Source organism: Streptomyces sp. NPDC058051 (assembly GCF_042885475.1).
In the GTDB taxonomy this organism is placed as follows: Bacteria; Actinomycetota; Actinomycetes; order Streptomycetales; family Streptomycetaceae; genus Streptomyces.
In genome coordinates this window covers 1-41,502 of sequence record NZ_JBHVRW010000045.1, presented here as the reverse complement: position 1 = coordinate 41,502, position 41,502 = coordinate 1, and the positions used below count along the sequence as shown (strand labels likewise).

Here is a 41,502-nt window from a genome sequence, read left to right as displayed (position 1 = left end):
CGCCAACGCCTCACGCGGCGAAATCCCGAAGAACCCCGCATCAAAACCCGCCACATCCTCCAGGAAGCCACCCTCCCGCGCATACGACGTACCCGCCCGATCCGGATCCGGGTGGTAGAGGCTCTCGATGTCCCAGCCCCGGTCGGACGGAAAGTCTCCTACCGCGTCCGTGCCCGAGACCACGAGGTCCCAAAGGTCCTCCGCCGACGTCACGCCACCCGGGTAGCGGCACCCCATCCCCACGATCACAATCGGATCGTCGTCGCCGCCGCCCGCAGCGGGCCTCTCCACACGGACCGGCTCCCGCTCCCCGCCCAGTTGCCTGCGCAGGAAGTTCGCGACGGCCTCCGGCGTCGGATAGTCGAAGACCAGCGTCGCCGGCAAGCGCTCACCGCTGGCCGCAGCCACCCGGTCGCGGAACTCGACCGACATCAGTGAGTCGAAGCCCAGCTCCTTGAACGTGAGCCCCATATCGACGTTCTCGGTCTGCGAGTGACCGAGGACAGCGGCAGCCTGCGCACGCACCAGCGGCTCAACACCACGGAGGCTTTCCTCGTTCGCCCCGGCGATCTCCTCCGGCACGGCCGCGGCCGCGGCCCCCGCAGCGCGAACTCGATCCCGATCCAGGTCCCCATCCAGGTTCCGATCCAGATCGGCAACCACGACCACGTCGTCGTCACGGTCCAGACCGTCCTGCAACGCTGTCACGGTCAACCCGGGATCCATCGGCGTACGGACCTCCGGGCGCCGACCACCGGTGACCGGATCCGTCGTCCAAGGCCGCCAAGTCACCGACAGCGCGTGCCGGCCTGTCGCACGCCGCTGCCGTGTGACGGCGGCTGCGAAGGCGCTCACGGCGCCTACGGCGCCGCCGTACAGGTCGTCGGAGCTGCCGTCAGCCACCGGCGACAGCAGGACGAACGCCGCCGCGTCAGCGGTGAGTTCGTTCAGGTTGGTGATGGCCCGTACTTGGTCGCTTCGGTCGGCCGATGCGTCCACTGCGTGCAGTACAGCGCTCAGTGGCCGTGCGTCCGGCACCGCTGCGAGCAGTGTGCCAAGGGCTTCCCGGTCCGCCGGATCGCAGTCGGCGACGAGTACCTCTGCGTCCGTACTGGCGATGTCCTCACCGGCGATGTCTTCGAGTCTCGCGGCGCTGCCGTCCGCCGCGAGGATGATCCGCTCGGCGCCACGGCGCGCCAGCCAGTGCACCAGTTCGGGTACGCCCGGAACCTGGTCGGCGCCGGTGACGAGCACAGTGCCCGCTGTTTGCCAGACCTGTTCAGGGGTGTCGGCGCGGGGCATGCGCTCGAAGCGGCATCCGAACGCCCCAGTGGCTCGTACGGCGATACGGCCTCGGCCTTCGGCCAGGGAACCGCGCAGCGCGGCCGCGAGTGTTGTCGCGGTGCGCTCGTCGGTGTTTTCCGGCAGGTCCACGATTCCCGGGATGGTGTCGTTGGTCAGCTGGGCGCCCCAGAGCTGTGCCTGTAGCGGCCTGCTGACTTCCCGGTCCACACCCGGTACCTCGACCGCGCCGGCGGTGACCAGCCACAGCGCCGCTTGCGTGTCTGCGGACGCGACGGCGTCCCGGAGCATCACCGCTCCGGCCACTCCCCCGTCCAGGTCGTCCTCAGCACCCTCCCCCCGGGCTGCGTCCTCCCCCGGGTGTGCTTCATCCCACCGGGCCGTTCCCTCCTCCAAGGCGAGAAGCGACAGCACACCCGCGATCCCGGCTGCCGCACCGGAACGCAGGTGTTCGACGGCCGCCTGAACCCCTTCCACCCGCACGGCGTTCTCCACTGCCGCCAGGCAGGCGTGTACCAGTCCCTCCGGGTGCGGCCCGGCCGGGGCAACCACCAGCCAGGTGCCCGGCGCGATCTGCGGTGCGTTGGCTTCGACGAGCCGGCTCCAGCGCGGTCGGTACCGCTGCCCGTCCATCGTGAACCGGGCGCGTTCGCGGCGCCGCCAGCTCCGCAACCGGCTCAGGAGATCACCGAGCATGGCTTCTTCGCCGCCGTCGTCACCGTTCAGTTCCAGGGTGTCGGCGAGACCTTCGAGGTCGTGCTGTTCGACGTACTCCCAGAACTTCGCGTCGCCGGCTTCGGGTCGCGGCGCCGGGGCCGAGGCCGGGATGTCCAGCCAGTGGCGTTCGCGCTGGAAGGGGTAGGTGGGTAGTTCCGCCGGCTTGCCCCGGCCGCCGAACCAGGCGGTCCAGTCCATCTGGGCGCCGTCGTTGTGCAGGGTCGCCAGTGCGACGAGGACGCGGCGGAGGCCGCTGTCGTCACTCCGGGACGTGGTCGCGACCAAGCCCGCACGGCCGGCAACAGCAGCACTGCCTGCACCGTCCGCCGAGCCACCACCCTCCGCATGGTCACCACCCTCCCCCGCGATGGTTTCCCCGATCGCGGGGCTGAGCGCCGGGCGCGGCCCGATCTCCAGGTAGCGGGTCACGCCCCGCTCGGTGAGTCGTGTGATCGCGTCGTGGAAGAGCACGGTGTGCTCGACGTGGTCGGCCCAGTAGTCCGCGGTGCTGATGTGGTCGGCCGCTGCGATGTCGCCTGTGAGGTTGGACATGATCGGGATCGTCGGCGCGGAGTAGCTGACAGACCTTGCCACCTCCCGGAACTCCTCGACCATGGCCCGCATGAGCGGGGAGTGGAAGGCATGGCTGACGCGCAGGGCGGAGGTGTCGTGACCGGCCGCGCGGAGTCGGTCGGCGGCATCCCGCACCGGCTGTTCCGGGCCGGAGATGACGACCGAGACGGGGCTGTTGACTGCGGCGAGCGCGACCTGCTCGGAGAGGTAAGGGCGTACGTCGTCGGCGCTCGCCCGGACCGCTGTCATCGCGCCGCCGTCCGGCAGCGCTTGCATCAGGCGGCCACGGGCGGCGACCAGGCGGCAGGCGTCCGGCAGGGTGAGGACGCCGGCGAGGTGGGCGGCGCTGAGTTCACCGATCGAATGCCCCACCAGGTAGTCGGGGGTCAAGCCGAGCGACTCGACGAGCCGGTACATCGCGACGTCGTACGCGAACAGCGCGGCCTGGGTGTAGGCGGTGCGGTGCAGCAGGTGGGCCTCGGCTGAGCCCTTGTGGGCGAACATGACCTCGCGCAGGCCGGCTTCGAAGTGGCCGAGGACGTCGTCCATGGCCTGGGCGAACACCGGTGACTCGGCGTGCAGCTGGCGGCCCATCCCCGGCCACTGTGAGCCCTGGCCGGTGAACACGAAGGCGGTCTTCCCCGCAGTCGCGGCCCCCGCTCCGGTGACGGCGTTGGGCGCGTTCGTCCCATCACTGATCGCGCGCAGCCCGTCGAGGAGTTCGTCGCGGTTGGTGCCGAGGACGACGGCGCGGCGTGGGAAGGCTGTTCGGGTGGTCGCCAGTGAGTGGCCGACGTCGTACGGATCCAGCTCCGTCTCGTTGAGTACGAAGGTGTGGAGCCGTTCGGCCATGGCGCGCAACGCGGCCGGGCTGCGCGCCGAGATCGGCCATGGTACGAGTTCCGCGTCGGCGGTCGGCTTCGTGACGGCCATGGCGGAGGGTGTGCGCGCTGGAGCCTCGGTGAGGACGATGTGGCAGTTCGTTCCGCCCATGCCGAACGAACTGACGCCTGCGGCCAGCGGCTTGTCGTCGCGCGGCCAGGGGGTGAGTTCGGTCTGGACGCGCAGCGCCAGGTCATCCAGGGGGATCCGCGGGTTCGGGGACCGGTAGTTGAGGCTGGGCGGGATCCGCCGGTGTGTGATGCTGAGGATCACCTTGAGCAGGCCGGCGATGCCGGCTGCGCCTTCGAGGTGGCCGATGTTCGTCTTGGCGGATCCGACGAGCAGCGGGGTGTTCGCCGGCCGGTTCTCGCCGAGGACGGCGCCGGCCGCGGCTGCCTCGATGGGGTCGCCGACCGCCGTGCCGGTGCCGTGCAGTTCGAGGTACTGGGCGTCGCGCGGACGGATCCCTGCCTGCCGGTACGCCTGGCGCAGCACGTCTTGTTGGGCGGCTTCGCCGGGGACGGTGAGGCCGGGGGTCGCGCCGTCGTTGTTCAGTGCGCTGCCGCGGATGACGGCGTGGATCGGGTCGCCGTCGGCGAGGGCGCGTCCGAGTGTCTTGAGGACGACAACTCCGCCGCCCTCACCGCGGACGAAGCCGTTGGCGCGCTCGTCGAAGGTGTAGCAGCGTCCGTCGGGGGACATGGCACCGAGGTTGGCCACCACGGTGTGGGTCTCGGGCGCGAGGAGCAAGTTGACGCCGCCGGCCAGCGCGATGGTCGACTCACCGCTGCGCAGGCTTTCGGCGGCGAGGTGCACGGCGGTCAGGGACGAGGACTGCCCTGTGTCGACGGTGAGGCTGGGGCCGCGGAGTCCGAGGAAGTAGGACACCCGGTTGGCGATGACGCTGCGGTGCAGGGCGGCGGTGCTGTGGGAGGTGAGTGTGTCCGGTCCGTGCCGTTGGCTGAGCTTGGCGTAGTCCTCCCACATCACGCCGGCGAACACTCCGGTGCGGGTGTCGCGCAGGTGCTCGGGGAGCACTCCGGCCGACTCCAGCGCTTCCCAGCTCAGTTCCAGCATCAGCCGCTGCTGGGGGTCCATGGCGGCGGCTTCGCGCGGTGAGATCGAGAAGAACTCGGCGTCGAACCGGTCGACTTGGTCGAGGAAGCCGCCTCGCCCTGCGTTGACCCTCCCGGGTGTGGGCGGGTCGGGCATCCCCTGGGTGTCCCAGCGGTCGTGGGGGATGTCGGTGACGGCGTCGCCGCCGGCGCGCAGGAGTTCCCAGTACGCCCTGGGGTCCGGCGCGCCGGGGAAACGGCAGGCCAGGCCGACGACCGCGATGGCGTTGCCGGGTGGTTGCGTCATGTTCAGCGCTCCGGGGTGGTCAGTGGGCGACGGCTCGGTTGTGGTCCTGTGTCGCTTCGGCCAGAAGGTGCTGGTAGTCGGCGCCGAGCCGTTCCATCGTGGAGCGCTCGAAGAGGTCGGGCCGGTAGACAAGAACGATCTTCATCGAGTTCCCCGCTTGCACGATCTCGAAGGTGAGGTCGAAGTTGCTCAGTGTCAGCCGGGTGACCGGGAAGCCGGAGACCGGTATGCCGCCGATCCGGGCGTAGCCCTCGTCGGGGGTGTCAGGTCGGCCGATGAAGCCGATGTGCTGCTGGGCCAGATAGCTGAAGAGCACTTGGAACAGCGGTGACTTGCGCGGTGTCCTGGGTGCGTTCAGCACCCTGGGCAGCAGCGCGAAGGGGTAGCTGAATTGGGCCATCGCCTGCCCGATCTGGTCGTCGGTCGCGGCGAACACCTCGCGGTAGGTCATGTCGGGGGTCAGCCGGGCCCGGAACGGCGGGGTGTTGGCCATGAGCCCGACCACGTATCTCCACTTCGGGTGGAACCGTTCCGACCTGGAGTAGCCGACCAGGAAGTCCTGTTCGCCGGTCCAGTGGTGCAGCAGGACCTGGAACATGCCGAACAGGTACGAGAACGGGGTGACGCCCTCGCGGGGCGCTGCGGCGAGGATGTCCTTGACCGAGCCTTCGTCGAAGATCACTTCGTGGACTTCGCTGGAGACAGCGGTGCCCACCTCGCGGGGGTGGTCGGTCGGCAGTTCGGCGCCGGGTGGCAGCGGCAGGCACAGCTTTCGCCAGAATTCGGCGGACTCCGGGTGGCGTGCGGGGTCCAGTCGGGCGCGTTCCTCCTCGACGAACTCTTCGTAGGTGGCCCGCATCGCGGGCAGCCGCGGCTGGGTACCGGTGGCCTGTGCCGTGTACATGCCGAGGAGGTCGCCGAGGATCACCAACTGCGCCGTCGCGTCCGTCGCGATGTGGTGGGACGCCACCGCCAGGACCGCTTCGGCCGCCCCGGCGCGCAGGAGCAGGAACCGGAACGGCAGGTCAGAGGTCAGGGCGAACGGCAGAGCGGCGAATTCGTCGACCTCCGCGCGCAGTTGGCTGTCGTCGGCGCAGCTCCGTACGTCGAGTTCGGGCAGGCGGCCGTCCTCCACGATCCGGTACGGCCCCTCGTCGCCGTCGTGGAACGAGGAGCGCAGCATCGGGTGGCGGTCGGCGGTGCGCCCGATCGCCTCTCGCAGCACGTTCTCGTCAAGGTGCGTGTGCACCCGGAAGGCGGTGATGCCGTTGTAGATCGTGTTGGTCGGCGCGAGCCGGAACATCAGCCACAGTGCTTCCTGGCCCGCCGACAGCGGATAGGTGCCGGTCATGGCTGGATGAGCTGGTTCTTCGTCTCTCCGGACGCCAGGGCGGTGACGTTCACGGCGATCCCGTTGATCGTCGGGGCGTCGCGCAGGCTGCTCGGGTCGACGGTCACCCCGTACTGCTCCTCGATGGCAAGAGCCATCTCCATTTTGTACATGGAGTCGATTCCGTACTCCACGATGCCGGTGTCCGGGTCGATCTCCTCGGCGGGCAGTTCCACATAGGAGGCGATCAGCTCAGTGAGCCAGTCGCGTACAGCGTAGGTCGTGATCGGTGCGGAGCTCATCGTGCTTCCCTTCGTGCGCTCTTCCTGACAGCTGCTGCGCGTGGCCGTGCAAGCGGCCGTGTCATCTGACGCTGCGTGGACGCAGGTCCGTCCACACCTGGTCGATGTGGGTGAGGCAGTCCTCCTCTGCGCCCTCGAAGGACTCGGCGCGCCAGCCGCCGGGCAGTTCCCGGCCGACGGGCCAAATCGAGTACTGCTCCTCGTCGTTCACCACCACCCGGTATCGCCGCTGGGGCGCCGGCTCCTGCTCGGGTTCCATCCGCTACCTCCTGTCGCGAACACTGCGGCTACTGCTCTCCCGGCCCTTCCGGCCCTTCTTGTCCGTCCGGTTGTTCCGGTTGTTCCGGTGACGGCTCCCCTGCCGCGGCCAGGTCGTCCTGGATGATCTCCGCCAGTTCGGCGACGGTGGGCGCCTCGAACACGTCCGCGAACAGCAGTTCCACGTGCAGGCGTTGGCGGATGAGCCAGATCATCCGCACCATCAACAGGGAGTGGCCGCCCAGTTCGAAGAAGTCGTCACCTGCGCCGACCCGGTCGAGGCCGAGCAGCTCTCCCCAGATGGCGGCGACGGCCTCCTGCACCGCGCCCTGCGGCGCCACGTATCCGGTCGTCAAGTCGGGCCGTACGCCTTTGAGTTCGGGGAGACGGTCGCGGTCGACCTTGCCGTTACCTGTCAGCGGTATCGCGTCGACCTGCACAAGGACGGAGGGGACCATGTAGCCGGGCAGCTCCGCCTTGAGAAAGTCGCGGACGTGCGCCACGTCCAGCCGGCCGCCGCTCGCGACCACGTACCCGACGAGGCGCCGGCCTCCGGGCGCGTCCTCGCTCAGGAGTACCGCCGCGTCGGCCACGTCCGGGTGCCGGGCCAGTACGACCTCGATCTCGCCGAGTTCGACGCGGTGGCCGCGTAGTTTCACCTGGTGGTCCAGGCGGCCGAGGAACTCCAGCATGCCGTCCGGCCGGTGGCGGACCAGGTCGCCGGTCCGGTACAGCCGGGCGCCGGGCGCCGCGCCGAACGGATCGGGCCGGAACCGCTGCGCCGTGAGCCCGGGGCGGCCCCGGTAGCCGCGGCTCACCCCCACGCCGCCGATGTAGAGCTCGCCGGGCACTCCGGCCGGGACCAGGCGCATGTCCGGGTCCAGGACGTAGCAGGTGGTGTTGTCGATCGGGCGGCCGATCGGTACCGAGCGCCGGTCCGCCATCTCGGGCGTGCACCGGCCCATCACGGACACGACGGTGGTCTCGGTGGGCCCGTAGGCGTTGAACAGGCGTGTCGACCCGGACCAGCGGCTGACCAGGCCCTGGGTGACCGCTTCCGTTCCGGTGCCGATGGCACGCAGCGCCGGGAAGTCGCCCTCGGGGACGGTCTTGAGGACCGAGACGGGTATGTGCAGTGTGCTGATGTCGTGGGCGCGCAGGTGGCGGGCCAGGTCGTCGCCGTAGCGGAACTCGCCGGCCGGCTGGAGGCAGAGTGTGCCTCCGTGGGTCAGGGGCAGCAGTGTCGCGGAGACGGCGGCGTCGAAGGCGGGGCCGAAGGCGTTCGCCGAGCGTGTGGTGGTGGCCACACCGAACAGCCGCCCCTGTGCCCTGACCAGGTTGGTGAGCCCCCGGTGGGGCACCTCGACGTTCTTGGGGGTGCCGGTCGAGCCGGAGGTGGAGATGAGGTAGGCCAGGTCGTCAGGGCCGGAGGACGTGGTCAGGTTCGTGTCTTGGTGGCTGCCTATGGCTTCGGCCTCGGTGTCCAGCCACACGGTGTGTGGGGTGTCCGGCGGCAGGACGTCGCCGAGGGACTGTTCGCAGATCAGGATGTGCGCACGGTTGTCACGCAGGGTGTGTGCGAGGCGTGCGACCGGGTGTTCGGGGTCCATCGGCGCGTAGGCGCCGCCGGACTTGAGCACCGCGAGTATCGCGACCGTCGCCGTGATCCCGCGCGGCAGGCAGACGGCCACCACCACTTCGGGTCCCGCGCCGAGTTCGCTCAGGTGCCTGGCGAGCTGGTTGGCCCGCGCGTTGAGCTGCGCATAGGTGAGGCGTTCGCCACCGCACACCAGCGCTTCGGCCTCCGGCGCCGCAGCCGCCCTGTCCTCGAACATTCGTGTCACGGTCGTCGTGTCGGTGTGCTCCAGGCGGGTGTCGTTCCATTCCACGATCTGCCGGCGGCGCTCGGCGTCGGTGAGAACGTCGATGTCATGAACGGCGCGCTGGGGGTCCGCCACGACGGCCCGCAGGACCGTGCGGAAGTGGGCGATCAGCTGGTCGACCGAGGAGGCGTCGAACAGGTCGGTGCTGTAGACGATCTGTCCCAGCAGTCCGCCCTGGATCTGGTCCTGGGGAACGCCGACGGCGCCCCACTCGGTCTCGGTGGGGAGCCGTGCGTCGAGCGGTATCTCCGAGAGGTAGACCTCCATGTCGAGGTGTGTGGTGAGCCGGTCGGTCAGGAACAGCGTCGTCGAAGCGTCGGGGATCCGCAGTGGGACACGGGGCATGTTCTGCAGTTGGAAACCGACTTGGACGAGGGGGTTGCGGCTGAGGTCGCGGGGGATGCCCAGCTCGTTGACCACGCGTTCGAACGGCACGTCCTGGTGGGCGTACGCGCCCAGGGTCGCCGTCCGTACCCGGCCGAGCAGTTCGTGGAAGGACGGTTCACCCGAGCAGTCGACCCGCAGCGCCAGGGTGTTGATGAAGAAGCCGATGAGGTTCTCCAGCTCGGCCCGCCGCCGGTTGGCCACGGGGGTGCCGACGACGACGTCCGACCGGCCGGTGTAGCGGGCGAGCAGCACGTCAAAGGCGCCCAGCAGCACCATGAACAGGGTCGCGCGTTCGGTGCGGGCCAGCTCCCGCAGCTCGTCGGTCAGGTCTCTGGGCACAACGAACACGCGGACCCCACCGCGGTACGTCGACACCGCCGGCCGTGCCCGATCGGCCGGCAGCTCCAGCACGGGTTCTACGTCCGCCAATGCCGTTTGCCAGTAGGCCAGTTGTCCCGCCAGCTGCTGCTCGCCGAAGACCTGTCGCTGCCATACGGCGTAGTCCCCGTACTGCACGGGCAGCGCCGACAGCGGATCCGGGCCGGCGTCCCGCGAAGCCGTGTACAGGGTGCCCAGTTCGCGGTTGAGGACAGCGGCCGACCATCCGTCGGCGACCATGTGGTGCAGCACCACGACCAGTACGTGGTCTTCAGCGCCGAGTCGCAGGAGCGCCGCCCGTACCACCGGGCCCCGCTCCAGGTCGAACATCTGTGAGGCGGTCTCGCCCACGAGCCGTGTCGCCTCCGCCACGCGCTCCACCTCGGAACCGCCCGCGACCTGCACGACGGGCAGGTCATTGGGGTTCGGTGGGTGCACCTTCGACACCGGGGTGCCGTTTTCGTCCACCGTGAACACCGAGCGCAGCACCTCGTGCCGGGCCACCACCCCCGACAGTGCCGTTGTCAGGCTGGGCACATCCAGCGGGCCGCGGATCCGGTACGCGGCAGGCAGGTTGTAGAAGGGGTTGCCAGGTATCAGCTGATGCACGAACCACATGCGCTGCTGCGCGAACGACAGCGGCACCACCGCGCCGCCGGTCCGCGCCTCGACGGCCGGCAGTACCTCCCCGCCGCCACCGCGCCGCAGATCCGACACCACCTCCGCCACGCCTGCCACCGTGGACACTTCGAACAGCACCCCGAAGGGAACCTCGACCCCTGACACATCGCGCAGCCGCGACACGGCACGCGTCACCAGCAGTGAGTGGCCGCCGAGTTCGAAGAAGTCGTCGAAGGCCCCGACGTCTTCCACGCCGAGCAGCTCGCTCCACACGCCCGCGACCAGTTCTTCCACCGCGTCGCGGGGGCCCACGAAACCGGTACCGGAGTTCGCGCGGGTATCGTCCGGGCGTGGCAGCCGGGAACGGTCGATCTTGCGGCCGGGGGTGAGGGGTAGGGAGTCGATGCGCATGACCACGGACGGGACCATGTGCGCGGGTAGTTCGGCCTTGGCATACGCGCGGACCTCGGTCACGTCCAGCCGGTCCCCGTCCGGTACCACGTACGCCACGAGGCGCTGGGCGCCCGGGGTGTCCTCGCGCAGCAGGACGGCTGTGCCCGCGACGTCCGGGTGCCGGGCCAGTACGGCCTCGACCTCGCCGGGCTCGATCCGGTGGCCGCGCAGTTTCACCTGGTGGTCCAGGCGGCCGAGGAACTCCAGCATGCCGTCCGGCCGGTGGCGGACCAGGTCGCCGGTGCGGTACAGCCGGGCGCCGGGCGCCGCGCCGAACGGATCGGGCCGGAACCGCTGCGCGGTCAGTCCGGGGCGGCCCCGGTAGCCGCGGGCGAGGCCGACTCCCCCGATGTACAGCTCGCCGGGCATCCCGACCGGGACCATGCGCATGCCGGGGTCCAGGACGTACATCCGCATGTTCGGGATCGGCCTGCCGATGGGCACGCCACCATCGAACACGGCCCGATCGTCGATCCAGGTATATGTGCAGCCCACGCTCGCCTCGGTGGGTCCGTAGTGCAGGGCGAGCGCGATGTCGGGCGAGGCGATGACGGTGTCGAGGAGCGGCGTCGCGGTGACCGCTTCCCCGCCGACCAGCAGGACGGCCGTGGACCGTGCGAGGTCGTCGGCGGTGAGGCCCTCGGCGGCGGAGGCGAGTTCGGACGGTGTCACCTTCAGGTAGGACAGCCGTTGTCCACCCGTCCGGCGCTGAACCTCGCGGAAGACCGACGGGACCTGCTCGGGCAGGACGTGGAGGGTCTCCCCGGACACCAGCGGGCAGAAGGTGTCGCGGACGGTGGTGTCGAAGGCCGGGCTGTAGTGGGAGACGCCGCCCGCGCCCCGGCCCTTGGTCAGCTCGGCCCACCAGGTCACGTAGTTGACGATGCCGCTGTGCGGGATCTCGACGCCCTTGGGGGCGCCGGTGGAGCCGGAGGTGTAGATGACGTAGGCGAGGTTCTCCGGCCGGGGCCGGGTGTCCAGGTCGGACTCCGGGTGACCGGCGATGATCTCGGCGTCGGCGTCGACGCACACCGTCCGCGCGCCGTGCGGCGGGAGGTGGTCGGTGAGGCCCGACTCGGTCACCAGGACGCGGGCGTCGGTGTCTCTCAGCAGGAACCCGAGCCGCGCGGGCGGATAGGCCGTGTCCAGCGGGGTGTACGCGCCGCCCGCTTTGAGTACGGCCAGCGTCGCCACCACGGCCGCGATGCCCCGGGGCAGGCAGAGGGCCACCACGTCGTCCGACCGCACGCCGAGTTCGCGCAGGTGCCGGGCGAGCTGGTTGGCCCGTGCGTCGAGCTGTGCGTAGGTGAGCCGCTCGTCGCCGCATACGGCCGCTTCGGTGTCGGGCGCTGCGGCCACCCGGGCCTCGAACAGCTCCACCAGGGTGCGGGCGCCGGGGAGTTCCTGCTGGGTGTCGTTCCAGTCCACCGCAAGCCGGCGGCGTTCCGCGCTGGTCAGCACATCGACTTCGTCGAGCGGCCGGTCGGGGTCTGCGGTCACCGCCCGCAGCGCCTCGCCGAGACGGGTCGCCAGCAGGTCGACGGCGTCGGCGTCGAACAGTTCGGCGCTGTAGCGCAGGGTCAGTAGAAGTTCCTCGTCAGCGACGACGACGAGGGCGAGCGGGTAGTTGGCCTTGGTGCGGAACTCGATGTCCTCGATGTCGAAGCCGCTGTTGGCGTTCTCCCGCGCCAGTGGGAAGTTCTCGAACGCGAGCATGGTGTCGAAGAGGGCGCTGCCGCGTTCGACGCCGGCCCATTTCTGGATGTCGGTGAGCGTCGCGTCGCCGTACTCGCGGGCCTCGGCCTGCTGGAGTTGCAGCGCCTGGAGCCACGCGCGGACGGTTTGGTCGCCGTCCGCCCGTACCCGCACCGGCACGGTGCGCAGCAGGACGCCGGCGATGCCCGCGGCGTCGGGGAGTTCGGCAGGCCGGTCGGCGACGCTCGCTCCGAAGACCACGTCGCGGGTGCCGGAGTACGCGCCGGTCAGCAGACCCCATGCCGCAGACACCACGGTGTTGAGAGTGACGCGGCAGTCGCCGGCGAACCGGCGAAGGGCCTGGTAGTCGGCGGCGTCGACGGTGATCCGCCGACTGGCGCCGGTGTGCTGTGGGCGGCCCGCGCTGCCGAGGATGCTCGCCGGCTGGTAGCGGGCCAGCGTCCGCTTCCAGAACTCCTCGGCGCCGCCGGACTTCGTCCTGGTCTCCAGCCACTCCAGGTAGCTGCGGTACTGGGGCGCCGGGGGCAGGGACACGGCGCGGCCGGCGCGTACGTCGACGTACGCCGACGACAGCTCGCCCAGGATTTTCTGGACACTCCAGCCGTCCAGCAGCAGTTGGTGGAACGACCACGCGCTGCGGACCACGTCGTCGGCGAGCTGGAACAGCATCCCGCGGAACAGGGGTGCGGCGGGCAGGTCACGGAAGCCTTCCAGGTCGGCGGCCAGATACGCCTCGATTTCCTTCTCCTGTGCCTGCGGTGGCAGGTCGCGCAGGTCGCGCAGGTCAAGGGTGTAGTCGACCTCGCGCCACACCACCTGGACCGGTTGTGCGAGGCCCTCCCACTCGAAGCTGGTACGCAGCGTCGCGTGCCGGGCGACGATCGCGTCCCAGGCCCGTTCGACGGAGGCCACGTCGACCTGGCCGCGGATGACCAGCAGCTGTTGCGTCACGTAGAGGCCGGCGTCCGGCTCCAGCAGGCAGTGGAACAGCATGCCCTGCTGGAGGGGGGTGAGGGCGTAGACGTCCTCCACGTTTCCGGCGTCGAATTTCATCTCGTCACTCCCCGCGCCGGCGTAGCCGGTCCATGAGTTTCGCGACATCGGAGTCGCCGAGTCCGGACAGCGGCAGGTCCCGTGCTGATCGTTCGGGTGTCGCCGCCGAGCAGTGGTCGACGATCTCGCGCAGCGCGGCGGCGTAGTCATCGGCCAGGCGCTGTACGGTCTCCCGGTGGTGCCGGTAGGGGTTGAAGGTCCACTGTGCGCCGAACCGGTCCCGCCCAATCCCGGCGTTGATCTCCAGTTGGTGCACTCCGTCGCTGCGGGAGCGGCGGTTGGGGGCCGCAGGCAGCAGGTGCCGGTCGGGCGCGGGCCGTAGGGTCTGACCCGCCAGCAACGCTCCTGGCCGCCCGACGTAGTTGAACCGGATGACGGGCGTGGGCAGCCCGGCGAACCGGGAGCGTATGCCGGGGTCGGCGCAGTAGCGCAGCGCACCGTAGCCGAAGCCCCGCTGCGGCACGGCGCGCAGGCTCTCCTTGGCCGCCAGGATGAGTTCGCGGGTGCCGGCGCCGGTGGGCGCGGTCAGCCGGACGGGAAACATGCTGGTGAACCAGCCGACGGTACGGGAGATGTCGACCTGGTCGAACAGGTCTTCCCGGCCGTGGCCTTCCAGGTGGACGCAGATGCCGGGGCGGCCCGTCCAGCGTGCCGTCACGCGCAGGAAGGCGGCCAGCAGTATGTCGTTGATCTGTGTGCCGTACACGGCGGGTACCTGGCGCAGCAGCGCCGCCGTGACGTCCGTGTCCAGCGTGGTGGTGACGGTCTCGGTGGCCGCGGGCACCGGTTCCGGCGCGTCCACCGGCACCTCGCAGTCGGCGAGTTGGTCGCACCAGAAGCCGAGCTGGTCGTGGAGCGCGGGCTCGCGGGCGTAGTCGTGCAGCACCCGGGTCCACGTATGCCATGCGGTGGTCTCCACCAGTTCCGGGTTCCGGCCTGCCGCCAGGCTCTGGTACGCGGTCTCCAGGTCCTGGAAGAGGATGCCCCAGGACACCGCGTCGATGACCAGGTGGTGCACCACGAACACCAGCACGCGCCGGCCGTTTGGGCCGCCGGTCACCAGTGCGGCCTTGACGAGGTCGCCGGTCTCGATATCGAGGGCGCGGCCGAGTTCGTCGGCGACGGCGGTGAGGGTCTCGCGCCACCGCTCGGGTTCCGCGGATTCGGCGTGCGTCCTGGGCAGCTCGATCCGGGCAGGCCCCTCGACTATGTCCTGGAGCCACTGCCCTTCGGCCATGCGGAACGTGGAGCCGAGCGTGGGGTGGTGGCGCAGTACGAGCGCCAGTGCCTCTTCCAGCAGTGCGATGTCGGTGTCCGGTGCCAGGTCGCTGAAGTGGCCTTGGGCGAACTGGTCGCGTTCGTCGGTGATCTCGTCGAAGTACCAGTGCTGTATCGGGGTGAGGGGTGCTTCACCCCATACGGTGCCGATCACCGCGTCGGTCGCCGGGCGGGCGGCGGCGGCCAGTTCGGCGAGGGTCGAGGTGGTGTAGAAGTCCTTCGGGGTGATGGTGAGGCCGCCTCGTCCGGCGCGGGCCACGACCTGGATGCACATGATCGAGTCGCCGCCGAGCTGGAAGAAGTTGTCGTCGACTGTGACCTGTTCGAGGTCCAGGTCCAGGACGTCGGCCCAGATCTGGGCGAGGGTCTGTTCGGCTTCGGCGGCTGCCCGCACCTGCGCCTGCGCCTGCGCTGGTTCGTCCCGGGCCGGGGCGGTGGGCCGGGCCAACAGCTGGACGGTGCCGTCCGAGAGGTGACGCGCTCGCGTACCGGTCCGCAGCAGCCGGGAGCCGGGGGTGCCGCTGAACGGGTCGGGGATGAAGCGGCGCGCGGTCCGGACCGGATCGTCGCGGTATCCGCGCGCCACGGCCAGCCCGCCGAGGTACAGGGTGCCCGGCACACCGGGCGGGACGGGCTCCAGTTCGTCGTCGAGCACGTACATAGTCGTGTTGGGGAGCGGGCGGCCGATCGGGATCGTCCGGTCGGGGTCGGGGCTGCCAGGGAGGTCGTGGCCGGCGACGGGAGTGCCCGCCTCGGCGGCGCCGTAGGCGATGTGGATCCGGAGGCCGGGGTGGTGCTCCAGGGCGGCCGCGACCGGCTGCGCTTGCGTGGCTTCGCCGGTGAGCACCAGGTGGGACGCCCCGCCGAGGCTCGCGGGCGCGGTCTCGACGAGGTCGGCGAGCGGTACGGCCGACAGCACCGCGGCGTTGTCGACGGCGGCCGGGACGCCGCCGGGTACGAGGACGGCCTGGGCGCCGCGTACCAGCGACTGCCAGATCTCGACCGCGCCCGCCGCGCCGAGGGTGACCGTCGCCGTACCAGCGCCGGCCCAGCTGTCCGGCACTCCGCAGGCCGCGCGGGTCAGCACGAGGTGCGGCACTTCGACACCGGACTCGTGGGCGACGTAAGCCAGGTTCCGCGGGTCCGGTTCGGTGTCCAGGTCTGTCTCCGGGTGGCCGTCGATCGTCTCAGCGTCGGTGTCGACGCATATCACCCGGACGTCGTGCGGCGGGAGAGCCTTCGCGAGGCTCTCCTGGGTCACCAGGGCATCGGCCGAGGGGAGTTGCGTGGAGGCGAGGTCCAGCAGCGTGTACGCCCCGCCCGCTTTGAGCACCGCCAGCATCGCAGCCACCGCGGTGACACCGCCGGGCAGGCAGACGGCCACGACGGACTCCGGTCCGATGCCGAACTGGCTCAGGTGCCGGGCGAGCTGGTTGGCCCGCGCGTTGAGCTGCGCATAGCTGAGGTGTTCGTCGCCGCAGGTCATGGCCGGTGCGCCGGGCGTCGCCGCGGTTTGTCCCTCCACAAGGCGGGCCACCGTACGGTCGGCCGGGAACGGGGCGCGGGTGTCGTTCCACTCGACCAGCATCCGGCGCCGCTCCGTGGCCGTCAGCATCGGAACGGAGAACAGTGACATGTCGTCAGGTTCCATTCCTATCCCTCCTCCTTGGCGACGACGTGCTGGAGCAGCCGACGGTAGGTTTCGGCGAAGTCCCGCATGGTTTCCGGGTCGTACAGGCTCAGGTCGTAGACCAGCCGACCCTCGATCTCGCCGGTGGCGGTCTCCTGGAGGTGCACTTCGAGGTCGAACCGGGTGGAGACAGGGACCTTGAGATCCATCAGGGTGGTTTCGGTACGGCTCAGCCGGAGTTGCTCGTGCGGTGTGTTCTGCAGTTGGAACATCACTTGGACGAGGGGGTTGTGGCGGAGGTCACGGCGGATGCCGAGTTCGCTGACGATGTGCTCGAACGGCACGTCCTGGTGGGCGTACGCGCCCAGGGTGGCGGTCCGTACCCGGTTCAGCAGTTCGCGGAAGGCCGGGGCGCCGGAGCAGTCCACGCGCAGTACCAGGGTGTTGATGAAGAAGCCGACCATGCCTTCCAGTTCGGGCCGCCGCCGGTTCGCCACGGGGGTGCCGACCAGCACGTCCGTCCGGCCGGTGTAGCGGACCAGCAGCACGTCGAACGCGGCCAGCAGCACCATGAACAGCGTGGCGCGTTCGGCGCGTGCCAGCTCCCGCAGCTTGTCGGTGACGTCTGCGGGCAGGGCGAACACGCGGACGCCGCCGCGATAGGTCGACACCGCAGGGCGCGTTCGATCGGTCGGCAGTTCCAGTACCGGCTCGACGCCTCGCAGGGTCTGCTGCCAGTACGCCAGTTGGCCGGCGAGTTCCCGCTCGCCGAACACGTGCCGCTGCCACAGGGCGTAGTCGCCGTACTGCACGGGCAGCGGTGGCAACGGGTCGGGCCGGTCTTCCAGCCGTGCCGCATAAAGGCTGCCCAGCTCATGGTTGAGGATCGCGCCCGACCATCCGTCAGCCACCAGGTGATGCACCACGACGGCCAGTACGTGGTCGTCGGCGCCCAGCCGCACCAGTACGGCCCGTAGCACCGGGCCGTGCTCCAGATCGAACACCTGCGAGGCGAACCGGCCCATGAGCCTGCCTGCCTCGGCCACCCGTTCCTCTTCCGAAGCGCCGGCGGGGATCTCCACCGGCAGTTCCATCGGGCCCGCCTGGTGCACCTTCGACTCCGGTATGCCGTGCTCGTTCACCGTGAACACCGAGCGCAGCACTTCGTGCCGGGCCACGACGCCCGACAGCGCCTCCCGCAGTGCCGACACATCCAGCGGGCCGCGGATCCGGTATGCGGCGGGCAGGTTGTAGAACGGATTGTCGGGGATCAGTTGATGGACGAACCACATGCGCTGCTGCGCGAACGACAGCGGCACCACCGCGCCGCCGGTACGCGGCTCGACGGCCGGGAGGACGTCCCCTCCGCCGCCACGCCGCAGATCCGACACCACCTCCGCCACGCCCGCCACCGTCGACGCCTCGAACAGCGTCCCGAACGGTATCTCCACGCTCAGCACGTCGCGCAGCCGTGACACCGCACGGGTCACCAGCAACGAATGACCGCCCAGTTCGAAGAAGTCGTCGAAGGCCCCCACCCGCTGCACGCCCAGCAGTTCGCTCCACACACCGGCGACCAGCTCCTCGACCCCGTCCCGGGGGGCCACAGAGTCCACACCGGTGTCGGGGGCGGGCAGGGCGGCGTGGTCGAGCTTCCCGTTGGGGCCGAGCGGCAGTCTGTCCAGCGGTACGACCACGCTGGGGACCATGTAGTCGGGCAGGATCTCGGCCGCATGGCCGCGCAGGGCCGCCGAGCCCTCGAAGGCGCCGCGCTCGGGCACCACGTAGGCGATCAGGCGCGGCCCGCCCGGCTTGTCGTCGCTCAGCACCACCACCGCCTGGGCGATGCCCGTACGGGCGGCCAACGCGGCCTCGATCTCGCCGAGTTCGATCCGGTGGCCGCGGAGCTTCACCTGGCGGTCGGCGCGTCCGACGTACTCGATCGCGCCGTCCGCGCGCCACCGGCCGATGTCTCCGGTCGCGTACATCCGGCTGCCGTCAGGACCGTACGGGTCGGGCCGGAACCGCTGTGCGGTCAGGCCGGGCTGATGGAGGTAGCCGCGGGCGAGCTGGTCGCCCGCCACGTACAGCTCGCCGGCCGTTCCGGGCGGCAGGGGCCGCAGGTCCGGGTCGAGGACGTACATGCGGGTGTTCCAGACCGGCCGCCCGATCGGGACTGTGGCCGCTCCTGGCTCGCAGGCCCAGTGCGTCACGTCGACGCTGGTCTCCGTGGGCCCGTAGAGGTTGAACAGGTGCACGCCTGGAAGGCGGGCGTGGAAGCGGCGCGCCAGCTCGGCGGGCAGCGGCTCGCCGGAGCATATGACCCTGCGGAGCCCGGTGCACGCACGCGCCGCGTCGTGCTCAAGGAACTCCGCGAGCATGGAGGGCACGAAGTGGACGGTGGTGATCCGCTGTTCGTGGATCAGTTCGGCCAGGTAGCCCGGGTCCTTGTGCCCGTCGGGGCGCGCGATCAACAGTGCGGCGCCGTTCTGCAAAGGCCAGAACAGCTCCCACACCGACACGTCGAACCCGGCCGGGGTCTTGTGCAGCACCCGGTCCTCCGACGACAGGGGGTACTGCGCGGACATCCAGGCCAGCCGGTTGACGATGCCGGAGTGCGGTACGACGACGCCCTTGGGGGCGCCCGTCGAGCCGGAGGTGTAGATGAGGTAGGCGGGGTGGCCGCCGCGGATGTCGACCTTGGGCGGACCCGGGTTGTCCGGTCCGTCGTTGGCGAGGTCGTCGCCCGGGGCCAGCAACGGCGCGGCGGCGCGGGGCAGCCGTCCGGCGGTCTCGGCCGTGGTGACCGTACACACCGGGTCGGCTTCGGCGATCATCCGCCGGATGCGTTCGTCGGGCAGGCCGGGCTCGACCGGCAGGTAGGCGGCGCCGGTCTTCACCACCGCGTGTACGGCGACCAGGAAGTCCACCGAGCGGGGCAGGGCCACGGCGACGAACCGCTCGGCGGTGGCGCCATGGGCGGTCAGCCGGTGCGCGAGGCGGTTCACCGCGGCGTCGAACTGCCGGTACGTCAGCGTAACGGAGCCCGCGACGACCGCTACCGCTTCGGGGGTACGGGCCGCCTGTGCCTGGGGCAGCTCCGCCAGGGTCAGCGCGGGCACGGGTCGCGCCGTGTCGTTCCATTCACTCGGTACCTGGTCGTTGCGTCGCGTCATGGTCAACGAACTCCCTCCAGGTTCGAGTGGTCAGGGAATGCGGCGGCAGGCATGCCTGAGAAACCGCGAAAGGAAAGGACATCAATGCGCGGCGGCCCGACGTCACCGTATCTCTGAGCGGGTAAGTAATTTCGCACCGGAACGCCGGTCGGAAATGGGTGACTCAATTGAATTTCGCAGGCGATTGCGTTGCACACCGTACCAATGACACAGCCGGCGCAGGGCCACCCGGATTGCCCGGATCGCGGTGCGGCGGGCGCCGGCTGTCTAGCCGGCGAGACAGCCGTCCTTCGCGGGAGCGGCGCCTGTCGACCGTGCGGGCCGCCGCTTCGTGGTGCGCTACAGTGCCCCCATGGGGTTGTATATAACCCCATGGGTTGGGTACTGTGATACCTACTTGGGGGGTCGTCCCACGATCCGCCGGTAGAGGAGGGTAGGCACGTGGACAGTTTCGTGGTGACCGAGGCCATGTCCATCGCGGTGTCGGCAGGTGTTCCGGTGCTGCTGTGGGGTCATCCCGGTACGGGCAAGACATCGGCGGTGACCGCACTGGCCGACGTGCTCGACTGGCCCGTGGAGGTGGTGATCGGCTCGATCCGCGAGCCGAGCGACTTCGCCGGCCTCCCCGTTGTCTCCGACGGCGCGGTCGCCCTGGCCCCGCCGAGCTGGGCGCAGCGGCTCGCCAAGGAAGGCCAGGGGCTGCTGTTCCTGGACGAGCTGACCACCGCCCCGCCGGCGGTGCAGGCGGCGATGCTACGCATCGTCCTGGAGCGCGTCGTGGGCGATCTGCAAATGCCGGAAGAGGTACGTATCGTCGCCGCGGCGAATCATCCGGACGAGGCCGCCGACGGCTGGGAGCTCGCCCCACCACTCGCGAACCGGCTGGTGCATCTGGAATGGCCGATCAACGCGAAGAACATCGCCCGTGGATTGGCCGTGGGCTTTCCCAGTCCGCCGTTGTCCGGTTTCCGGCGGCCGCCCACGTCGGCACAGCAATTGACCGCGCGTGCCTGTGTGGGAAGTTTTCTGGAGGTACGGCCGGGGCTGGCGCTGCAGATGCCGAAGGGCACCGCCGTCGGCCAGGGCTGGCCGAGCCCGCGGTCCTGGGAGGCGGTGGCGCGCCTGCTCGCCGCGTGCGAGGCGGCTGGTGCCTCGCAGGACGCCCAGGCGATCCTGGTGGCCGGCGCGGTGGGCCAGGCAGCGGCACTTGAGTTCCTGTCCTGGCTGGAGAATCTCGACCTGCCCGATCCGATGGAGGTTCTCGCCGACCCCGAGCGCTACGAGCTGCCGACACGCAGCGACCGGATCTTCGCGGTGCTCACAGCGGTCGCAGCGGTCGCCGTCGCCGAGAACGAGCCGGGGGCCTGGAAACGTGCCTGGGTCGTGGTCGCGAAGGCGGCGAAGTCCGCGCCTGACGTGGCGACACTCGTCGCCCGTACGCTCGCATCGAACCGCCCGCCGAATATGCAGATCCCGGCCACGCTCATCGAGTTGGCGCCGGTGCTGCGGGCAGCCGGCCTGATGTGAGGGGGTGCGTCGCGCATGCGCTGCTACCGGACCGACGAACTTCCGCTTGAGGAACGCCAGAAGTGGGCCGCCGCCCGGGTGTGGGCGGCGCACCAGGTGCCGTACCTGTCCACCGCCCTGCTCACCCTCGACCCCGTGGTGGTCGACGCCTCGGCCACGGACGACCGTGCCGCGGGCGACGACGCCGACGTCCTCGACCGTGACCTGCAGGACGCGCCGGCCGGGGCGCCGGTCGACGTGAGCCGTTTCCCGACCGACACCGGCTGGCATGTGTACATCGATCCGGCGACGCTGCGCGCGCTGGAGGTGCCGCAGATCGGTTTGTGGCTGATCCATCAGGTGACGCACCTGCTGCGCGAGCACGCCGGACGCTATCCGGGTGCGCTGAGCGCAGGCGACGACGACACACAGGGGCCGGCCGCCGTACGCAACCATGACCAGCGGCGCTGGAACCTGGCAGCCGACGCCGAGATCACCGTAGCGACAACGGTGGCGGGCCGGCCACCGCCCGACGACAGCGTGCTGCCGGACCGGCTGGGGCTGGCGCCGAGCCAGACGGCCGAGAACTACTGGACCGCGCTCGGCGAACGGACCGAACCCGTCCCGCGCGAGCTGGCCGACATCGACTGCGGGACCGGGTGCGACGGCCAGCCCCGGCCGTGGAACTGCGGCTGGCCCGGCCTTTCGAAGTTCGGCGCGCAGTTGACGTCGCTGCACACCGCGCGGCAGATCCGCGACCACATCAAGTCGCGCGACGACATCCCGGCGGGCTGGCTGCGCTGGGCCGCCGACATGCTGGAGCCGACGGTGAACTGGCGCCGGGTGCTGGCCGCCCAGGTCCGCCGTGGTGTCGCCAACATCGCGGGCCGGGTCGACTTCACCTACCGCAGGCCGTCCCGGCGGGCGGCCGCCATGCCGGGTGTGATCATGCCCAGCATGCACCAGCCGCTGCCGGTGGTCGCCATCGTGATCGACACCTCCGGCTCGATGAGCGACGAAATGCTCGGACAAGCCCTCGGCGAGGTGTCCGGGGTCCTGCACGGGCTCGGCGTGGGCCGCGGCCAGCTCAAAGTGATCACCTGTGACGCGGAGGCGTACACACCGCAGGCCGTGCACCAGGTCGCCGACCTTCAGCTGGCCGGGGGCGGCGGTACGGACATGCGTACGGGGCTGGCCGCCGCGGTGAACCTGCACCCGCGGCCGGACCTGGTCGTGGCCCTCACCGACGGCCATAGCCCGTGGCCGAACACGCCACCGCGCGGGATCCGCGTCCTCATCGGCCTCATGGACCCGACAGGCGAGGCGCCCGACTGGGCGGAGAGCGTCCTCATCGGAGACCAGCACGACGACAAACAGGGAGCAACGTAATGGCGAACACGATCGACGGCGAGTACGGCAGCGGCTCCTCGGGCGACGGTGGATTCGATCCGACGGCGTACCGGGTCAGCGGTGTCCCCGGCGAACAGGCGCCCGAGTGGTTCCGCTGGGGTATCGAAGCCGAGGACGCCGCCCTGTGGCGGTCCGCAGGCGTCAGCGAGCCGCTCCAGGCCGCGCGGTGGACGTCGGCCGGAGTGACGCCTGCCACCGTCCGCCAGTGGCAGGGCGCCGGGGTCGAGGCCGACGAGGTCGTGCACTGGCACGAGTTCGGCTTCAGCCTTGAGGACGCGATGAAACTCAAGGCCGGCGGACTCACCGCGGGCGAGGCCCTCACCGAACTGCGCGGCGGCTCGGCGGCAATGGAGGGCGGCGTCGCGACGCCGGGTGAGTCGCACGGCGGCTTCGCCGGCTTCGACATGGGCACCGGGGACCAGGACGACGCACAGAAGTTCATCAGCAAGGTGCGGGCCGCCAAGACCGAGGTCATGTACAGCTACATCACCCGGCAGTGGGTCGACGACGAGGCCGTCGCATGGGCGACGCACAACGTCGGGGCCACCGAGGCCAAGGACTGGAAGGAGCTCGGGCTCCAGCCCATCGAGGCCGGCCGGCTCACCCGGCAGGACGAGACGCCGATGACGGTGGCCAGGACGTGGTGGCGATCGGGCATCCCGTTCGACGAGGCCGCGTCCTGGATCGGCTCGGGGCTCACCCCGGAGGAGGCGATCGCACAGCGTGCGCAGGGCATCACGGCCGAGCAGGCCGAGGTGCTGCGCAATCTGCGCGGCAAAGAACTCGACGACTGACCTGTGGTGGCCTGCGGTGCCCGTCGTTGACCGCGACGGCCGGAAGCAGTTGGCGGGGAGACCGACCGCCGGTGCGCCGGGGCCGCTCAGGAGACGGAGATCCCGCCGTCGACGGGCAGCACCTGCCCTGTCAGGAAGTCGCTGTCGAGGAACGTCTCGATGCCCCGGGCGATCTCGTCCGGCGTGCCGAACCGTCCGAGCGGTGTCCTGGCCAGGAACGCGGTCCGCAGCTCGTGGGGCACGTCCTGCGTCATGTCGGTGGGCATGAACCCCGGGGAGATGGCGTTGACCGTGACGCCGCGCCGGCCGCACTCCACCGCGAGCGACCGGGTCAGGCCGATCACACCGGCCTTCGACGCGGAGTAGGCCGTCTGCCCGGCGCTGCCGATCATGCCGGCCAGCGACACCACGTTGACGATGCGTCCCCAGCGCCCTGTCAGCATCCGGGGCAGCACGGCACGGCACGTGTGGAAGGTGCCCAGCAGGTTCACCGCGACGACCGTCGTCCACTCCTCGGGCGGCTGGGTCGCCAGCAGGCCGTCCTGGCGCACGCCGGCAGCGTTGACCAGTACCGAGACCTCGCCGAGCCGCGCGCGCACCTCGGCGACCATGGCGCCGACCGCCGCCCGGTCGGTGACGTCGGCGCCGACGGTCATCGACGGGTGGGACAGCTCGGCCTGTACCTCGCGCGCCCGTTTCTCGCCGGTCGCGTAGTGCACGGCGACCCGGTAGCCCCGGGCGTCGAGGACCCGGGCGACGGCCCCTCCGAACGCGCCGGACCCGCCGGTCACCAGCGCCACGTCGTGTTCCATGTGCAACAGCCCTTCGCCGGTACGGGAAGCCAGGTGGCGGACGGGGTGGGACCGCCCGAACGACCCCACCCCTCACGGGGGTTCAGGTGCGTTCCGCGGTCACCAGCGCGTATCCGACCCCGTCGAGCTGGTCCAGGCGCTCCATCCAGAGGATCATCCGTTCCAGCATCAACGGGCCGACCGTCGAGGCGAACTCGGCGCGGCGCCGGCGCGCTTCCCCTGCCATGGCGGGGACCGACCTGGCGGTGTGCCGGGTGATGTCGGTGAACTCCTTGGGTGTCAGGCCCGCGCGCTCCATCAGCCGTTTGTAGTCGGCGACGGGGATGACCGAGCTGAGCGAGTTGGACTCGTTGAACTCGTCGATACGCTTCCGGCCCTCGGCGTCGACCTCGCGTAGTTGCACGACGTCGGCGATGGCGAGCCGGCCGCCGGTGCGCAGCACCCGCGCTATCTCGGACAGCACCTGGCCGCGGTCGGGCATGTGCAGCATGGATTCCAGTGCCCAGGCGCGGTCGAACGTAGCGTCCTCGAAGGGTAGCGCCATCGCGTCGGCGTATTCGAACCGTACCCGGTCGCCGAGGCCGACGGCCTGGGACCGTTCGCCCGCCTGGGTGATCTGTTTGCGGCTGTTGGACACGCCCACCACGCACACGTCGCAGGCGCGGGCCAGCTGGAACGCCGGGACTCCGAGACCGCAGCCGACATCCAGGACCCGGTCGCCAGCGACCGGCTCCAGCCGGGTGATCATCTGGTCGGTGAGGGCCGCCGCAGCGTCCTGGATGCCGCAGTCGTCGCTGTCGTCCTCCCAGTATCCGTAGTGAATGCTTCCGTCCCACATGCCCTCGTGCATGGCGATCATCAGGTCGTAGAGCCCTCCGACCTTCTCCGATTCAGGGCCGGTGTACGTCATGGGCGGGGTCCTTTGCTGGAGGCGAACTGTCCATTCGGTGTGATGTGCCGCTGGCGCCTGTGCTGCTGGCGCCGCGTTGCGCGGACGGGTCAGACCATGGGCGCGAAGAAGAAGGTGTCGCGGCGGCAGAACCGGCCCTCGGGTCCGATCGCGAAAAAGTCGGCGAAGCGCAGCGACACCTCGCGGCCGTCACGCAGGCTGCCGGAGAACTCTCCGTTGACCGCGGCCTGCGAGCCGGACAGGACCATCGTGGTGACCGTGTGGTGCCCGCTGCTGATGACCCGCTCGTCGGTGTAAAATCTCATCAGTTCGTCTCGGCCGCGCAGCGGTTGGTAGCCCGGCCGGTGATAGACGGCGTCGGCGGTGAACAGGTCCACCAGGCCCGTGACGTCATTGGCGTCGACGAGTTCGTAGTAGCGCATGACCTGCTTGGCCGAAGGCGAGTCGGGGAGCTCGTCGTCCGGTGCCCCGGGCTGTCGCTCTGACATCCTCGTCTCCTTTCACGTCAGGAAGGTTGGTGTGGCCGGCCTGTTCCGGCGGCTGCCGGACGGGCCGCAGTGTCGGCGAGCAGGCGGCGCTGGTCGACTTTTCCGTTGGCGTTGAGCGGCAGTTCGGTGAGGGCGACGATCCGGCTGGGCAGCAGGAAGTCGGGCAGCCGCGCCCGCAGGTGTGCCTGGACGTCGCGGACTGCCTCGGTGCTCGCTGTCCCGGCCCGCGGGGAGGTGATGAAGAGGACCAGCCGGTTGGGCCGGCCGGGGTCGGCGAGCGCGACGGCCTGGCCGACGTCGGGATGGTCGAGGGCGCACTGCTCGACCTCGCGGGGCTCCACCCGGTGCCCGCGCACCTTGAGCTGGCGGTCGCTGCGGCCGTCGAAATGCAGTACGCCGTCCGGCGACCGGTGGCCGAGGTCGCCGGTGCGGTACACGCGGTGGCGCGCTCCCGCGATGTCGACGTCGACGAACGCCTCGGCCGTACTCACCGGGTCGTCGAGATACCCCAGGGCGAGCCCGTCCCCCGCTGCGCAGATCTCGCCGGTCTCCCCAGGCCCGCATGCGCGGTCCCCGTCGAGCAGGTGCACGCCGGTGCGTACGACGGGCCGGCCGATCGGAATGTCGGACGCGTCCACGTCGGTGAGGCCGATGTCGTGCGTGGTGGTGAAGACGGTGTTCTCCGCAGGGCCGTACCCGTTGGTGAGACGGATCGACGGATGTGTGGTGAGGAAGGAGCGCACATGGGAGGCGGACAGCCGCTCGCCGCCGACCATCACGTGCGACATCCCGGCGAACGCCGCGCAGTCCTCGTCGACCAGGACGTTGAACAGTGTCGAGGTCAGCCAGATCGTGTTGACGCCGTGTTTGCGGACGACGCCGCGCAGCAGCGCCGGGTAGAGGTGGTCCACGTCGATCACCAGTGAGCAGCCGCCCGACAGCAGCACGCTCCAGACCTCCAGCGTGTAGCCGTCCCACGGCACCGGTGTGGCGTTCGGCATGACGCACCCGGGGCCGAAGTAGCCGAAGGAGCCGGGGTTGTAGAGGCGCGTGGTGGCACGGTGCGGTGAGAGGACGCCTTTGGGCTCTCCGCTGGTGCCGGATGTGAAGAAGACCGCCGCGGGGTCGTCAGGGCTGACCGGTGGTGAGGCGAAGGTGTCGGCCGGTGCCGGGAAGATCCAGTCGCCGGTGCGCCAGCAGACCTTGTCGCCGCCGTCGACGGAGTCCGCCACCGGTTCCTCGGCCACCACGACGCCCGAGCGCAACCGGTCGGTCAGGCTCCGCAGCCGTGCGGGGGGCCAGCGGTGGTCCAGCGCCGCGTACGCGGCGCCGGTCTTGAGAACGCCCAGCAGGGTGGTGTTCAGCACGGCTCCGCGGCCGGCGACCACGGGGACGATGTCGCCGGGGCCCACGCCCGCTTCAGCCAAGGACCGCGCCACGGCGTCGGACGCGCGGTCGATGTCGGCGTAGCTCCACCGGGTGTCGCCGAGAACGACCGCGGGCGCGTCCGGGTTTTCCCGCACCCGCTGCCGGAAGCACTCATGAATGACGTCGACGGTGGCTCCTTCGTGAGCCTTGTCCGGTTCCGTGTCGTCCACTGTCGATCGCTCCTCACGGAAGGCGACGAATGGGGTGAGCAATGGCACGTGGCAGCCCTATGGCGCCCGGTCCGTAGAATTCTGAATCGCCGGGTCGGACGTATGGGTGACGCACTGAGGAATGATCTTTCACACCTGGCTCAGCCGCCGGTTCGCATGCTATCGGAATGCGTGGTGCGTGAAATCGCGCAGGGCGCGCGTTCCTGGCTCGCAGGCGCTGTGCAGTTCTGCGAGCTGTGTCGCGTCGAGTTTTTTTGCCGCTCCGATTCGCGTGACGTCGACATGTGTCCGGGCGGCGTCGAGCCATTCATCGGTGATGTCGGCGCCGATGAACGTACCGAGTTCGCAGAACCCGGTACGTGGATCGCTCAGCAGATCCTCGTAACGGATGGTCAGCAGCCGGTCCGGGGCGATCTCGGCCAGCTCCGCGAGCCCGTCGCGCATCCAGTCCGACCACATCTCGCCGAAGGCGCTCGGCGGCAGGTCGTAGTCCCGCACCTTGTCGACGTCGTAGGGCGGCGCGACGAGGCCGGTGAACTCGGCCCGCACCCTTGCACGCTCCGCCCGGGTGCCTCCTCTGACCTCGGCGAACCGTTGTGCGGCTGTCGCGCGGAGCAGGGCCAACCGGAAGATCGGGGTGCGGCTCATCGACATGGCGCAGTCCGGCCCGTCCCGATGGATGTGCACGAATCTCGCCTCGGGGAACTCCCTTCGCAGCACGGGCACATGGACCAGTGACAGGCCGGTGCGCTCCACGACGCGGCTGCGCCCCAGTTGCCGGCACAGCCAGTCGAACAGCGTGCGGAGCTGGTCACGTGCGGGGCGGCGCGGCCAGTCGGCCATCTCCAGGGCAAGGCGGTCGTAGAGCTCCCGCGGCTTGTCGGTGAGCAGTGCGAGCACGATCGCGATGCGCGGCAGTGTGGCCGTTCCGCCGCCCCAGCTCTCCACCACCGGGACCATCTCGGCAATCTTGATACCGTCCCGGTCGAGCGTGTGAAGAAATTCATCAGATGCGGCGAACAGGTCCCAGAGTTCCTGACCACTCATTTCCCGGGTGGGCACGGTGCCAACGTACCCGCCGTCCATGACGAGCAGCCCCAGAAACTCACTCAGGCTCAACACGTCGGGATGAAGATGCAGGATTCGCGACAGCATGGTCGAACCGGTCCGGCCTGTTCCCACGACGAATGTCAGGTGCAAACCGCCATCCCTCTCTCATGTATCGCATCGGTCGACAATTAAAGCCCCGCCTCATCTCAGCACGCCTCCGCAGTGGCGCGCCACAAGAGGGCTTCCGTCTTATTTCTCCATTGTCCTTCGGCAGTTCGGCAGGAAGGTGCCCCATGATCGACCAGTTGCTTGATCGCGTCTCCGATCTTCTCGTGATCGTGTGCAGCCCCCGGGGTGGCTCATCGCTGCTGTCCGAGCGGCTGCGCTCCCGGCCGGAGCTGCTTCATCTGCCGGGCGAGACGCCGCCGTTGCTGACTTTGGCGGGGCTCGATCCGCTGGTGGTGAGCGGGGACGACACACTGACCGAGGAGCACGCGGCGCGCTTCGCCAGCCCGTTGGAGCGGGAGCTCGCGTGCGAAGTGGGCAATCCGGCGGCCGAGGTGCACGTCGCGGCGCTGGAGCGCTGGCTGGGCCGCAGGCTGCGCCTGCAGTGGCCGGACGAGACATTCAACGAGGCGGAGATCCACCGTTGCGTCGAGGTGGCGCGGCAACGACAGCCGCTTCCTCGCGACGCTGCTGCGTTCTCCGCGCTCGAAGCGTTCCATCTGGAGTTCCTGGCGGCGGTCCGCACCGGCCACCCAGCCGTGGACCCGTACTACTACGACATCGGTGAAGCGGCTGTGGCGGCCCGGTTCCCCGATGTGCCGGTGCCGTCGGGGCCGTCGGGCGAGCGGCTCGTCGAGGTGCCGCCGTTCCTCGTGGCCAGGCCGTGGCGTGCGCCGCGACCGGACGAGATCGCCGGCCGGACGCTGGTCATCAAAGCTCCGTCCTGCTGCTATCAGCTGCCGTTCTGGAAGGCGTTGTTCCCGCGGGCCCGGGTCCGGGTGCTGCATCTGACCCGGGCACCTGGTCCGGCGGTGAACGGGCTGATGGCCGCCTGGCGGCACCGTGGCTTCTTCTCCCGGCGGGTGGACGTCGATCTGGACATCACGGGCTACACCGACACCCACCCGGGCTGGGCCCGGCGCTGGTGGAACTTCGACCTGCCGCCCGGCTGGCGCGGCATGACCGATGAACCGTTGGCGCGGGTCTGCGGTTTCCAGTGGGCGTCCGCGCACCGGGCGTCGTTGGCGGCGTCGGCCACCGACGACGTCCTGACGGTCCGCCACGAGGATCTGATCGGCGCGCCGCCCACGTCGCAGGCGGCCATGCGGCGTATCGGCGACTGGCTGGGCCTTCCGGGGCAGGCGATCGACGACCTCAGCCGGCTGACGGTCGGTCCGGTGTCCGCGGTCACCACTCCCGACGAGAACCGCTGGATGCGTCACCGTGCGCTGATCGATCCGTTCCTCGACGAGGCGCCGGTGCGCGAAATCGCCCGGGAGCTGGGCTATCTGCAGGCGGTGAAATCCGGGACGCCGTGACCGGGTCCTTGTTCCTCTTGGTGTCTCGCCGGCGAGACACCAAGAGGAACACTGCGAGCCGGGCAGCTCAACGCACCACGACCGGGCGGAGTTTCCCGACCAGCTCGGCGGGCGGGCACAGCCCGAGCAGGTCGCGGTAGGTCACGCCGGTGAACCCGTCCTCTTCCAGCGCGGACAGGAACGCGTCCATGCGCCCCGGCTCTCCACCGGCGGTCAGGTAGGACGCGGCACCCGACCAGTGCGCTTCCGGGCTGGTCCGTCGCAGTGCGCTTTCCAGGGCGGCCGACGCCGGTGTGTCCGCCGCGAAGGGCGGCCCTCGGTACCCGTCCCCCTCGCTGACGATCGCGCCGTCGTTGGTGATGACGAAGCGATCCGGCACCACGGCCGCGGGCCGGCGCCGCAGTCGCGCGGTCGCGAACAGGCGCAGTGTGAACGGGTCCGTCTCCGGGCCGGCCGGGTCTTCCGTGTGCACGGCGACGTGCGCGGTCAGCCCGGTGTGGTCCTGGACGACCTCGCAGGACCGGACCGCAGGGTGGTCAGCAACCAGCCGCTCGACGTCGTCCAGGCAGACGCGGCAGCCGTCGCGCTCCGCCCACCGGCCCTCGCGGGCTGGCGCGGGCAGATCCGCCCGGTCCACCAGATCCTGGACGAGCGCGTCCGGGCGGGCCGAGGCCAGCAGCCGGTCCAACCCGCGCAGGAACTCCTCGACGAGCGGCTCGGCGAACAGGTCGGCGTTGTGCCACAGGGTCAATGTGAGACGCCCGCCCGTTCGGCGCGGCAGCAGACCGAGGTGGTCCGGCAGGGCGGGGAACGGGTCGGAGTAGGTGACGGTGCCGTCGGCGCCGTCACGACGGAACTCCTCGGTCGTCCACGCGCTGAGCTCGTCGGCACCGGACGTGCGGTCGACATAGTTGTAGGAGACCATGCCCTCCATGGACACGCCATGGGCGAACTGGCGGCGGTGCAGCGCTCCGTGGGCGGAGTCGTAGTCGAACTGACCGTAGCGGTAGACCGGGGAGAGTGCGTCCTTCGCCTGGCTCACCAGCGCGCTGACCGTCCCATCGACGTGCGGCTCCAGCACCAGCGGGACGCTCTGCGCGAGGCAGCCGATGTGGGCGAGCTGATCGGGCTGGAAGCGGTTGGCCGACGAGAAGGAGATCGCCGTCCGGGTGTTGCCCGTGAGCCTGCCCAGTGCGGCGGCGAACAGGGCGAGTACGACAGCCGACTCGGGCGCCCGGCAGCGTTTCGCGACGACCGCGACGACCGGGCCCGCGGCCGAGGTGAGCGTGGCGTAGCGGGGACGATGTCCGACGGCCTCCCCGAGCCGTATCGGCACCGTCGTCGCGGGGAAGTCGTCCAGCACGCCCTGCCAGTACGCCGCGGCGCGGGTGGCCTGCCGTTGCGCGGCGCGAGACGCCTCGAACCGCGCCTCGGCCGACGGCTGCCGTACGGAGTGGAACGTCGACGGCCGGCCCTGCCGTACGTCGTCGAGCACGGCGGTCATCGTCTTGAGGAACGCGGCGACCCCGAAGGTGTCGATGGCGATGTGGTGGAGCACGAAGGCGACCATCCGGGGCGCGCCGTGTGCGACTATGACGCCGACGCGGACCGGCGGCGCTTCCTCCAGCACGAACTCCCGCCGGGCCAGGTCGAGAACGAAGTCGCGGACCTTGGCCGTCCGGTCGGCGGCGCCGCTGGCGTCACACACCTCCGGCGTCAACGTGAACGGGGGATGCAGGACGTGCGCCACGTCGCCTCGGGCGTTCAGCCGGTACGAGGTGCGCAGCACATCGAGGCCGTCGACCAGGCGTCGCAGTGTCTCGGCGAAATCCTCGGCCGATGTGCCGTCCGGGAGGGGGACGATGACCCGGACGTTGTCGCGCCAGCTCGCCCCGGGCTCAGCCGACCGGTACGCCGTCCAGTAGAACTTCTGCGCCCAATGGAGCGGCGGCCCTTCTTCGTTGTCCGACACGGCGTCTCCCCATGTGGCCGTAAACGGCGTGCCAGTCTTTCCGTGGAACGAGCATCAGGGCAAGGCGAAAGCAGGGTTCGCTATCGCGTCCACTGCCGTGCCGATCGCGGATACCGAGTCCTTCGCGGGTGCGGCGGCTACTGACGTACGGCGGTGGCGAGCCAGCCCGAGCCGACTTCCACGACGAACTCGCGGCCGTACTTCTTGCCCATTTCCGTGCCGAGGCTGGCCTCGGTCTTCCAGCCGAGCGGCTCAAGCCATTCGGCGGGGTGGCCGCTGATGCCGGACTTGTAGAGCTGACGTTCCACGTCGGCGAGCAGCTGCCGTTTGTGATGCTCGATGATCTTCATGTCGTGGCGGTCGAAGATGAACCGGCTTCCTGGCCTGGACAGTTCCGTGATGCGGCTTACGAGCGTGTCCACGTCCTCGGGTGCCAGATAGACCAGCAGGCCCTCGGCCAGCCAAGCGGTGGGCAAGCTCGGGTCGAACCCGTTCTTCTTGAGTTCTTCCGGCCAGTCCGTCCGCAGGTCCACGGCCAATACCTGCCGCTCGCAGGTGGGTTCGACGTTGTTCTTGGAGATGACTTTCTCCTTGAACTCCAAGACCTTCGGCAGGTCGATCTCGAAGAGCTTGGTGCCAGCCGGCCAAGGAAGCCGGAACGCGCGGGCGTCCAGCCCGGAGGCCAACAGGACGACTTGCAGGCAGTGCTCCGAAGCGGCGAGGAGAGCGTCGTCGAAGTAACGCGTCCGAACTGCTACCGCGGTGATGTTCCTGTAATAGCCGACGGCTTCCAGAAACAGCTTTGCTACCTGGTCGTTGAACAACCTGTCGGGTCGATCACTCTCCAGAGCGCGAGAGAGGGCGACACCGATTCCTGTTTGACCGACACCGGAGGGTTCATTTGTTTCCGCCATGGCTTCAGCTTGCCACGAAGCGGGACGCGCAACTTCGGTGGACAACGACTTGCGTGCAATCCCTTCGGATCGCCGGTGTCTTGCCGGCGAGACACCGCAAGCGGCTGCGCACCGGCCCCGGGTGGTGGGCCCGGGGCCGGCTTCCGCGCAGCCGCGAGGAGCTGACCGGCATACAGTTTCACCGTGATGAGGAACCCGGTCGTGGGCGCCAGAGACATCGGCGGTGGCCGCTGACGCGGCGTCTGCTCGGCCGGTACCTGCTCGGTGTCACGCCGTCGCCCCGGCAGACGTCTTTCCCGGGGCAGGACGGCCGCCCGCAGACCCGCTAGGCGCGCGGCCCGCTCCCGCTGGAGCCGCTGCGCGTCGCCTTCTCAAGAGTCGCGGCGATCCAGTCGACCAGGTCGGTGCCGACCCGCTGCGCCGCTTTCTCCCACCGCTCGATCTGGTCCTTGGCCACCCGGAGCCGCAGATTGATCTCGGGGTTCTCGTCGAGTGCCGGCTGATCGTCGGCATAGCTGGCCCGCAATTGCTTGCGGAGCTCGTTTCTCGACCAACTGAACTTCTCGGCGAAGTCGAGCCAGTGTTCCTGTTCCTTCTCGGGCAGGGCGGCGACCTCGACGTGATGCTGGAAGCTCAGCGCCTCCCGGCGGCGCGCGGGCTCGAATCGCCGTGCGATCCACGCATAATTGCGCAGCGTGCCGTAGTCCAGAGATGTGTCAACCATGGCGCGCTTATACCGGTCCGGGTATTTGTCGTGACCGAACACTAACCAGTCCCCCAGCCACCACGCTGAAGCATTGGAGATCTGGGAGATATGTTCTCCGAGGTGTCGCCAGCTGTCGAGGGGCAGATCAGCCGGCAGCGTCAGACCGGTCTTCTTGGAGATGATTGACTTGTCCGCCGAGAGCAGGTTCTGTTTCGCCCCTCTGGCATCGTCAACGATGACATCCAGTGTTTCCCCTTGCCCAGCGCCATCACGGCGCCTTGTACACTTCATTGAAACCATCTGTTGCCGCTCCAATTTGATGTATGGGGCATCGAATTCGAGTAACATTGACTCCTTTGGTCTCTTTCGTGCACGCCACAAAGGCTGCCCTATAGACGCACCTTCGCACTCACAGGTGTTTTTCCGTTGTCCCTCCGAGGGCACTCCTACCGGATCACCCCTCACAGAAATCCGGCGCACGCTGCGAACGTTGCACCGCCATGATCCTCCACATGCCCTCACATGACGGACTCCACGCTACGGGAGGTGTGCCACGAGGCGCCTCTATGATCGAGTGCGGGTGATCGGATTTCGCCACTCGCCCGTCGCAAAGGACAGGCTGAGCTGGGAATCGCGGATTTCGCCCTGTCGCTTCGGTGCGCGCTGCCATGACCGAGACGTTGCGCGCCCGCCCCTCCCGCCAACTGCTTCAGCAAAAGGGGCCGTTCGATCGGCGGCGGTGCGACGGGCGGGCGGGACGGGAACAACCTGGAAGACGGAGGAAGCAGACATGGACGAATCCGTTGCCGTACGGGGCCCCGACGCCGCGTCGGCAATACGGGCCCCGCAAAGGGTCGCGAAGGTGATGAACCATTACGACAAACCGCCCTATGGAGGGCGGTCCGGTCAACTGGTCGCACCAATGGCGCCGATCAACTTCCGCGCGGTGGGCGCCGACAGGCTGTTCAGGCGCCGCGCCGTCCACTCCTCCTTCTCGGCGCTGGTGTGAAAATGCCAAACATATCGTCCGGCGCGAATCAGCCGGCGTCACCGACTGCCCTTCCGACTACGCAGGGGAAACCTCACTCGCCGGGCGCACCCAGCCAACTCTCCTCGCCGACGCTGACGTTCACCGTGGAGACAGCCGGCCGGCGGGCCTCTGCCGACGAGCGGGCGGCCCGGTCGGCGGACGCCGGCTTCGGCACCGCGTTCACCGAGCACATGGCCACGGCGCGCTGGTCCGCCGATCGCGGCTGGCACGACGGCAGGGTGTTGCCGTACCGACCGCTGCCCATGGACCCCGCGACCGTCGGCCTGCACTACGGCCAGGTCGTCTTCGAAGGGCTGAAGGCGTACGCCACCCACGACGGGCGGACCGGGGTCTTTCGGCCGCATGCGCACGCCGAGCGGTTCGCGACCTCCGCCCGGCGGCTGGTCATGCCGGAACTGCCAGTCGACGCGTTCGTCTCGACGGTGGAGGCGTTCCTCGCGGCCGACGCCGCCTGGATCCCCGAGGAGCCCGGCCGCTCCCTCTATCTGCGCCCCCTGTTGTACGCCAGCGAGGCACGGCTCGCCCTGCGGCCCGCGACGGAGTACGGGTTCCTGCTGCTGGCCTTCGTCACAGAGGGGTTCTTCGGCGGAACGGCCGAGCCGGTGGATGTATGGGTGAGCGAGAAGTACGTACGCGCCCATCCCGGCGGCACTGGCGCGGTGAAGTTCGCCGGAAACTACGCGCCGTCGTACGCCGCGCAGACCGAGGCGGCGGCGCACGGCTGCCGGCAGGTGGTGTGGCTGGACGCTGCGGAGCGCCGCTGGGTGGAGGAGCTGGGCGGCATGAACGTGTTCTTCGTCTACGGCGAGGGGGCCGAAGCACGGCTGGTCACCCCGCCGGCTTCGGACACGATCCTGCCGGGTGTCACCCGCGACTCGCTGCTGACCATGGCGCACGAGCTGGGGCTGGCCACGGCCGAGGAGCGGATCTCGGTCGACCAGTGGCGCGACGACTGCGGGACCGGCGCGATGACCGAGGTCTTCGCCTGCGGCACGGCGTCGGACCTCAGCCCGATCGGGCATGTGCGGTCCACCGAGGGCGAGTTCCGTGTCGGGTCGGGAGGGATGGGACCGGTCACAGCGATGTTGTCGGACCGGCTGCTGCGCATCCACCGGGGCCACGGCCCCGATCCGCACGGCTGGTTGCACGTCCTCGGCTGACCCGGCCGAAAGCCGGGTGCGTGTGGCTGGGCGCTCCTTGTCGCGCAGGGCTCCACGGCGCGCTCCGTCGCCCTGTCGGGCTTCATGCACCACCCGGTCACCGTCGTCGGCGTCGCCTTCCTGGTCCGCGTGGCCGGCAACGCCTCACGGCCCGCCGCGCAGGCGATGATGGCCGATATGTCCGGCCCGAAGACCGAGTCCGGGCCTTCTCCCGGCCCGCACCGTCAAGAGCAAGCCGGACGATGCCATCGGCCTCGGCACCGAACTGTGGGATGGCCTTTTCATGAGCGTCGTCGGGCTCCCGCGCGGCCCATGCACAGCACCGAGATGAGGAAGAAGACGGCGCCCGGAACGGCGTAGCGGAGTTTGCCCAGGCCCTTGATGTTGGGGGCGCCCGTGCGGGAGATGACGGGCAGGATCCGCCGCTTGCGCAGCTCGCGGCGGTTGGGGTTGGAGTCGTAGCCCTTGTCACCGAGCAGCTTCTCGGGTCGGCGGCCGGGCCGCCCGGCCACGGGCGGGATGCCGTCGACCAGGGCGAGCGTCTGGGTGACGTCGTTGACGTTGGCCGCGGTGGTGATGACCCTGAGCGGGGTGCCGCGTCCGTCGCAGATCAGATGGTGTTTGCTGCCCGTCTTCCGCCGGTCGACCGGCGACGGACCGGTGTCGGCTCCCCCTTTTTCGCGCGGATGTGAGAGCCGTCCACGCACGCCCGGGACCAGTTGAGTTCGCCGGCCGCGTTCAGTTCGGCGAGCAGGATGCGGTGCAGCTGGTCGAAGACCCCGGCCTGCTGCCACCGCTCCAGGCGCCGCCAGCAGGTCTGTCCCGAGCCGAACACCGGCTCCAGGGGCAGCAGTTGCCAGGCTATGTCGTTGAACAGGACGTACAGGATGCCCTGCAGGCACAGCCGGTCCGCCACCGGCCGCGGTCCCGGCGCCTTCTCAGGCCAGGGCGGCAGCAGCGGCTCGATCAGCGCCCACAAGTCGTCGTCCACGATCCACGGCCGAGTCGTCACACATCACGAACGGTTGCATCATCACACCGGTCACGCTCGACCAGGGCACTTCAACAAGATCCTGTGACGAGCTCTGTGCCTCGGACATGACGGAGGCGGAATGGCAGGAGGTCCGCTCTGCGCTGCCGGCCTGGCTGGCGGGCCGGGGTGGGCGGCCGGAGGGCTATTGCCATCGTGTGATGTTGGATGCGGTCCGCTATGTCGTGGACAACGGGGTGAAGTGGGTCAACCTGCCTGCGGACTTCCCGCCGTTTCGGCGGGTGCATGCCTTCGCCCGCCGCTGGCAGGCCACCGGCTGCGCGACCGGGTGCGCGTGAAGGAGGGCCGTTCGGTGGATCCGACGGCGGCGATCGTGGACTCGCAGTCGGTGCGGGCCGCGGCGAACGTGCCGCGCGACGTCAGGGTGGGACGGCGGCAAAAGGGTGGGCGGGCGCAAGCGGCACGTGATCGTTGACTGTCTCGGCCTGGTCCTGGCGGTCATGGTGAGCGCGGCGAGCGTGCAGGACCGCGACGCCGCCGTCCCGCTGCTGGCGCGGCTGCGCGAGCAGTACTTCTCGGTCCGTCTGGTCTGGGCGGACGGCGGCTACGCCGGCAGCCTGGTCGACTTCGCCCGCTCAGAGCTCCGGCTCACCCTCGGCATCGTCCGCCGCTGCGACGACACCATGGGTTTCGTGGTGCTGCCGAGACGGTGGGTGGTGGAGAGAACGCTGAGCTGGCTGATGCGCTCGCGTCGTCTGGTGCGTAACTACGAGACGCTGCCCGCGATGCACGAGGCGATGGTGCTGTGGTCGATGACCATGCTCATGAGCAGCCGGCTGGTCGAGCCCGCTACCGCACCACGGGGCAACTTACCGACCTGACCGGGCTGTTCACCAAGGACCTCGGCCACCGCCTCCCGCGCACCGGCCAACCTCGCCAGGGCTCCTTCCGCCGCCACGAGCGCGGCCTGCACCCGCTCGGCCTCCTCCCGCAGCCGGGCTGCCTCCTCACGGACCTTCTTCTCCCGGGCCTCCAGCAGACCAAGCACCGAGGGCACAGCCACCTCCACGAGCAAGACGAGCAGACGAACCGCCCCACCTCTTCCGCCCACAGACGGAGTTCATGCTCACCAACCTCGAACCACACGATCATGTTCGGAAAGCGGAAGCCTTCTCAGGCAAGCCCCCAGTTGTGTGGCGTCGGGAAATGCCTGAACCCCCCACCGATCCCGGAGCGGTTCAGTTCATCCGTTCAGATGCGGCTTGAGCTCCTCCGGCATCGGCTCACGTGTTTCCGCCATCCTCGGCAGCCGGATCAAAGGGTCCGTCGTCCGTACATAGTCCCGCGCCCATGCCAGCCGGCGTCGGGCGGAACCCAGAGCCGATTCGTCCGCGCCACCGCCCAGTTCACCAAGGCGACGCTCCATGGCATCGCAGTACTGACTCGGCACAGCGGCCTCCCGCCATCGTCCTGCTTCCTCCCGAAGCACCTCCGCCAGTTGATCCTGCACTGCCTGCTTCCTGGCCTCCTCCATGGCTGCCTGCCAACGGATCTGGCGTTCCGCCTTGGCTCGCTCCTCACCTGCCCGACGCTGGGCGTCGTGCACCGCCCGCACCTCGATCTCCCCGAGGATCACGCCCAGGGAATCCTCCAGCGTCCCGCTCTTCCGATCGCGCCAGCGGCCCGGACGACTGGTCAGGCCGTGATCAAGCTCTACGACGAGGCGTGCGGCACGATCCGGGTTGGTGGACTGCGGGAACTCCTGCTTGACGGTGACGCTGCAGGCGAAGCCGTCGACGACCACACTCACACCGCCCTCTCTCGGCGAGTAGTACGTCCGGCCTTCCTGTACGCCGTACCCTCGCCGCACCGCCTCGGTTGCCAGCGCCTGCAGGAGCAGAAGCGCCCGGTGCCGAAGCGCAGGAGGCATCACGAGCCGCTCCTCCGCGTCTCTGAGCGCAGCCACGAGCGGATGAGGAGAAGTCAGCCGCGTGGGAGCCGGAACCACCGAGGCGTCGCCCGCCGGCTTCCGGCTCCGTGAGTTGGGATGTGGTCCCTCTCCGAGGTACACCACAGATGATTACCCCGCGCTGCCTACCGGACGATCACGCCCACGGAACCAGAACGACTCCCCAAGTCACTGACAAACGACTCCCCTGAGAAACTGGCGCAGCATCAGGACGGCCTCGGGCGGTGGACGGTGGACATCCCTACGTGCGTTCCAGGTGGCGCCTGAGCAGGTAGGGCACGGCGAGCCAACAGGACGCGAACCAGGCCAGTACGAGCGGAGCAATGACCCAGGAGGGCCCCGCTCCCACCGCAACCCGAAGCAGAAGGAACACGGCACAGACGATGGCGGCCGCCAGCAGCGCCAGCCCCGTGGCGATCAACCGGCCTGTCACGCGCACCAACTGGGGCTTGCGCCGTCGGCCGGCAAGGCTGCGGTGGAAGGAGACCGGTGCGACCAGCGCACCGGTCGCCAACGCTCCGAGCACCACGGTGACCACATAGAGATTCGTGTCGAACGTGCCCAGCTGCGCGAAACGGGGTGTGAAGACCACACTGAGCAGGAAGCCGAACAGGATCTGCGCCCCGGTCTGCGCCACCCGCACCTCTTGCAGCATCTCGCCCCATTGGCGATCGGCCCGCTCCTTGGTTGTCTCGCGACGCCCAAACCCGTGGTTCCTGTCGCCCTCCTGAGGGCCCCGCGCGTCGTCCGTCATATTCACTCCTCCGGAAATGACCTCCAGTCAAGTCCAAGGCGATGCGGAAAGCCCGGCGACCCGCCTCACGGAGCCGCCGCGGCGGGTACAGGCACGGTACGGCGGCACAGGCACGGTGGCGGCAGCACACGCGCGGCTCGGCCGGGAAGGACGTTCAGAACCAGTCGTCGGGACCGGGCGGATCACAGAGCTCGAAGACCAGATCACCCGTCTCCGGATCGCCACCGGCAACCGGGCGCACGCGCGCGCCGACCACCACCCGGTGCGGCGCAGCCCCCACGACACGGCATCGGAACACGAATCCCTCGGGCAGCCGGACGAGGGATTCGTTGCGCGCCGCGTCCGTGTAGCGATGCACGACGCCGGACCTCACCACGACACCCAGCCCGGAACTGTGCTCGGGCTGCAGATCACTTGATGCGCACACCGGGCACAACAGCCTCCGGAAGGAGGCCGTCCCGCACCAGCGGCACCGGAGATGGGCGAGTCCGGCTTCCTCCTGCACCGTCGGCACGGTGCCACTTGATGGCTGAGACACGTTTCGACCCCCTGCGCTCGGCTCGGGTGCGTCGCGCGTGCGCACCGACGCGTCCGCACCATAGGGCACCGAGTGCCGCGCCGTAAAGACACTGAGTGCCACATTCAGGCCGCCTCCCGGTCAGTCCGCCCCGATGGCCGACTCGATCTGCTGCACGACGCGCCACATCGGAGCCCCCTTGGCCGCGACCATCACGACCACGTCGCCGTCGGCCGAGACCGGCACCGCGTTCTCGGTCACCTCGCTCCCCCACACCTGACGCACCAGCGCGAGGGCGTGATCCACCGCCGCCTCGGCGCCCCCCTCGCCGCCCGAACGCAACCAGGTGCGCAGCCCGTTGTTGTGCGCGGCGACCACGGATGCGGCGATCACCTCGGCCCGCAGCGCACCGTCCCGCGACGCGCCGTACCGGCCGCGCAGATAGCCGGCCATCGTCTGTTCGTAGCGGCGCACCACGGACAGTTCGTAGGTGCGCAGACCCGGCACCTCCCGGGTGAGCCGGTAGCGCTGGACGGAGAATTCGGGGTTGGCGGAGTACATGCGCAGCACGAGCCGGGCCGCGTCGCACACCGCGTCGACCGGATCCACGTCACCGGCCCCGTCGAGAAACGCGGTCATGTCGGCGAGGCAGCGCTCGTGATCCGGGAAGACCGCGTCCTCCTTCGAGGGGAAGTACCGGAAGAACGACCGGCGCCCGACCCCGGCTCGCGCCACGATGTCGTCCACCGTGGTCCGCTCGAAGCCCCGCTCCAGGAAGAGCTGGAAGGCCGCCTCGGCGAGCACCTCTCGCATGGGAGCCTTCTTCGCCGGCCTGCGTGCGTCAGTCATGCGGGGAACGTAGCACCGGAAGGCCCCATCTGGCACCAGGTTCCTTTACAGAGGGTACTGAGTGCCATATGGTCGTCGATACGAACCACACCCAGGTAGGAGAGCCGGCGTGAGCTTGAGGATCGTTGTCTGTGTGAAGTACGTGCCCGATGCGACGGGTGACCGGCATTTCGCCGATGATCTGACGGTGGACCGTGAGGATGTGGACGGTCTGTTGTCGGAGCTGGACGAGTATGCGGTCGAGCAGGCGTTGCAGATCGCGGACGAGGCGGACGATGCGGAGGTCACCGTGCTGACGGTGGGTCCGGAGGATGCCAAGGACGCGTTGCGCAAGGCGTTGTCGATGGGTGCGGACAAGGCTGTTCATGTCGAGGACGACGATCTGCATGGCTCTGATGTGATGGGGACGTCGCTGGTGCTGGCGCGGGCGGTCGAGAAGGCGGGTTTCGACCTGGTGGTCTGTGGGATGGCGTCGACGGACGGCACGATGGGTGTGTTGCCGGCGGTTCTGGCGGAGCGGCTGGGTGTTCCGCAGGTGACGTTGCTGTCGGAGGTGTCGGTCGAGGGCGGTGTCGTGCGGGGGCGGCGGGACGGTGACACGGCGTCCGAGCGGCTGGAGGCATCGTTGCCGGCGGTGGTGTCGGTGACGGACCAGTCGGGTGAGGCGCGGTATCCGTCGTTCAAGGGGATCATGGCGGCGAAGAAGAAGCCGGTGGAGTCCTGGGATCTGGAGGATCTGGGGATCGAGGCCGGGGAGGTGGGTCTGGAGGGTGCCTGGACCCGGGTCGAGTCGGCCGTTGCGCGTCCGGCGCGGTCGGCGGGCACGGTCGTCAAGGACGAGGGTGAGGGCGGCCGGCAGCTGGCGGAGTTCCTGGCCGGCCAGAAGTTCATCTGACCGGTTCCTCTCCCCGTTCCCTGTTTCCCTGTTTTTCCCGGTCTTTCCCGGTTTTTTCCGGTTTTTGGCAACTCGCAGGAGATGGAAGTCCCATGGCTGAAGTTCTCGTCTATGTCGATCACGTGGACGGTGCTGTCCGCAAGCCCACGCTGGAGCTGTTGACGCTGGCGCGTCGGGTCGGTGAGCCGGTCGCGGTGGCGTTGGGTGCCGGTGCGGCGGCGACGGCCGGTGTGCTGGCCGAGCATGGTGCGGTGCGGGTTCTGACCGCTGAGGCGGCGGAGTTCGCCGAGTATCTGGTGGTGCCGAAGGTG

Annotated in this window: 30 protein-coding genes and 2 pseudogenes; 11 read left to right on the top strand and 21 right to left on the bottom strand. The window is 69.6% G+C overall.

Annotation, left to right across the window (positions count from 1 at the left end):
• The 7 genes from ACFVUT_RS36440 to ACFVUT_RS36410 form a co-directional block, all read right to left on the bottom strand.
• Positions 1-4,836 (bottom strand): beta-ketoacyl synthase N-terminal-like domain-containing protein (locus ACFVUT_RS36440; protein WP_389671130.1); only part of this gene is annotated, 4,836 nt, incomplete at its 3' end.
• Between the two features lie 19 nt (positions 4,837-4,855).
• Positions 4,856-6,187, bottom strand: coding sequence for a condensation domain-containing protein (locus ACFVUT_RS36435; RefSeq protein WP_389660623.1), 1,332 nt, complete (start codon positions 6,185-6,187; stop codon positions 4,856-4,858).
• Positions 6,184-6,468, bottom strand: a complete 285-nt coding sequence (locus tag ACFVUT_RS36430; protein WP_389660621.1) for an acyl carrier protein — start codon at positions 6,466-6,468, stop codon at positions 6,184-6,186. Before ACFVUT_RS36430 ends, ACFVUT_RS36435 begins: the two co-directional genes overlap by 4 nt.
• A gap of 61 nt (positions 6,469-6,529) precedes the next feature.
• Positions 6,530-6,727, bottom strand: coding sequence for an MbtH family protein (locus ACFVUT_RS36425; RefSeq protein WP_389660619.1), 198 nt, complete (start codon positions 6,725-6,727; stop codon positions 6,530-6,532).
• A 28-nt stretch (positions 6,728-6,755) separates the two neighbouring features.
• Positions 6,756-13,217, bottom strand: a complete 6,462-nt coding sequence (locus tag ACFVUT_RS36420; RefSeq protein WP_389660617.1) for an amino acid adenylation domain-containing protein — start codon at positions 13,215-13,217, stop codon at positions 6,756-6,758.
• Positions 13,218-13,221: 4 nt separating this feature from the next.
• On the bottom strand, positions 13,222-16,146 hold the full coding sequence (locus ACFVUT_RS36415; RefSeq protein ID WP_389660615.1) for a condensation domain-containing protein: 2,925 nt from the start codon (positions 16,144-16,146) through the stop codon (positions 13,222-13,224).
• A gap of 2 nt (positions 16,147-16,148) precedes the next feature.
• On the bottom strand, positions 16,149-19,301 hold the full coding sequence (locus ACFVUT_RS36410) for an amino acid adenylation domain-containing protein (RefSeq protein WP_389660613.1): 3,153 nt from the start codon (positions 19,299-19,301) through the stop codon (positions 16,149-16,151).
• A 441-nt stretch (positions 19,302-19,742) separates the two neighbouring features.
• On the opposite strand from ACFVUT_RS36410, the gene ACFVUT_RS36405 reads away from it, so the two are divergent.
• From ACFVUT_RS36405 to ACFVUT_RS36395, 3 genes are read left to right on the top strand one after another with little or no spacing between them, the layout of a single operon-like run.
• Positions 19,743-20,828 (top strand): ATP-binding protein, encoded by a 1,086-nt coding sequence (locus tag ACFVUT_RS36405; protein WP_389660611.1) that lies wholly within the window; start codon positions 19,743-19,745, stop codon positions 20,826-20,828.
• Positions 20,829-20,843: 15 nt separating this feature from the next.
• Entirely contained in the window at positions 20,844-22,196 is a 1,353-nt protein-coding gene (locus ACFVUT_RS36400) for a VWA-like domain-containing protein (protein WP_389660609.1), read from the top strand.
• On the top strand, positions 22,196-23,011 hold the full coding sequence (locus ACFVUT_RS36395; RefSeq protein ID WP_389660607.1) for a hypothetical protein: 816 nt from the start codon (positions 22,196-22,198) through the stop codon (positions 23,009-23,011). Before ACFVUT_RS36400 ends, ACFVUT_RS36395 begins: the two co-directional genes overlap by 1 nt.
• A gap of 86 nt (positions 23,012-23,097) precedes the next feature.
• Here the strand turns inward: ACFVUT_RS36395 and fabG are convergent, their stop codons facing one another.
• From fabG to ACFVUT_RS36370, 5 genes are all read right to left on the bottom strand, one after another.
• Positions 23,098-23,823, bottom strand: coding sequence for a 3-oxoacyl-ACP reductase FabG (gene fabG / locus ACFVUT_RS36390; protein WP_389660605.1), 726 nt, complete (start codon positions 23,821-23,823; stop codon positions 23,098-23,100).
• A gap of 82 nt (positions 23,824-23,905) precedes the next feature.
• A complete protein-coding gene (locus ACFVUT_RS36385) occupies positions 23,906-24,733 on the bottom strand; it encodes an SAM-dependent methyltransferase (protein ID WP_389660603.1) in 828 nt (275 codons plus the stop codon).
• Positions 24,734-24,822: 89 nt separating this feature from the next.
• On the bottom strand, positions 24,823-25,221 hold the full coding sequence (locus ACFVUT_RS36380) for a nuclear transport factor 2 family protein (RefSeq protein WP_389660601.1): 399 nt from the start codon (positions 25,219-25,221) through the stop codon (positions 24,823-24,825).
• 17 nt (positions 25,222-25,238) lie between these two features.
• The gene (locus tag ACFVUT_RS36375) at positions 25,239-26,819 is read right to left on the bottom strand and encodes an amino acid adenylation domain-containing protein (protein WP_389660599.1); all 1,581 of its coding nucleotides are present in this window, start codon (positions 26,817-26,819) and stop codon (positions 25,239-25,241) included.
• A gap of 159 nt (positions 26,820-26,978) precedes the next feature.
• A complete protein-coding gene (locus ACFVUT_RS36370; protein WP_389660597.1) occupies positions 26,979-27,881 on the bottom strand; it encodes a sulfotransferase family protein in 903 nt (300 codons plus the stop codon).
• Positions 27,882-28,036: 155 nt separating this feature from the next.
• Here ACFVUT_RS36370 and ACFVUT_RS36365 point away from each other — a divergent pair, with 155 nt between their 5' ends.
• Complete coding sequence (locus ACFVUT_RS36365; protein ID WP_389660595.1) at positions 28,037-29,413, top strand: sulfotransferase; 1,377 nt, start codon at positions 28,037-28,039, stop codon at positions 29,411-29,413.
• Between the two features lie 67 nt (positions 29,414-29,480).
• Here ACFVUT_RS36365 and ACFVUT_RS36360 read toward each other — a convergent pair whose 3' ends face one another.
• The 3 genes from ACFVUT_RS36360 to ACFVUT_RS36350 form a co-directional block, all read right to left on the bottom strand.
• Complete coding sequence (locus tag ACFVUT_RS36360; protein WP_389660593.1) at positions 29,481-31,385, bottom strand: condensation domain-containing protein; 1,905 nt, start codon at positions 31,383-31,385, stop codon at positions 29,481-29,483.
• Between the two features lie 137 nt (positions 31,386-31,522).
• Positions 31,523-32,299: an SAM-dependent methyltransferase gene (locus ACFVUT_RS36355; protein ID WP_389660591.1), complete on the bottom strand. Its 777-nt coding sequence runs from the start codon at positions 32,297-32,299 to the stop codon at positions 31,523-31,525.
• Between the two features lie 325 nt (positions 32,300-32,624).
• Positions 32,625-33,353, bottom strand: a complete 729-nt coding sequence (locus ACFVUT_RS36350) for an LmbU family transcriptional regulator (protein ID WP_389660589.1) — start codon at positions 33,351-33,353, stop codon at positions 32,625-32,627.
• A gap of 442 nt (positions 33,354-33,795) precedes the next feature.
• Here ACFVUT_RS36350 and ACFVUT_RS36345 point away from each other — a divergent pair, with 442 nt between their 5' ends.
• From ACFVUT_RS36345 to ACFVUT_RS36335, 3 genes and pseudogenes are all read left to right on the top strand, one after another.
• Positions 33,796-34,014: a hypothetical protein gene (locus tag ACFVUT_RS36345; protein WP_389660587.1), complete on the top strand. Its 219-nt coding sequence runs from the start codon at positions 33,796-33,798 to the stop codon at positions 34,012-34,014.
• 125 nt (positions 34,015-34,139) lie between these two features.
• A complete protein-coding gene (locus tag ACFVUT_RS36340) occupies positions 34,140-35,216 on the top strand; it encodes a branched-chain amino acid aminotransferase (protein ID WP_389660585.1) in 1,077 nt (358 codons plus the stop codon).
• 30 nt (positions 35,217-35,246) lie between these two features.
• Positions 35,247-35,428: pseudogene (locus tag ACFVUT_RS36335) on the top strand (MFS transporter); the annotation flags it as partial.
• Between the two features lie 69 nt (positions 35,429-35,497).
• Here ACFVUT_RS36335 and ACFVUT_RS36330 read toward each other — a convergent pair.
• Complete coding sequence (locus ACFVUT_RS36330) at positions 35,498-35,923, bottom strand: transposase (protein WP_389660583.1); 426 nt, start codon at positions 35,921-35,923, stop codon at positions 35,498-35,500.
• Positions 35,827-36,228 (bottom strand): transposase, encoded by a 402-nt coding sequence (locus ACFVUT_RS36325; protein WP_389660581.1) that lies wholly within the window; start codon positions 36,226-36,228, stop codon positions 35,827-35,829. The genes ACFVUT_RS36330 and ACFVUT_RS36325 overlap by 97 nt, the downstream gene beginning before the upstream one ends.
• An 86-nt stretch (positions 36,229-36,314) precedes the next feature.
• Between ACFVUT_RS36325 and ACFVUT_RS36320 the strand changes: the two genes are divergently transcribed.
• Both ACFVUT_RS36320 and ACFVUT_RS36315 read left to right on the top strand, forming a co-directional pair.
• A complete protein-coding gene (locus ACFVUT_RS36320; RefSeq protein ID WP_389660579.1) occupies positions 36,315-36,545 on the top strand; it encodes a transposase in 231 nt (76 codons plus the stop codon).
• A gap of 126 nt (positions 36,546-36,671) precedes the next feature.
• A complete protein-coding gene (locus ACFVUT_RS36315) occupies positions 36,672-37,088 on the top strand; it encodes a transposase (protein ID WP_389660577.1) in 417 nt (138 codons plus the stop codon).
• A gap of 362 nt (positions 37,089-37,450) precedes the next feature.
• Here the strand turns inward: ACFVUT_RS36315 and ACFVUT_RS36310 are convergent, their stop codons facing one another.
• The 4 genes from ACFVUT_RS36310 to ACFVUT_RS36295 form a co-directional block, all read right to left on the bottom strand.
• A complete protein-coding gene (locus tag ACFVUT_RS36310; protein ID WP_389660576.1) occupies positions 37,451-38,137 on the bottom strand; it encodes a hypothetical protein in 687 nt (228 codons plus the stop codon).
• Between the two features lie 280 nt (positions 38,138-38,417).
• Positions 38,418-38,930 (bottom strand): DUF6328 family protein, encoded by a 513-nt coding sequence (locus tag ACFVUT_RS36305; protein WP_389660574.1) that lies wholly within the window; start codon positions 38,928-38,930, stop codon positions 38,418-38,420.
• A 154-nt stretch (positions 38,931-39,084) separates the two neighbouring features.
• Positions 39,085-39,444, bottom strand: coding sequence for a Zn-ribbon domain-containing OB-fold protein (locus ACFVUT_RS36300; RefSeq protein WP_389660572.1), 360 nt, complete (start codon positions 39,442-39,444; stop codon positions 39,085-39,087).
• Positions 39,445-39,588: 144 nt separating this feature from the next.
• A complete protein-coding gene (locus ACFVUT_RS36295) occupies positions 39,589-40,260 on the bottom strand; it encodes a TetR family transcriptional regulator (RefSeq protein ID WP_389660627.1) in 672 nt (223 codons plus the stop codon).
• Between the two features lie 145 nt (positions 40,261-40,405).
• On the opposite strand from ACFVUT_RS36295, the gene ACFVUT_RS36290 reads away from it, so the two are divergent.
• Both ACFVUT_RS36290 and ACFVUT_RS36285 read left to right on the top strand, forming a co-directional pair.
• Positions 40,406-41,191, top strand: a complete 786-nt coding sequence (locus ACFVUT_RS36290) for an electron transfer flavoprotein subunit beta/FixA family protein (protein WP_389655890.1) — start codon at positions 40,406-40,408, stop codon at positions 41,189-41,191.
• Between the two features lie 92 nt (positions 41,192-41,283).
• A pseudogene (locus tag ACFVUT_RS36285) lies at positions 41,284-41,502 on the top strand (electron transfer flavoprotein subunit alpha/FixB family protein); the annotation flags it as partial.

Bases quoted from the DNA above. Each gene is read 5' to 3' on its own strand.
- ACFVUT_RS36435 (WP_389660623.1), bottom strand. From the start codon at position 6,187: ATGACCGGCACCTATCCGCTGTCGGCGGGCCAGGAAGCACTGTGGCTG.
- ACFVUT_RS36430 (WP_389660621.1), bottom strand. From the start codon at position 6,468: ATGAGCTCCGCACCGATCACGACCTACGCTGTACGCGACTGGCTCACT.
- ACFVUT_RS36425 (WP_389660619.1), bottom strand. From the start codon at position 6,727: ATGGAACCCGAGCAGGAGCCGGCGCCCCAGCGGCGATACCGGGTGGTG.
- ACFVUT_RS36420 (WP_389660617.1), bottom strand. From the start codon at position 13,217: ATGAAATTCGACGCCGGAAACGTGGAGGACGTCTACGCCCTCACCCCC.
- ACFVUT_RS36415 (WP_389660615.1), bottom strand. From the start codon at position 16,146: ATGGAACCTGACGACATGTCACTGTTCTCCGTTCCGATGCTGACGGCC.
- ACFVUT_RS36410 (WP_389660613.1), bottom strand. From the start codon at position 19,301: ATGACGCGACGCAACGACCAGGTACCGAGTGAATGGAACGACACGGCG.
- ACFVUT_RS36400 (WP_389660609.1), top strand. From the start codon at position 20,844: ATGCGCTGCTACCGGACCGACGAACTTCCGCTTGAGGAACGCCAGAAG.
- ACFVUT_RS36395 (WP_389660607.1), top strand. From the start codon at position 22,196: ATGGCGAACACGATCGACGGCGAGTACGGCAGCGGCTCCTCGGGCGAC.
- fabG (WP_389660605.1), bottom strand. From the start codon at position 23,823: ATGGAACACGACGTGGCGCTGGTGACCGGCGGGTCCGGCGCGTTCGGA.
- ACFVUT_RS36385 (WP_389660603.1), bottom strand. From the start codon at position 24,733: ATGACGTACACCGGCCCTGAATCGGAGAAGGTCGGAGGGCTCTACGAC.
- ACFVUT_RS36380 (WP_389660601.1), bottom strand. From the start codon at position 25,221: ATGTCAGAGCGACAGCCCGGGGCACCGGACGACGAGCTCCCCGACTCG.
- ACFVUT_RS36365 (WP_389660595.1), top strand. From the start codon at position 28,037: ATGTATCGCATCGGTCGACAATTAAAGCCCCGCCTCATCTCAGCACGC.
- ACFVUT_RS36355 (WP_389660591.1), bottom strand. From the start codon at position 32,299: ATGGCGGAAACAAATGAACCCTCCGGTGTCGGTCAAACAGGAATCGGT.
- ACFVUT_RS36350 (WP_389660589.1), bottom strand. From the start codon at position 33,353: ATGTTACTCGAATTCGATGCCCCATACATCAAATTGGAGCGGCAACAG.
- ACFVUT_RS36345 (WP_389660587.1), top strand. From the start codon at position 33,796: ATGGACGAATCCGTTGCCGTACGGGGCCCCGACGCCGCGTCGGCAATA.
- ACFVUT_RS36320 (WP_389660579.1), top strand. From the start codon at position 36,315: ATGACGGAGGCGGAATGGCAGGAGGTCCGCTCTGCGCTGCCGGCCTGG.
- ACFVUT_RS36310 (WP_389660576.1), bottom strand. From the start codon at position 38,137: ATGCCTCCTGCGCTTCGGCACCGGGCGCTTCTGCTCCTGCAGGCGCTG.
- ACFVUT_RS36305 (WP_389660574.1), bottom strand. From the start codon at position 38,930: ATGACGGACGACGCGCGGGGCCCTCAGGAGGGCGACAGGAACCACGGG.
- ACFVUT_RS36295 (WP_389660627.1), bottom strand. From the start codon at position 40,260: ATGCGAGAGGTGCTCGCCGAGGCGGCCTTCCAGCTCTTCCTGGAGCGG.